Raw genomic sequence first — 56,050 nt, 5'->3', positions numbered from 1 at the left:
TCCGAGGACCAGCTGATTGCCCGCCATGCGCCGCTCGTGCGTCGGCAGGCCCTGGCGCTGATCGGCAAGCTGCCGGCCAGCGTCGAACTCGACGACCTGATGCAGGCCGGCATGATGGGGCTGCTGGATGCGGTGCGGCGCTATCGGCAGCAGGCCGACGCGCAATTCGAAACCTATGCGGTCACCCGCATCCGCGGCGCCATGCTGGATGAACTGCGCAGCCAGGACTGGCTGCCGCGCAGCGTGCGCGCCAAGGCGCGCAGCATCGAGGACGCCATCCAGACCCTGCGCCACCGCCTCCTGCGCCCGGCCACCGAGGCCGAGATCGCCGAGGAAATGGGCATGGAACTGGCCGATTACCAGGCGTTGCTCGAAGAAGCGCGCGGCGTCCAGGTGCTGATGTACGAAGACCTGGCCCTGCACCGGGAAGACCACGACGGCGAAGGCGTGCTGGACGCGGTGGCGGGGGGGCAGGGCGGCAATCCCCTGGACTGGCTGATGCGCGAGGGCCTGCGGTCGGTGCTGATCGAGGCGATCCGCAATCTGCCGGAACGCGAGCAGTTGCTGCTGTCGCTGCAGTTCGAGCAGGACCTGAACCAGAAGGAAATCGCCGCCGTCCTGGAAATCACCGAGGGCCGCGTGTCCCAGCTCCGGTCCCAGGCCGTGGCGCGCATCCGGGCTTGGCTGTCCAGCCATTCCTGGGAACCCGACGCCGACGCCGACGACTACGAACATCTCCTGTAGGCGGGCCTCTCGGGCCATGCGCCGTCTTGCGTCCGCGATAAGATTCATTTAATATATATCTTATACGGCACAGACTGCCGGGATCACAGTGGCGAGGGAATCTCATCATGAATATCGATCGTTTCAAGCACCAGCACGTCGAAATCCTCAGCGGCATCAGCCTGCTGCGCCGGCTGTCCCACCAGGGGATCGCCGATCACGCCGTGGACATCGCCCACGAGCTGAAGGCCCTGGCCCAGGTCGTCACCCAGCACCTGGCCATCGAGGACCGCATCCTGTATCCCTCGCTGGAAAAAAGCGGCGACGACCGCATGGCGCGCATGAGCGTGTCCTACCAGAACGATATGCAGGGCATCGCCAGCGCCTTCATCAATTTCGCCCGCCGCTGGGGCAATGCCACGCTGCTGAGCCGCAGTCCGGAGGACTTCCGCGCCGAGGCCAATACGGTGCTGAAGAACGTGCATGACCGGATGCTGCGCGAGAACCGCGAGTTCTACCCGGCCATCGAGGCGCTGTAGGATGAGTCTGGGCACGGAATAGTCCCCGCGGACTGTTCCGTGCCTGGCGAATCGGAGCGCCTTGCAAGGCGCGAGGCGGAGAGATGTCTGGTGGTCCGCTGCGGGCTGTTGCGCCGTTCGTGGCATCAAAACGCATATAATGGCCGGCTAGTTTCCCCCAGCGGCCAAACGAATGAAAACATCCGAGATCCGTCAGAAGTTCCTGTCCTTTTTCGAATCCAAGGGACACCAGATCGTTGCGTCTTCGCCGCTGGTGCCGGGCAACGACCCGACGCTGCTGTTCACCAACGCCGGCATGGTCCAGTTCAAGGACGTCTTCACCGGCAAGGACACCCGGCCCTATCGCCGGGCGACCACCGCGCAGCGCTGCGTGCGCGCGGGCGGCAAGCACAACGACCTGGAAAACGTCGGCTACACCGCCCGGCACCATACTTTCTTCGAAATGCTGGGCAATTTCAGCTTCGGGGACTATTTCAAGCGCGACGCCATCGCGTACGCCTGGACCCTGCTAACCGAAGTCTACGGCCTGCCCAAGGAAAAGCTGTGGGTCACCGTCTACCAGGAAGACGACGAGGCCTACGACATCTGGGCGCAGGAAATCGGGGTGCCCCGCGAGCGCATCATCCGCATCGGCGACAACAAGGGGGCGCGCTACGCCTCGGACAACTTCTGGCAGATGGCCGACACCGGCCCCTGCGGCCCCTGTTCCGAAATCTTCTACGACCACGGCCCGGAGATCTGGGGCGGCCCCCCGGGATCGCCCGAGGAAGACGGCGACCGCTATATCGAGATCTGGAACCTGGTGTTCATGCAGTTCGAGCGCGACGCCCAGGGCACGATGCATCCGCTGCCCAAGCCCTGCGTCGACACCGGCATGGGGCTGGAGCGCATCTCCGCCGTGCTGCAGCACGTCCATTCCAATTACGAGATCGACCTGTTCCAGAGCCTGATCCGCGCCGCCGCGCGCGAGACCGGCTGCGCGGACCTGGCCGACAACTCCCTGAAGGTCATCGCCGACCACATCCGCGCCTGCGGCTTCCTGGTGGTCGACGGCGTGATTCCCGGCAATGAAGGGCGCGGCTACGTGCTGCGCCGCATCATCCGGCGCGCCCTGCGCCATGGGCACAAGCTGGGCCAGAAGGGCCTGTTCTTCCACCGGCTGGTGGCCGATCTGGTGGAACAGATGGGCGGCGCCTACCCCGAACTGGCCGCCCAGCAGGCCCGGGTCGAGCAGGTGCTGCGCCAGGAAGAGGAACGCTTCGGCGAAACCCTGGAAAACGGCATGCGCATCCTGGAATCCGCCCTGGCGGCCCTGCCGGCCGGCCAGGCCCTGGACGGCCAGACGCTGTTCACGCTGTACGACACCTATGGCTTTCCGGTCGACCTGACGGCCGACATCTGCCGCGAGCGCTCCATCCCCGTCGACCTGGACGGCTTCGAGCAGGCCATGGCGCACCAGCGCGAGCAGGCGCGCGCCGCCGGCAAGTTCAAGGCGGCCGCCGATCTGGTCTACGACGGTGTGGACACCCGTTTCGACGGCTACGAGCATCTCGAGGGCGAGGGCACGGTGACGGCCCTGTACGTGGATGGCACCTCGGTCGCCTCGATCGCCCAGGGGCAGGAGGCCGTGGTCGTGCTGGACGCCACGCCCTTCTATGCCGAGTCGGGCGGTCAGGTGGGCGACACGGGCCTGATCCGCAACGCGGCGGCCCGCTTCCAGGTCGCCGATACACAGAAGATCCAGAGCACGGTCTTCGGCCATCATGGCCGGCTGGCCGAGGGTACGCTGGCGGTGGGCGACGTGGTGCGGACCCAGGTGGACGGCCAGCGCCGCGCCGACACGATGCGCAACCATTCGGCCACCCACCTGATGCACAAGGCGCTGCGCCAGGTGCTGGGCGAGCACGTCCAGCAGCGCGGCTCGCTGGTCGATCCGGACAAGACCCGCTTCGATTTCGCGCACGACGCGCCCATGACGGCCGAGCAGATCGCCCAGGTGGAGGTCATCGTCAACGATGAAATCCTGGCCAACCAGGCGGTGCGGGCGCAACACATGGCCTACGACGAGGCCGTGGCCGGCGGGGCGATGGCCCTGTTCGGCGAAAAATACGGCGACGTGGTGCGGGTGCTGGACATCGGCTTCTCGCGCGAACTGTGCGGCGGCACCCACGTGGCGCGCACGGGCGACATCGGCCTGTTCAAGATCGTGTCCGAAGGCGGCGTGGCCGCCGGCATCCGCCGGGTCGAGGCCATCACCGGACGCAACACCCTGGCCTGGGTGCAGCAGACCCGCGGCACGCTGGACCAGGCGGCCGGGCTGCTCAAGACCCAGCCCGCCGAGGTGCCGGACCGCATCCAGGCCCTGCAGCAGCAGACGCGCCAGATCGAGCGCGAGCTGGAACGCCTGCAGGACAAGCTGGCCGCCGCCGCCGGTTCCGACCTGGCCGGCCAGGCCGTGGACGTCGCCGGGGTGAAGCTGCTGGCCGCGCGGCTGGCGGGCGTGGACCCCAAGGCGCTGCGCGGCATGGTCGACCAGCTCAAGTCGAAACTGCCCGGCGCGGTGATCCTGCTGGCCGCCGTGGCCGACGACAAGATCAGCCTGGTGGGCGGCGTCAGTCCCGAACTGACGGCGCGCGTCAAGGCCGGCGATCTGGTGGGCTCCGTGGCCGCCCAGGTGGGCGGCAAAGGCGGCGGCCGCCCGGACATGGCGATGGGCGGCGGCTCCGACGTGGCGTCGCTGGACGGCGCCCTGGCCGGCGTGCGGGCCTGGCTGGCGGCGCGGCTGGAAGCGTCGTGACGCAGCCATTGCCGCGGGCGGACGAGGAGATCGACGCCCGGGGGCTGAACTGCCCCCTGCCGATCCTGCGCACCAAGAAAGCCCTGGCCCGCCTGGAAAGCGGCCAGGTGCTGGCCGTGCTGACCACCGATCCGCATGCGGGCCGGGATTTCCAGGCGTTCTGCCAGCAGACCGGCAACGCGCTGCTGGCGCAGCGGGCGCGCGACGACGGCGTCCAGGTGCATTACGTCCAGCGCCGCTGAGGCTTGGATGTGTTGTTTTTCACGGCATTCGCAGGCCGTTCGTCCGCATCCATTGCGGACACGGCCTGTGTGATGCTAAAATTTTGCGTTTTTCACAGCATTTTCAAAGGATTATCAATGGTTGTGATTCGTCTGGCCCGCGGCGGCTCGAAGAAGCGTCCCTTCTACAATGTCGTTGCTGCCGATTCGCGTAATCGCCGCGATGGCCGTTTCATCGAACGCGTGGGTTTCTACAACCCCCTCGCCGGTGAAGGTCAGGAAAACCTGCGCCTGGCCCTGGATCGCGTCCAGCACTGGGTGGATCAGGGCGCCCAGCTGTCCGACACGGCCGCCCGCCTGGTGAAGGAATATTCCGCCAAGGTCGCGTCCGCCGCCTGATCGCGGTCCGTCGTGCCGGCGATGGCCGATTCCGCATTCCTGGATGCCGCGCCGCCGGACGATCTGGTCGAGGTCGGCCGGGTGGCCGCGGCCCACGGCGTGCGCGGCGGGCTGAAGATCCAGCCGTATTCGCCCCAGGCGGACGCCCTGCTGGGCGCCCCGGTCTGGTGGCTCAAGGCGCCCGATCCCGCGCTGGGAACGGGTGCCTCGGCGCGTCCGCGCGGCCTGAAGATCCGCGCCTGCCGCCGCCAGGCGGGGCAGTTCCTGGTGGCCCAGGCCGACGGGGTCGCCGATCGCGACGCGGCCGAAGCGCTGCGGGGGCATACCGTCTGGGTGCCCCGGGCCGCGTTTCCTTCGGCGGCCGATGACGAATATTATTGGGTCGACCTGATCGGCTGTGATTTCCACGGCATGGGCGACGATGGCCCCCGGCTGCTGGGGCGTGTCGACCAGGTGCTGGACAATGGCGCCCATGCCGTGCTGCAGGTGGCCCTGGGAGCGCCGGACGCCCGGGGCGTCTTCCAGCCTCTGGCCGATGCGCGGGGCCGGCCGCGCCACGTCCTGGTGCCTTTCGTGGCGGCGCACGTGCAGCACGTCGATATCCAGGCCCGCCGTATCGACAGCGACTGGCCGGCCGATTTCTGAATCTGAAGCCTTCGAACAATTGGACGCGCCATGCCACGTCGCTTGTCCACCTCGCCGCTTGCAAGCGGCCCGGATTCGTCGGGCGCGGCCCAGCCCGCAGGGTCCGGCCTGTGCCCCGCCTCATCCATGCGATTTGATCTGATCACGCTGTTTCCCGAGATGTTCGCCGCCGTGCGCGACCAGGGCGTCAGCGGCCGCGCGCATGCCCGGGGCATCTGGTCCCTGCGGACCTGGAACCCGCGCGATTTCACGACCGACGTGCATCGCACGGTGGACGACCGCCCCTACGGCGGCGGTCCGGGCATGGTGATGCTGGCCGAACCCCTGGCCCTGGCGGTCGAGGCGGTGCGTGCCGCCCGCTTGCGGGACGGCGCCGACCCCCCGGGCGCGCCGGCGCCCGTCGTGCTGCTGTCGCCGGCCGGCCGGACGCATGACCAGGCCGGCGCCCAGCGCTGGGCGGACGGTACGGGCGCCATCCTGATCTGCGGCCGCTACGAGGGCATCGACCAGCGTTTCATCGACCGCTACGTGGACGAGGAAGTGTCGCTGGGGGATTTCGTGCTGTCGGGCGGGGAACTGGGAGCCATGGTCCTGATGGACAGCGTGGTGCGCCTGTTGCCGGGCGTGCTGCACGATGCCGAATCCGCCGTGCAGGATTCCTTCAACCCCGCCCTGAGCGGCCTGCTGGACAGCCCGCACTACACGCGGCCCGAAGTCTGGCGCGGCGACGCCGTGCCCGAACCCCTGCTGTCCGGCCACCATGCCCGCATCGTCGCCTGGCGGCGGGACCGGTCCCTGGCGCTGACGGCGGCACGCCGTCCCGACCTGATCGACCGCGCCCGCTCCGCGGGCGACCTGGACGCGCGCGACGAGCGTGCGCTGGAACAGGCGGATCGGCCGGCGAAGCCCGCCGACGCCTGACGGGCGTTCATCGTTCCCGGGGTTTCGCCTGCGGCGCCCGGGCCTGCAGCGGCTGGGCGGCGGACCGGGCATAGTATTGCCGCCCGACCCAGGCGGCCTCGGGGCCCCTGGGCGCCGAGCAATCGGCGCCGGGCGGGCAGGACAGCGGGTCGTCCTCCGCGTAGCGTAGGTAGATTTCCGTCTTGCGGGCCGTCTGGGCCGCATCCAGATTGGCCTGGAGCTCCTGGCTGGGGTAGTTCAGGTAGGCCGTGCGGGAATACGGGCCCGGGGCGAGCGCCAGGGCGGCATCGACCAGCCGGGCTCCAGCGATGTGGTCGGGATGGTCGTGCCCGGCGCAGCGCCAGCACAGCGACCGGTAGGGAATCGTGATCGAGGGGTCCATCAGGCGGACGGCCTGGGGGCGTTCCTGGCGGATCAGGTCGGCCAGCAGGCGGACCAGTTCCCCGCGCGTGTAGGTGTCCGGGTAGGGGGCGTAGGATCGCACGCGGGCATGGGGCACGGATTCCAGCCGGCTCAGGGGCGTCAGGCTGCCCCAGCCGGCGCCCAGCCAGGGATCGGGCAAGCGCAGCATGATGAGCTGGATGCGCGGGTTGGCGCGCAGGGTGTGGCGCACCAGGGTGTGCTGGCCGACCGTCAGGCCGTCCGTGTTCCAGGCGTCCGCCGCGCCGGCCATGTCGGCGTAGGCGGCCATGATGCCGCGCTCGCGCGCCAGGGTGTAGCCCAGGCCCTCGCCCCGGTCGCCGGCCGTCAGGTAGACCGTGCGCACGCAGCGGCCCTGGCGGATCGCGTCATCCTGGTCGGGATTCATGAACAGCAGGTCGTCGTCGGGGTGGGCGACGAAGCTCAGCACCTTGCCGGCCGCGCAGTCCGTGGGCGCTTGCGCGGCGGCCTGCACGGTGGCTCTCGGGGCGGCCGGCGTGATCGTCGGCAGGGCCGCCCGGGCCGCTGGAGGAGGCATCAGGGCCAGGAGGAGCGGCAGGAGCAGCACGGGCAGGAGCCCGCGGCCCGCACGATGTTTCCGGGAGCTAGGCGCCGATGGAGGGTAGGGCATGATGTGTGGGGCCGTCGGGTGAAGGGGATCCAGCGTTGCCGGCGGCGTCGGCGCCGGCGTGAATGGGCCGGGACGACGATGCGGGCCGGCACGGCCAGGCCGCCCAGGCCCTGGCGGCGGACAAGAAATTTTACGGAATGCCGGTCCGGAAGTTAAGGCTTTAAGCAGAGGGGGACGAACGCCGCCGCCCGTGTGTCGCGCGTTCGACACACGGGCGGCGCGCCCGGAGGGCGGGATCAGGAGCGGGCGGTCAGCAGCCGGGGCGGCTGGGAATGGCGCCGTGCGCGCGGGCTGTCCGGGTATTCCGGCGCGTCCTGGCGGGCCGATGCGTCGAGGCGGAAGAACGCCACCAGGTCGACCAGGGTGTCGGCCTGTTCCTGCAGGCTGGCCGCCGCGGCGGCCGACTCTTCCACCAGGCTGGCGTTCTGCCGGGTGACGTCGTCCATCTGCGTGACCGCCAGATTGATCTCCTCGATGCCGGTGGTCTGCTCGCGGCTGGCCGCGCTGATCTCGCCCATGATGTCGGTGACGCGGTTGATGCCGTCGACGATGTCCCGCATCGTGGCGCCGGCGCGCGCGGCCTGCTCGTTGCCCTTGGCGGTGGACTCGACCGAGGTGTCGATCAGGCTCTTGATCTCCTTGGCCGCGCCGGCCGAGCGCTGGGCGAGCGCCCGGACCTCGGAGGCCACCACGGCGAAGCCGCGGCCCTGCTCGCCGGCGCGGGCTGCCTCGACCGCGGCGTTCAGGGCGAGGATGTTGGTCTGGAAGGCGATGGAGTCGATGACGCCGATGATGTCGGCGACCTGCTGCCCCCTGGCGTCGATTTCGCTCATGGTGGAGACGAGCTCGGCGACGGCGGAGCCGCCATCGGTGGCCGTCCGGCCCGCCGAGGCGGCCAGGGTGTTGGCCTGCTGGGCGTTGTCGGCGTTCTGGCGCACGGTGGCGGTGATTTCCTCCATCGTGGCGGCGGTCTCGGCCAGGGAGCTGGCCTGTTCTTCCGTGCGCGAGGACAGGTCCAGGTTGCCGGCGGTGATCTGGCTCGAGGCCGAGGCGATGGAATCCGCGCCGGCGCGGACCTTGCTGACGATTTCGGCCAGGCGGTCGCGCATGTCCCGCAGGGCGAACAGCAGGCTGGTGCTGTCCTGGGCCTTCAGTTCGATGGGGACCGCCAGGTCGCCGGTGGCGATCCGGTTCAGGATGGCCGTGGCGTAGGCGGGCTCGCCGCCCAGCTGGCGCAGCAGCGCCCGGGTGATGAGGAAATTAGCCAGGGCGGCCAGCAGGCTGAGCAGTACGATGCCGCCGCCGAGCAGGGTGCGGGTGCGGGACAGGCTGTCGGCGCGGTCGTTCAGCACGGATTCCAGTTGCGTCAGGGCGATCTGGTTCAACTGGTACTGGGCGTCGATGGCCTGCGTGTAGCGGGCGAAGAAATCGGCGGCCGGGAACCGCAGGGCCTGCGCCTGGATGATTTCCTTCTGGGCCAGTTCGATGGCCTGGCGGGCTTCCTGGAGCGCCGTCCGGCCCGGCTCGGCCAGGCCGGCGCCGAGTTCGGGGTACTGCCGGATGGCGCTTTCCAGCGTGTCATTCAGGCTGATGTAGTGTTCCTCGGCGCGGTTGATCAGCACCATGATCCGCAGCCGTTCGGCGTCGGACGCTTCATGGCGCGTCAGCAGGCCCGAGCCCTGGGCGCGTGTCTGGCCGAACAGCTCGGTCAGCATGGGCACCTGGTTCAGCGCCATGTCGACCAGGTAGTAGCCCTGCGCCTGCGGGTCGAAGCTCAGCCCGTAGTGCTGCAGCAGCAGGGATTTCACCCGCAACAGGCGGGCGATCAGCTCGACGTGGGCCTGGAAGCTGTCGGCGGGTGCGAGGCTTTTCCGGGCCACCTGGGCTTCGAGCGAAGTCCAGCCCTGGCGGACTTCCTGCCAGGCGGACAGCAGCGCCGGGGCCAGGACATCCTGGCGCAGCGCGGCGTCCAGCGCCTCGAAGGCCTGATCGGTTTCGCCCTGCAGGGCGGTGCGCCGGGCTTCGGCGGACGCGTCGCCGTTGAGCGTGATCATCGCCAGGCCGCGGTGCTGCTGTGCCAGCTGCAGGGTTTTCATCAGCAGGCGCATCGGCCGCAGGCCGCTCGATTCCTGCCGGGTCGCCTGGATGGTCTTGCCGGATTCGTGCACGTACAGGATGAAGGGCGCGGCGACCAGCACCACGCCGAAGAGCGCCAGCACGGCGAATTTCTGCCAGAGGCGGAGCCGGTTCAAGGCGGCGTCGAGGGAGCTTTGTTTCATGTGGGCGTTCCGGTCGGTACGGCGCTCCGGGAGGGGGCGCCGACGATGGCTCAATTGTTGAGCAATTGTAAAGTTGGGCCCGTGGAGAAACATTGCGCCGATCCGGACAACCCGGGAGACTGAGCGGTCTTTAATCTAGATCAATGTTTTTGGATGTAGATGGGGGTGATTTGAGTCTTTGATGCCACAAGTTGGCGGATCTGCTGATGGACTTTGGCTGTCGCATGCAGAAGAATGGCGCTGACCGGCTCCGATCGCGGATCGGCCGTCCGGGCCTTGTGGATGCCAATCATGTCGATCGAGCGTATTTCCCTGCCCGAGCTGCGGCTCGGGATGTACATCCACAAACTGGAGGGCGACTGGTTCCGGCACCCTTTCTGGCGCGGCAGCTTCCTGCTGACCCGCATGCAGGACCTCGAGGCGATCCGGGCCTCCGGCATCCAGAATTTCTGGATCGATACGGCCAAGGGCCTTGGTCCGGCCGACCCGGCCGTCGCGGGGGCGGATGCCCGGCCCGCGGACCTGGTCCGGCATGATGCCATCCCTGGTTCCGGCCCCCAGGAAGAGCCCGAGGCGCATGTTTCCCTGGAAGAAGAAATCGAACAGGCCCGCAGCCTGTGCCTGTCCGCGCACAACCAGGTCATGGGGATGTTCGAGGAAGCCCGGATGGGCCGCGCCATCGATCCCGAGGCCACCCTCCCGCTGGTGCGCCAGATCGCCGACTCGGTCGGCCGCCACCCCCAGGCCCTGTTCAGCGTGGCCCGGCTCAAGACGCGCGACAACTACACCTATCTGCATTCGGTGGCGGTCTGCGCGCTGATGCTGGCGCTGTCCCGCCAGCTGAAGTTGGACGCCGTCCTGACCCGGCAGGCGGGCCTGGGCGGGCTGATGCACGATCTGGGCAAGGCGGCCATCCCGCTGGAGATTCTGAATAAGCCCGGCCGGCTGTCGGACGCCGAGTTCGACATCATGAAGAGCCATCCGTTCCTGGGGGCGACGATGCTGCGGGAAGGCGGGGCGGACGAGGCGATCCAGACCATCGCCTTGCATCACCATGAGAAATTCGACGGCACAGGCTATCCCGACCGGCTGTCCGGGCGCGGCATCCCGCTGCTGGCCCGCATGGGCGCCGTGTGCGACGTCTACGATGCCGTGACTTCCGAGCGCGCCTACAAGGCGCCCTGGAATCCCGCCGAAACCATGCGCCGCATGGCCAGCTGGACGGGACACTTCGATCGCCCCATCTTCGAGGCCTTCGTCAAGACGGTGGGCATCTATCCGATCGGCTCGCTCGTGCGCCTGAAGTCCCGGCGCCTGGCCGTCGTGATGGGATCGGATACCCGTTCCCTGCTGCTGCCGCGGGTCAAGGCCTTTTTCTGCTTGGAGACCCGCAGGATATGCCCGGAGGAATGCCTGGACCTGAGCGATCCGGCATGCGATGACCGGATCCTGCAGGCGGAGGATCCGGCCGCCTGGAACCTCACGGGGCTGGAGGCGTACTGGATGCCGGGTCGCCCCTTGCCGTAGCGGCCGGCGAGGCGCGAGTCCGTCCGGACCGGGGAGACGGAGCGGATGGCCGGATGGAGCGCTCTAGGCCCGGGCCATGGATGTTTCGGGCGTTTCCGCCTCGTCGTCCTCCGCGCGGACGGTGGGGATCGTGTGCGATTCGTCGATGTGGCCCAGGTGCCGCCGGGTCGCGGCCAGCACCAGGACGCCCAGCATGACGGCGGCGGCCCCGACCCAGTAGGGCACGTGGTCGTCGATGGTCTCGCCCAGGTAGCCCGCCAGCCAGGGTGCGACCGCGCCGCCGCTGAAGCGCACGAAGCTGTAGGCCGCCGAGGCCACGCCGCGTTCCACCGGGGCCGCCTTCATCACGGTTTCGGTCACCAGCGTGTTGTTGATCCCGAGGAACAGGCCGGCCGCGACCACGCCGACCACCAGCACCGCCTTGTGGTCGGTCCAGATCGCCATCATCGCCAGCACCAGGGCGAAACCCGTGAGCGCGATGAGGATCGAGCGGACCGTGCCGAAGCTGCCCTGCAGCCGGGGCGCCAGGATCACCGAGGCGAAGGCCAGCATCACGCCCCAGCCGAAGAAGATCAGCCCGACCTGCTGGGCTGTCATGTCTAGCGGGAACGGGGTATAGGCGAGCAGGGTGAAAAAGCCGAAGTTGTAGAGCAGGGCGGTCAGGGCGACGCCCAGCAGGCCCGGGTGTCTCAGTGCCCGGAACGGATCGCGCAGCGAGCTGGGCCTGGGCCGGGCGGCCGCGCCGGGCAGCAGGAAGAGGGTGACCAGGAACGCGATCGCCATCAGCACGGAAACCCCGAAGAACGGTCCGCGCCACGAGATCGAGCCCAGCACCCCGCCGATCAGCGGGCCGGCGGCGATGCCGACGCCCAGCGCCGCTTCGTAGAAGATGATGGCGTCGCGCACCGAGCCCGACGAGGCGCTGACGATGGCCGTCAGCGCGGTGGCGACGAACAGGGCGTTGCCCAGGCCCCAGATGGCGCGGTAGCCGACGATGGCGCGGATCGAATCGGACAGGCCGGCCAGCCCGGCGCCCACGATGATGACCGCCAGCCCGAGCAGCAGGGTCGGCTTGACGCCCAGGCGGCTGGAGACGGCGCTGGTGATCAGCATCGCCAGGCCCATGACGGCCATGTAGCTGGTGAAGAGCAGCGAAGTCTGCGAAGGCGTGGCTCCCAGGGAGTCGGCGATGGGTTTCAGGATCGGATCGACCAGCCCGATGCCCATGAAGGCGATGACACAGGCGAACGCCACCGCCAGCACGGCTTTCGGTTGTCGCAGCAGGTTCATGATGAATGCGGTTCCTCGATGATGATTGAAGGGTTCGATCGATGTGCGATCGCGATCGATCGGCGCCCGGCCGGTCAGCGGCCGGGCGCCTGGCGATAGGCCGCGTCCAGCAGCGCCGACAGCGCCCGCAGGGCGTCCCGCAGGCGCGCGCGGTCCGCCGCGTCCAGCCGGTCGACCAGGGATTCGACGATGCCGGCGCGGGCCTGGCGGATCTCGGCCAGCGCATGCCGGCCCCGGGCCGTCAGGGAAATCCGGGCGGCCCGGGCGTCGTCCGGGTCGGGGGCGCGGCTGACCAGCCCCTGCGCCTCCAGGCGGTGGACCTGGGTGGTCATGGTGGGCTGGGTGCAGCGTTCGGCCCGCGCCAGGTCGCCGATGCGGGCGGTTTCCAGTTCGTCGATCAACGACAGGACGCGCGCCTGCGCCAGCGGCAGCGTCCAGGCCGTATGGCGCGTCACCCAGCGGTTGAGCCGGACGATGCGGTCCAGCAGCTCGGCCCCCGGAGAGGCCGCGGACGGGTGCTCCTGCATGTCGGTTCCTGATCAATTACATAGTCTATCTATGTAAATTATAGGAGGAAAGCTCCGGAAGCGGAAGAGGGGGCCGGCATGGCGCGGGTCAGCGGGTTGCTGGCCGCGCAGGGCCCGTACCGCGCACGACAGCGCTTCCTGGCAGCCGGTCGTGACGACTGCTGGCTTTTCTCTATCCGATGCTGGGCTGAGGATCCGGCTTTCCCTGGGGGAATCCGGGATCCGTCCGATGGAGCCGTCTCCACGGCCGGCGCCCGGGGCTGGGCCGCGGAGCCGAAAAAAAACCGCCTGACGAATCAGGCGGTTGGGCATTTCTGGTGGAGACGAGGAGGATCGAACTCCCGACCTTCGCATTGCGAACGCGACGCTCTCCCAGCTGAGCTACGTCCCCGAAAGACGTGCATTCTAGCACAGAAAAAGACCGGTGCGAGCCCTTGGGCCGCCCGCCTTTTCCATCGGGGCGTCGTGACAGGCGAAGAAGGCGCGGCCTTGGCCGGGCGCCGGGCCGTGCGGCGACGATATAATGCCGGATCGATTTCAATCTCAGGTTTATCCGGACCCTCCATGAGCACAACCATTCTTGAAAACCTGCCGATCGGGCAGAAGGTCGGCATTGCCTTTTCGGGCGGGCTGGACACCAGCGCCGCGCTGCTGTGGATGAAGAACAAGGGCGCGCTGCCTTTCGCCTACACGGCGAACCTGGGGCAGCCCGACGAGCCGGATTACGACGAGATCCCCCGCAAGGCCCTGCGCTACGGCGCCCAGGGCGCGCGCCTGGTGGACTGCCGCGCGCAACTGGTGGCCGAGGGCATCGCCGCCCTGCAGTGCAGCGCCTTCCACATTTCCACCGGCGGGGTCACGTACTTCAACACCACGCCCATCGGCCGCGCGGTGACGGGCACGATGCTGGTGTCGGCCATGCGCGAGGACGACGTCCACATCTGGGGCGACGGCAGCACGTTCAAGGGCAACGACATCGAGCGCTTCTACCGCTACGGCCTGCTGACCAATCCGGACCTGAAGATCTACAAGCCCTGGCTGGACCAGCAGTTCATCGATGAACTCGGCGGCCGCGCCGAGATGTCGCAGTACATGCAGGAAAACGGCTTCGACTACAAGATGTCGGCGGAAAAGGCCTATTCCACGGACTCCAACATGCTGGGCGCCACGCACGAGGCCAAGGACCTGGAACATCTCGATTCCGGCATCCGCATCGTCCAGCCCATCATGGGCGTGGCGTTCTGGAAGCCCGAGGTCGAGGTCAAGGCTGAGGAAGTCACGGTGCGCTTCGAGCAGGGCCAGCCGGTGGCCCTGAACGGGGTGGAATACGCCGATCCGGTCGAACTGATGCTGGAGGCCAACCGCATCGGCGGGCGCCATGGCCTGGGCATGAGCGACCAGATCGAGAACCGCATCATCGAGGCCAAGAGCCGCGGCATCTACGAGGCCCCGGGCATGGCGCTGCTGCACATCGCCTACGAGCGCCTGGTGACCGGCATCCACAACGAGGACACGATCGAGCAGTACCGCATCAACGGCCTGCGCCTGGGCCGCCTGCTGTACCAGGGCCGCTGGTTCGATCCCCAGGCCATCATGCTGCGCGAGACCGCGCAGCGCTGGGTGGCGCGCGCCATCACCGGCGAGGTCGCCCTGGAACTGCGCCGGGGCAATGACTATTCTATCCTGGACACGCGTTCGCCCAACCTGACCTATCACCCCGACCGCCTGACGATGGAAAAGGGCGAATCGATGTTCTCGCCGCTGGACCGCATCGGCCAGCTGACGATGCGCAACCTGGACATCGTGGACACGCGCGCCAAGCTGTTCACCTACACCCAGACGGGGCTGCTGACCAAGACCGGCCAGTCCGACATCCCCCAGCTGAAGCAGGATCCGCCGGCGAAGTGATCCGGGCGGGGGCGCCGGGCGCTCCCAGCATGCTGCGCGGCACGGGGCTCCCTTCGGGGAGCCCCGTTCATTCGTGGGCCTGTTTTCCGGCTTCCTCGCGCCGCAGCAGTTCGCGCTTGCGTTCCACGCCCCAGCGGTAGCCCGACACGTCGCCGTCGCGCCGCACGACGCGGTGGCAGGGAATGGCGACGGCCAGGGAATTCGCGCCGCAGGCGCGCGCCACGGCCCGCGCGGCCTTGGGCGCGCCGATGCGCGCGGCGATCTCGGCGTAGCTGGCGGTGGCGCCCGGGGGGATCTCGCGCAGCGCCTGCCATACCCGCTGCTGGAAGGCGGTGCCGCGCACGTCCAGGGGCAGGTCCAGCCCGATGGCGGGCGCTTCGACGAATCCCACCACCCGGGCGACCAGCCGTTCGAAGCCGGCGTCGCCGCCGATCAGCTCGGCCCGGGGGAACTGGTCCTGCAGGTCCCGCACCAATCGGTCCGGATCGTCGCCCAGCAGGATGGCGCACAGGCCGAGCCGGCTCTGCGCGACCAGGATGGCGCCCAGCGCGCACTGGCCGACCGCGAAGCGGATCACGGCGCCGGCGCCCCCGGCGCGGTAGTCCCGGGCGCGCATGCCGAGCACCTGTCCGGCGGTCTCGTAGTATCGGCTGCTGGAGTTGAAGCCGGCATCGTAGATCGCATCCGTGACCGATCCGCCAGCCGCGTCCAGCGCCTCGCGCAGGCGGCGCGCCCGGAAGGCGGCGGCATAGGCTTTCGGGGTCAGGCCCGTTTCGGCCTTGAAAACACGATGGAAGTGCCAGGGGCTCAGGCCGGCCTGCGCGGCCAGCTCGTCCAGCGACGGGGGCGTGGCGGCCGATTCGATGGCGCGGCAGGCCTGCGCCGCCACGGCGGCATGGCGGGCCTGCGCGGCGGCGCGGGGCGTACGGGCGTGCGGGTCCTGCCGGCGCGCGTCGCCGGCGCCGGATTCGTCCGGGGCGAGGAAAGAGGCATTCATGGCGTCGTCCTGGTGTGTCGCGATGCCTGTCAGCTTAGACGGGATGCGCGGCGCGGGCACTCCGTTTCTTGCGGTGGCGGGGCCGTCGGCGGGCCGCGGCGTCCCTGGGGGGGGGCGTGGCTTCAGCCCGCCTTGCGGAAGGTCAGGTTGATGCGCCGGGCCCCCAGCAGCGGATGGGGCCGTTCGCCGAGCGGCAGGATGCCATGGTAGCGCAGCCGGTCCGCGCCGCCCCAGACGGCGACGTCGCCATGGTGGAGCGGCACCCGGGCCGCCGGGTCGGAGCGCGCAGGGCCGCCGAACAGGAAGACGGCGCTCATGCCCAGGGAGACGGAGACGATGGGCGCGCCGAAGTCGCGCTCGTTCCTGTCCTGGTGCAGGGACATCCGGGCGCCGGGCAGGTAGCGGTTGATCAGGCAGGCGTCCGGCGCGAAGTCCTCGAATCCGGCCGCCGCGGCGGCCTCGCGCGCCAGCCGGGCGAAGGCCTCCGGCATCGGCGGCCAGGGCAGGCCGTTTTCGGGGTCGATGGGACTGTAGCGGTAGCCTCGCCGGTCGCTCGTCCAGCCGAGCGTGCCGCAGTTGCTCAGGGCGGCGGACATGACGAAGCCGCCCGGTGTCTTCATGTGGCGAAAGGGCGATATGGCCTCGATGCCGGCCAGGGCCGGCAGCAGCGCGTCCATGCGGGGCAGGGCGAAGCCGCGCAGCACCCAGGCGTCCGGTCCCAGGCGCGTGCGCCGTCCGGGGTCGAGGTCGCCGAACAGGTCGGAGGTCGTCATGGGACGATTTTGGCACAGGCCGCGCGGGGGAGGGATTCGCGTCGCGGCCCGCGCCGCCGCGCCGTGCCTTGCGGGAAAGAAGGGTCCGGGCCTCCGGCCGCGCCTCAGGCCGCCGACGAGGCCGGAGGCGCGGCGTCCTCGTCGCGCGCGGACGTGTCGGTGGTCTGCAGCCGGTTGCTGAGGGCGAAGTCGCAGGCGAATTTCCAGGCCAGCGGTTCCAACTGCCGCAGGCGGTGGTCGACCATCACGCACGGCAGGCCGTTCAGGGTGCGCGGCATGGCGTAGGGGGAATAGGACAGGGGGTTGGCGATGGAACCGGCCGGACGGAACTGGGACAGGACCCCCGCCAGGCGTTCGGCCCAGTCGCTGGGCCGAAACCGCTGGCCTTCCAGGGTCTTGCCATGGATGATCAAATACTGGACAGGGTGGCTCATGTGGTGGTTCCAAAGAGGGGACACGGCCCTGGATGAAGGCCGCGCGGCATCCCCTTCGCCGCGCATTGTATCCGATCGGGGAGGCCCGGGGTTTTGCACGCGTCCCGGGCACACGGTAATATGGCCGTTTTACTCAGGGTTTGACATGTCTGCCGCCAATCCGACCGGGCCTTTGCGTCATTTTCTGCAGCTGCGTGATTTTTCCGAGGACGAGATCCTCTACGTCATCGACCGGGCGCGCCTCATCAAGGACAAGTTCAAACGCTACCTGCCGCACCACACCCTGCACGACCGCAACCTGGCGATGGTGTTCGAGAAGGCCAGCACCCGCACCCGGGTGTCGTTCGAGGCCGGCATGTACCAGCTGGGCGGCTCGGTCATCTACCTGACCACCGAGGGTTCCCAGCTCGGCCGCGCCGAACCCATCGAGGACACCGCCCGCGTGGTGTCGCGCATGGTCGACCTGGTGATGATCCGCACCTTCGAGCAGACGCGCATCGAGCGCTTCGCCGCCCATTCGCGGGTGCCGGTCATCAACGGCCTGACCAACGAATATCACCCCTGCCAGATCCTGGCCGACATCCTGACCTTCATCGAGCATCGCGGCCCGATCCGCGGCAGGACGGTCGCCTGGATCGGCGACGCCAACAACATGTCCTATACCTGGCTGCAGGCGGCCGAGCTGCTGGGCTTCACGCTGCACGTCTCGGCGCCGGCCGGCTATCGCCTGGACCCGCTGCGCGTGGGCAGTCAGCCGCCGTCCATCCTGCGCGAATTCGACGATCCGCTGGAAGCCTGCAAGGGCGCGGACCTGGTCACCACGGACGTCTGGACCAGCATGGGCTACGAGGCCGAGAACGAGGCCCGGCGCCTGGCCTTCGCCGACTGGTGCGTGGACGCCCGCATGATGGCGGCCGCCAATCCCGACGCGCTGTTCATGCATTGCCTGCCGGCGCACCGGGGCGAGGAAGTCACCGGCGAGGTCATCGACGGCCCGCAGAGCGTGGTCTGGGACGAGGCGGAAAACCGCCTGCATGTGCAGAAGGCGCTGATGGAGTTCCTGCTGCTGGGGAGATTGGGATGAGACGGGACTGAGCATGGTCCCTGCGGACCATGCTCAGCCTGTCGAATCCGAGCGCCTTGCAAGGCGCGAGGTGGGGGGGTGCCATGGCTGGAGACAGGCCCGTGCCGGTCGAATCCGGGCGCCTTGTCTGACAAGCTCATGCATCCCAATCTTCTGGTGCTTGCGTCGTTCGAAACAAAAGCATCCCAGCCTTCCGGTGCTTGCCTCGTGCACAACAAAAAGGACGCCGAAGCGTCCTTTTTGCTGGCGCAAGCCCCCGGGGCTTGGATCAGGCCAGGGCCTTGATCGCGGCCGACAGGCGGCTCTTGTGGCGGGCGGCCTTGTTCTTGTGGATGATCTGCTTGTCGGCCACGCGGTCGATGACGCTGCTGGCCTTGCGGAAGACTTCGTTGGCGGCGGTCTGGTCGCCCGCTTCGATGGCCTGGCGCACGCGCTTGATGGCGGTGCGCAGCATCGAACGCATGCTGGCGTTGTGTTTGTTGTGAGCGACGGCCTGGCGGGCGCGCTTGCGGGCTTGAGCGGAATTGGCCATAAAGGTATCTGTATTCGGGGTTGCGTCAAAGACAGCGATTCTAGCCTATGCGCGCCGGCGTGTAAAGTCTTTCGGGCGAAAACCGAATAAAAACAAGGCGCTGAAATAGGCCAGGATGGCCAGGGCCAGTACCGCCCCCAGCCAGGCGGCGCGGGCGCCCGGATGGGCGCCCAGGGCGATCCAGTCCAGGTGGCGGTCGGCGGCCACCAGTACGCCGGCGAGGGCGGCCAGGGCCGGCAGCAGGCGCAGGCAGAAGCCGGGCCATCCGGCCAGGGGCGAGTACAGTCCCCGGCGGCGCAGCAGGATCACCAGGGTCAGGGCGTTGGCGCTGGCGCCCAGCCCGATCGACAGGGCCAGTCCCGCATGGGCCAGCCAGGGCACCAGGACCAGGTTCATCAGCTGGGTGAACACCAGTACGGCGATGGCGATGCGCACCGGGGTGCGGATGTCCTGCTTGGCGTAGAAGCCGGGCGCCAGGATCTTGATCGCCAGCAGGCCGAGCAGGCCGACCGCGTAGGCCATGACGGCCAGCCGGGTCTGGGCCACGTCGGCGGGGGAGAAAGCGCCGTAGTTGAACAGGACGGCGACCAGCCCGTCGGACAGCAGGGCCATGCCCAGCGCGGCCGGCAGGCCCAGCAGCAGCACCAGGCGCAGGCCCCAGTCCAGCAGGGCGTTGTAGGCGGCATGGTCCTGGCGGGCATGGGCGACCGACAGGCTGGGCAGCAGCACCGTGCCCAGGGCCACGCCCAGCAGGGCGGTGGGGAATTCCATCAGCCGGTCGGCGAAGGACAGCCAGGTCACGCTGCCGGGCGCGAGCCAGGTGGCGATGTTGGTGTTGATCAGCAAGGACAGCTGGGCGACCGACACCCCCAGGGTGGCGGGCAGCATCTGCCGCAGGATGCGGCGCACCATCGGATCCCGCCACGCCGCCCGCAGGCCCTGGCCCCAGCGCGGCAGCAGGCCCAGGCTTCCCAGGGCAACCCACTGCACGGCCAGCTGCAGCACGCCGCCGATCATCACGCCCACCGCCAGGGCGTGGATGGGCTGGTCCATGCGGCCGGCCAGCAGCAGGCTGGCGCCGATCATCGACAGGTTCAGCAGGACCGGGGTGAAGGCCGGGACGGCGAAGCGGCTGAAGGTGTTGAGCACCCCCGAGGCGAAGGCCACCAGCGACATGCAGACGATGTAGGGGAACATCATCCGGGTCATCCACACGGCCTCGCCGAATTCGTGGGCGCGCGCGGCGTTGCGCATGCCGCTGGCCATGGCGGTGACCACCCAGGCGGCTCCGAACATGCCGGCGAGCGTCACCCCGCACAGGACGACGAACAGCAGCAGGGCCACCCGGTCCAGCAGGCGGCGCAGGGATTCGTGGTCGCCGCGCTGCCGGACTTCGCCCAGGATGGGCACGAAGGCCTGTGAAAAGGCGCCCTCGGCGAACAGGCGGCGCAGCAGATTGGGGATGCGGAAAGCGACCCAGAACGCGTCCGTGAGCGGCCCGGCGCCGTACACCGACGCGATGAGCACGTCGCGCAGCATGCCGGTGACGCGGGAAAACAGGGTCAGGCCGCTGATGGTCGCGGCCGAACGGAGAAGGCTCATGTCACAGGCAGGCTGCGCGGCGTGGGGGATGAGCCGGGACACCGGACAGTCCCTGCGGACTGGACGGTGCCTGACGAATCCGGGCGGCATGCAGGCCGCGAGGTGGGCATGCTATTTAGGCGCCATGCGGATGGCGCCGTCCAGGCGGATGGTCTCGCCGTTGAGCATGTCGTTCTCGAAGATCGAGAGCACCAGCTTGGCGTAGTCCTCCGGACGGCCCAGGCGCGGAGGGAAGGGCACGCTGGCGGCCAGGGAATCCTGGACTTCCTGGGGCATGCCGAACATCATGGGGGTGCCGAAGATGCCCGGGGCGATGGTCATGCAGCGGATGCCCAGGCGCGACAGGTCGCGCGCGATGGCCAGGGTCATGCCGACGATGCCGGCCTTGGAGGCGGCATAGGCGGACTGGCCGATCTGGCCGTCGTAGGCGGCGACCGAGGCCGTGTTGACGAGCACGCCGCGCTCGCCGGTGGCCTGGGGTTCGTTGGCCGACATGGCCTGGGCGGCCAGCCGGGCCATGTTGAAGGAGCCGACCAGGTTGATGTCGATCACGCGGCGGAACAGGGCCAGTTCGTGCGGGCCGTTCTTGCCGACGATGCGCGACGCCGGCGCGATGCCGGCGCAGTTGACCAGGCCGCGCAGCGTGCCCTGGGCCGTGGCCGCGTCGACGGCCGCCTGGGCGTCGGCCTCGGCGGTGACGTCGCAATGGACGTAGGTCTGGCCGAGTTCGGCGGCCAGGGCCCGGCCGGCTTCGTCCTGGACGTCGGCCAGGACCACGCGGGCGCCCTGGGCCGCCAGGGCGCGGGCCGTGCCCGCCCCCAGGCCCGAGGCGCCGCCGGTGATGAGGATGACTTGGTTGCGGATGTCCATGGCGGTGTCCGGTGGCGGTCAGGCGGCGTGGTGCGCGCGCAGGATGTCGAGGATGCGGTCGCGGATCTCGTCGACCGAACCCACGCCCGAGATCTGGGCGTAGCGGGGTGCCTCGGCCGCGCTGGTGGCCGCCCAGCTGGAGTAGTAGTCCACCAGCGGGCGGGTCTGGTCGCGGTAGACCGAGAGGCGGTGGCGGACGGTTTCCTCGCGGTCGTCGTCGCGCTGGATCAGGGGTTCGCCGGTCTCGTCGTCCAGGCCTTCGCGCTTGGGCGGGTTGAACTTGAGGTGGTAGGTGCGGCCGCTGGCCACATGCACGCGCCGGCCGCTCATGCGTTCGATGATGTTTTCCTCGGGGACGGCGATCTCGATCACGTAGTCCAGGGGCACGTGGGCGTTCTTCAGGGCATCGGCCTGGGGAATGGTGCGCGGAAAGCCGTCGAACAGGTAGCCCGCCTGACAGTCGGGCTGCTGCAGGCGATCACGCACCAGGCCGATGATGATGTCGTCGGAGACCAGGCCGCCGCTGTCCATGATCTTCTTGGCTTCCAGACCGAGCGGAGTCTGCGCCTTGACCGCCGCGCGCAGCATGTCGCCGGTCGAAATCTGCGGGATGCCGAACGCTTCGGTGATGTAGGCGGCCTGGGTGCCCTTGCCCGCTCCCGGGGGGCCTAGCAGAATCAAACGCATGATTTCCTCCGATCAATCACTATTTTTTGAAATTTTTCCGATTATGCCGCAATGCAGCAGATCCTGCAGGGATTCAGGCCGATGCGGGCGGTGGCGCTCCGTTTTCAAACAGGGCGCGCACCCGGGCCAGGTCCTCGGGCGTGTCCACGCCGCGCGCCGGAACGGTGTCGGCCGCATGGACCAGGATGGGAAACCCCTGTTCCAGGGCGCGCAGCTGTTCCAGGGATTCGACGCGTTCGAGCCGCCCCGGGGGGAGTTCCGGAAACTGCCGCAGGAAGCCGGCGCGGTAGGCGTACAGGCCGATGTGCAGCCAGGCCGGCAATCCGGGGGCCAGGCGCTTCTGGCCATCGGCCAGCGCGTCGCGGGCCCAGGGAATGGGGGCGCGGGAGAAATACAGGGCACGATCGTTGGCGCCGCGCACGACCTTCACCGCGTTCGGGTCGAACAGGGTTTCGGCGTCGAGGATCGGCGCCGCGCAGGTGGCGATGGCGGCGTCGGGGTGCCGCGCCAGCAGGGCCGCCACGGCGTCGATCAGGGCGGGGTCGATCAGCGGTTCGTCGCCCTGGACGTTGACCACGACGGCATCGTCGTCCAGGTCCAGCGTCGCGGCGACTTCGGCCAGGCGGTCGGTGCCGGTGGGGTGGTCCGGGCGCGTCATCAGGACTTCGATGCCGTGTTCGGACGCGGCGCGGGCGACGTCGGCATGATCGGTGGCGATCAGGACCCGGCTGGCGGCCGAGCGGGCGGCCTGCCGCGCGGTGCGCACCACCATCGGCAGGCCGCCCAGGTCGAGCAGCGGCTTGCCGGGCAGGCGGGTGGACGCGGCGCGCGCCGGGACGACGACGGTGAAGCTCATGCGCTCATGCCGCGGACGCGGGCGCCGCGTCCAGCGAGCGGGCTTCGGAGGGCAGCATGATGGGCACGCCGTCACGGATGGGATAGGCCAGGCGGTCGGCGGCGCAGACCAGTTCCTGGTGTTCGCGGTCGTGGCGCAGCGCGCTCTTGCACACGGGGCAGACGAGGATCTGCAGCAGGCGGGTTTCCATGGGCGGGCGTGGATCGGGAAGGGTGACGAAGCCTAGAGTGTAATGCCTGCGGCCGTGCTTGTGCGGCCGGTTTCCATGCGCCGGGAAGGGTTGGCCCGCGCCGGCTCACGCGCCGCCGGTCCGTTCGCGGGCGGCGGCCGCTCGCAGCGCCCGGTCCAGGTCGTCCAGCCAGCCCGGATCGGAGAAGGCCGGGGCCGCCCGCACGGCCCACAGGCGGGGATCGTGCGGGGCGGCGCATTTCACGGCGTCCTTGGGCGTGATCAGGATCGGGCCGGGCGGCAGGTCCCGCAGCGCGTCCGCCGGGATCGCCCGGTGGTCTGGGATGCGCAGGGTGTGCGACAGGACGACGCCGGCGGCGCGCAGCATGGCGAAGAAACGCTCGGGCCGGCCGATGCCGGCCGCCGCGGAGCAGGGCGCCGCGCCCTGCTCGGACCGCCAGGCGTCCCAGGGCAGATCGCGGCCGCTGGCCAGGTGCGTGGCGCCTTCCGGCCGCAGGCGCATGACGATGGCGCGGGGGACGCGTCCCGCCTCCACGGAGGACGCGGGGGGCATCGGCTCGTCGGCCGCCAGGTGGGTGACGAGCCAGTCGGCCCGCGCCAGGCGGCCGGGGGATTCGCGCAGGGGGCCGGCCGGCAGCAGGCGGCCGTTGCCGACGCCGCGTCCGTCCTGGACGATGATTTCCAGATCCCGCGCCAGCGCGGTGTGCTGCAGGCCGTCGTCGGCGATCAGCACGTCCGTGTCCGGATGGGCCGCCAGCAGGGCGGCCGCCGCCAGGGCGCGCCGGGGGTGGACCGCGACCGGCGCGCCGGTCGCGGCGTGGATCAGCGCCGGCTCGTCGCCCAGGCGGGCGGCGTCGTCGCCGCCGTCGCTCAGGCGCGGCTCCGGTCCGATGGCCGCGCCGTAGCCCCGGCTGACGATGCCGGGACGCCAGCCCCGGGCCCGCAGGGCCTGGCAGACGGCGATCGTGACGGGGGTCTTGCCGGTGCCGCCGACCAGGATGTTGCCGACGACCACGACGGGCACCGGGGCCTTCCAGGCGGTCCGGGCCCCGGCGCGCAGGCGCCGGGCCGACAGCCGGCCGTAGAGCCAGGACAGGGGCAGCAGCAGCGTGCTTGGGACTCCGCGCCGGCTCCAGATTGCGAGCATGAGGTCTTCGAGCCGGCGGCTCATGGGATTTCCCCGCGCCGCACGCCCCGGAATTCACGCTTGGGGCGGCCCGGCGCGTTCATGGTACCCCCTTGGCGCTACGCGCCGCCCACCTCGCGGCCTGCATGCCGCTCGGATTCGTCAGGCGCAGGCCGGTCCGCAGGGACCGCCCTGCGTCCAGGCTCATCCCCCCAAGGGGGAATTCACGCTTGGGGCGGCCCGGCGCGTTCATGGCCGGGCCTGGGTCAGAAAATGGACCTTGCCGATGTGCGCCAGGCGGGCGGCTTCCAGGGCGCGGACGACGGCGGCGTGCGCGGCCTGGCCGTCGGCGTCGATGCGCAGGGCGAGGTCGGGCCTGCCCGCCGCCGCCTGGCGCAGGGCGTCGGCCAGGGCGGCGTCGTCGGCCGCGTCGACATAGTGGCCGTCCAGCGCGTACAGGCCGTCGCGGCTGATGGCCAGTTCCAGGAAAGGCGAGGCGTCCGGCGCCTCGGCCTGGGCCTGGGGCAGGGCGACCTGCAGCTGGCGGTGGCGGGTGAACGAGGTGGAGGCCGCCAGGAAGATCAGGATCACCAGCAGCACGTCGATCAGCGGGATCAGGTTGATCTCGGGCTCGTCGTGGGCGCGATGGTGGTGGAAGTTCATGTCGCGGCGCGCCGGCTGATCAGGCGGTTCAGGGTTTCGGCCTCGCGTTCCATGGTGTGCAGGAAGTATTCGACACGGGAGCGGAAGTAGCGGTGGAAGGCCAGCGCGGGGATGGCGATCAGGATGCCGAAGCCGGTGTTGTACAGGGCGATCGAGATGCCGTGGGCCAGCTGGGCCGGGTCGCCGCCGGCGGGGTCGTAGGCGCCGAAGATCTCGATCATGCCGACCACGGTGCCGAACAGGCCCAGCAGCGGGGCGATCACGGAAATCGTCGCCAGGGCGGGCAGGTAGCGGTTCAGGCGCCAGGACACGTCGCGGCCGACGGCTTCGACGGCGGCCAGCCGCCAGGCGTCGTCCTGGTGCCGGTGGGCGGCGATCTCGGCGAGGATGCGGCCCATGGGGCTGCCGCGCGCCAGGCGCAGGACGGCGTCGGGCTCGTCCTGCTGGCGGCGCACGAGTTCGAGCACCTGCTCGGGCAGGCCGGCGGGCATGACCTGGCGGGCGCGCAGGGCCAGGAATCGTTCTATGATGATCGCCAGCGTGATGACCGAGGTGGCGACGAGCAGCCAGATCGGCCAGCCGGCCGCGTGAATGATGTCCAGCACAGTCCTGATCCTTGAGGTGCGGGGCCGGGAATCGGCGCAAATACGTATTCTAAGGGAAGCCCGGGGCAAGTCGAGCGGCGGGCGGATGCGCGGCGGCGCGAGGGCGCGTCCAGGGGCTTCCGGGGTCCGGGCGTGAATCGGGACGCGGCTCTCCCGCCGGTATCCACAGTTTCTGTGGATAATTCTGTGCACAAGAGTCCGGATGCGCACGTTTCATGGCCCTTCGGACTGGATTGGTTATTTTTTGCACACTGGCCGTTGGAATTTAAATTTTTTGAAAATCAATGAGTTACGTGTATTTTTTGAAGTGAATCTTGATGAGACCCCCTGATGAGCCCGAAAACAGGCGGGTTTGACAAACCAAGGCTTTCTGTGGATAGGTTTCGATGAGTTTTTCTGCTCCAAGGCTCGCCGAAGGCGGCTTTTCGGGAAGCGACGCGGTCCTGACCGTGTCGCAGCTCAACCGCCGGGTGGCGCAATTGCTGGAGGACGGCGTGCCGCGCCTGTGGGTAGCGGGCGAGATTTCCAATTTCACCCGGGCCGCGTCCGGGCACTGGTACTTTTCCATCAAGGACGAGGCCGCCGCCGTGCGCGCGGTGATGTTCCGGGGGCGCGCCCAGGCGGTGGGGTTCGTTCCCGAGGTCGGTGGCCGCTACGAATTCCGCGTCCAGGTCTCGCTGTACGAGCCCCGGGGCGACTACCAGGTGCAGGTCGAGTCCCTGCGCCAGGCGGGCCGGGGCGACCTGCACGAGGCCTTCCTGCGCCTGCGCGACCGGCTCACGCAAGAGGGCCTGATCGATCCGGCCCGGCGGCGCCCGCTGCCGGTCCTGCCCCGGGCGGTGGGGGTCGTGACCTCGCTGTCGGCGGCCGCCTTGCGCGACGTGCTGTCGGTCATGGCGCGGCGGGCGCCGCACGTGCGGGTGATCGTCTATCCGGCCCAGGTCCAGGGGCGCGACGCCGCGCCGCAGCTGTGCGCCGCGCTGGACCGGGCCGCCGAGCGGGCCGAGGTCGACACGCTGCTGCTGGTGCGCGGCGGCGGCAGCCTGGAGGACCTGTGGTGCTTCAATGACGAAGCCCTGGCGCGCCGCATCGCCGCCTGCCCGATGCCGGTCGTCAGCGGAGTGGGGCACGAGACCGATTTCACCATCGCCGATTTCGTGGCCGACCTGCGCGCCCCCACGCCGACGGCGGCGGCCGAGCTGTGCTGCGAGGACCGCGGCCAGGTCCTGGGCCGCCTGCGGGCCGCGCGCGACCTGCTCGTCCGGGGCCAGCGGCGGCGCCTGGAGCACGCGGCCATCCGGCTGGACCGGGCCCGCGCCCAGCTCGTGTCCCCGGTCCAGCGCCTGCAGCTCAGGCGCCAGCGCCTGGAGTTCGCCGCCCGGCGGCTGCAGGCCGGCCTGGAACGGCTGCTGCGGGAACGCCGCCAGCGCCCACCGGCGGCGCTGGATCGCTTGTCCTCGGGCCTGGATGGCCTGCTGCAGCGCCGCCATCGGCGGCTCGACGCGGTCCTGGCCGCCCTGGGGGCGCTGGATCCGCACCGGGTGCTGGGACGTGGCTACGCCCTGGTCCGCCGGATCGACGGGACGATCGTCAAAAATGCGTTAGACTTGAAGATTCATGAGCCCATCGAGATCGAGTTCGGCCAGGGCCGCGCCCAGGCCGAAGTCACCCGGACCGATGCGTTGCTCTAGGGACACCGGGGGCGTCCCGATCCGTTCCGCCGGGCAGGATCGCTGCCGGGCGGTCCGTATCCAGGGCGCGCCGAACGTGGTGCATGCAACATCTTTTTGAAGGAACTGTCATGGCTTTTACCCTGCCGCCGCTGCCTTACGCGATGGACGCACTGGCTCCCCATATTTCCCAGGAAACGCTGGAATACCACTACGGCAAGCATCATCAGGCCTACGTGACCAACCTGAACAAGGCGATCGAGGGCACCGAGCTGGCCTCGCTGAGCCTGGAAGACGTGATCCGCAAGTCCAGCGGCGGCGTGTTCAACAATGCCGCCCAGGTCTGGAACCACACCTTCTACTGGAACAGCCTGTCGCCCAAGGGCGGCGGCGAACCCTCCGGCGCGCTGCGCCAGGCCATCGAGGCCAAGTGGGGCAGCGTCGATGCCTTCAAGGCCGCCTTCACGCAATCCGCCGCCGGCAACTTCGGCTCGGGCTGGACCTGGCTGGTGAAAAAGGCCGACGGCGGCCTGGACATCGTCAACACCAGCAACGCCGGCACCATCGTCAACACGGCCGACAAGGCCCTGCTGACCTGTGACGTGTGGGAACACGCCTACTACATCGACTACCGCAACGCCCGTCCCAAGTACCTGGAAAACTTCTGGAACCTGGTGAACTGGGACTTCGCGGCGGCCAACCTTGGATGAGATCGGACTTGAAATGGTCCCTGCGGACCATTTCATGCCTATCGAATCCGAGCGGCATGCAGGACGCGAGGTGGAGAGATGCCACAATTTGAACATGGCCCTAGCCTGACGAGTTAAGGATTCACCTCCACGAAAACGGCGAACGCAACACTGCGTCCGCCGTTTTTCCATGTATGGGAACAAGATGACGCACGCCCCCGCTGACACCCCCGATCTGCTGCCTGAAAAGGTCCAGGGAGAGAACATCTGGCGGCTGGCCATCGCGCAGGCGCTGGCCGGCGCGAACGCGGTGGTGGTCTACGCCACGGGCGCCATCGTCGGCGACCAGCTGGCGCCCTCGCCGATGCTGGCGACCCTGCCCATCTCGATCTTCGTGGTGGGGATGGCGGCCTGCATCCTGCCCGCGGGCGCGATCGCCCGGCGGCACGGCCGGCGCGCCGCCTTCCTGGCCGGGACCGGGGCCGGCGCGCTGGCCGGCCTGCTGGCCATGTTCGCGGTGCTGGCGGGCGACTTCCGCCTGTTCTGCCTGGCGACCTTCTTCGGCGGCGGTTATGCCGCCGTGGTGCTCTCGTTCCGCTTCGCGGCCGCCGACGGGGTCGCGCCCGAAAAGCGCGCCCGCGCGCTTTCGCTGGTGATGGCCGGGGGCGTGGCCGCGGGCGTCGTGGGACCGCAACTGGTGACCTACACGATGGACCTGTGGCCGCCGCACCGGTTCGCGGCGACCTACCTCGTGCAGGCCGCCGTGGCGGTGCTGGCCGCCTTCCTCCTGCTGGGCGTGAAGCTGCCCCCGCCCACGGCGCGCGAAATCGCCGGCGGGCGGCCCCTGGGGCGGATCGCGCGCCAGCCGCGCTTCATCGCCGCGGCGACCTGCGGGGCGGTGGCCTACCTGCTGATGAATTTCCTGATGACCGCCGCGCCGCTGGCGATGCACCTGTGCGGGCATTCCCAGGCGTCGGCCAACTGGGGCCTGCAATGGCACGTGATCGCCATGTACGGACCCAGCTTCTTCACCGGAAGCCTGATCGCGCGCTGGGGCGCCGGCCGCGTGGTGGCGGCCGGCCTGGCGCTGACCGGCCTGTCCGCCGCGATCGGGCTGGGCGGCGTGGACGTGGCGCACTTCTGGGCGACGCTGATCCTGCTGGGCCTGGGCTGGAATTTCGGCTTCCTGGGCGCGTCCGCCCTGGTGCTCGAATGCCACCGGTCCGAGGAAAAGACGCGGGTGCAGTCGCTCAACGATTTCATCGTGTTCGGCCTGATGGCGATCGGCTCGTTCTCGTCGGGCGGGCTGCTCTCGGCCTATGGCTGGGACGCGGTGCTGTGGGTGTCCTTCGCGCCGCTCGTCCTGGCCTTCGCCGCGCTGGCCATGATGGCCGGGCGCCGGGACGCCGATCCCGCGAAGCGGGAAGGCGCGGCGCCCTGAGCGGCCGGGGGCGAGGGGAAGGGGCGCTTCAGCGCGTCACCCGGTCGCCCGCCCGCACGCCGGCGCGGGCGAACCAGCCCAGGTTCATTTCCAGCGCCCGGGTGACGGGCGTCGGCGGGCAATGCGGATCCAGGCTTTGCGGCCGCATGTCCTGGATGTCGACGATGCGTCCGTCCGGGCCGATGAAGGCGATGGACAGGGGGATGAGGGTGTCCTTCATCCAGAAGCAATGGATGTCCGGTTCGCCCAGCTCGAACAGCATGCCGGCGTCGTCCGCCAGCCCGGTCCGGCGCATCAGCCCTTCACGCAGGGTTTCGGGCGTGGCGGCGTGTTCGACCTGGATCTCATGGCCGCCGACATGCAGCGTCACGGTCGGCAGCGGCGGCTGCGCCGCCGCCGGACGGATGCACAGCAGGCCCGCCAGCAGCGGGGCGGCGGCCAGCAGCTTTCTCGAAGCAAAAAAACGGGGCCCGCCGGGGGCCCCGCATCGCGTTAAAATGAAAGAGAACATCCGGACCCCGTATTTCAGGCGGCGGTGATGTTCAGGGCTTGTTTGCCTTTCGGACCCTGCGCGATATCGAAAACGACCTTCTGCCCTTCTTTCAGGGTCTTGAAGCCGTTCATCTGGATGGATGAAAAATGTGCGAAAAGGTCTTCACCCCCATTGTCGGGGGTAATGAAGCCAAAGCCCTTGGCGTCATTGAACCATTTGACCGTTCCTGTCAGCTTTTGTGACTCTCCGGTGTTTTCGATGGATTCCGACATGCAAACTGCCTCTCGACTATAGTGTGGGGTTTGAACGGCCCCGGCCATCCGTGAGGGCGGCCTGCGGGACACGAAGATCATGCTGAATTCCGCGTCATTCAGTCAACTATGGAAACCACTAGGTTCTGATTCGCATGCCGACCGATATTCAAAATCAGCAGCAACTGGCGCGTGAAACCGCGCCGGTGCGCCTCGCGCCGCCGCCGATGTATCAGGTCGTGTTGCTGAACGACGACTACACGCCGATGGATTTCGTGGTGCACGTCCTGCAGCGGGTCTTCCACAAGGGCGGCGAAGAGGCCGAGCGCATCATGCTGCAGGTCCACCACGAGGGCAGGGGCGTCTGCGGCATCTATACGCGCGACGTGGCGGCCACCCGGGTCGACGCCGTGCTGCACCTGGCCCACGCCGACCAGCATCCGCTGCAATGCCTGATGGAGCCCGTGCCGTTCTTCTGACGCCGGGCCGCCCCCAGGCATGGGATGCCGGCTCTTTCCCCCCGTCCCTGTGTCCGCGCGGCTCCTAGGGACGATCCCGAGTCCCCGGGCGTCAAACAGCGGACTGTTTTAGTCATAGAATAGGCATAACGGATTGCTTGATCCGCTCCGATATGCAATGGAGGAAGCGTGATTTCCGAAGAGCTCGAAGTCAGCCTGCACATGGCGTTCGTCGAGGCCCGCGCCGCCCGACACGAATTCATCACCGTGGAGCACCTGCTGCTGTCCCTGCTGGACAATGCCTCGGCCGTCGAAGTCCTGCGCGCCTGCGCGGCGGACATCGAGCTGCTGCGTCAGGATTTGCGCAAGTTCATCGTCGAGAATACGCCGGTGTTCCCCGGCGAGGGCGATGTCGACACCCAGCCCACGCTGGGATTCCAGCGCGTGATCCAGCGCGCGATCATGCACGTGTCCTCCAACGGGTCCAGCAAGAACGCCGTGACCGGCGCCAACGTGCTGGTCGCCATGTATGGCGAAAAGGACTCGCACGCCGTGTATTTCCTCGTGCAGCAGGGCGTGTCCCGGCTGGACGTGGTCAACTACCTGTCCCATGGCATCACCAAGGTGTCCGACGATCCTCCCGCCGCGGACAATCCGCGCCTGGAGCCGCCCGCCGCCGACCCGAAGGCCGAGCAGCAGAAGTCTCCCCTGGAAACCTACGCCACCGACCTCAACGCCGAGGCCCTCAAGGGCCGGATCGATCCGCTGATCGGCCGCGAGGACGAGGTCGAGCGCGTCATCCAGGTGCTGTGCCGCCGGCGCAAGAACAACCCCCTGCTGGTGGGCGAGGCCGGGGTCGGCAAGACCGCCATCGCCGAGGGCCTGGCCTGGCGCATCACCCAGGGCGACGTGCCGGAAGTCCTGCACGAGACCCAGGTCTACGCGCTGGACATGGGCGCGCTGCTGGCGGGCACCAAGTACCGGGGCGATTTCGAGCAGCGCCTGAAGCTGGTCCTCAAGGCCCTGAAGGACAATCGCCACGCGGTGCTGTTCATCGACGAGATCCATACGCTGATCGGCGCGGGCTCCGCGTCGGGCGGCACGCTGGACGCCTCCAACCTGCTCAAGCCGGCGCTGTCCTCCGGATACTTGAAGTGCATCGGGGCGACCACCTACACCGAATACCGCGGCGTCTTCGAGAAGGACCACGCGCTGGCGCGGCGCTTCCAGAAGATCGACATCCCCGAGCCCACGGTGGCCCAGACCATCCAGATCCTGCGCGGCCTGAAGGCGCGCTTCGAGGCCCACCACCAGGTGCGCTATTCGGGGGCGGCGATCACGGCGGCGGCGGAACTGGCCGCGCGCCACATCAGCGACCGCTTCCTGCCGGACAAGGCCATCGACGTGATCGACGAGGCCGGCGCCGCCCAGCGCCTGCTGCCCAAGTCGCGCCAGAAGAAGCTCATCGGCCGCGCCGAGATCCAGTCCACCGTCGCGCGCATCGCCCGCATCCCGCCGCAGAACGTGTCCACGGACGACCGCAACAAGCTCGCCACGCTGGAACGGGACCTGAAGGCCGTGGTGTTCGGCCAGGATCAGGCCATTTCCGCGCTGGCCGCCTCGATCAAGATGGCGCGTTCGGGCCTGGGACGGCCCGACAAGCCCATCGGCTGCTTCCTGTTCTCCGGCCCGACCGGCGTGGGCAAGACCGAGGTCGCGCGCCAACTGGCCTTCGTCCTGGGAATCGAGCTGCTGCGCTTCGACATGTCCGAATACATGGAACGGCACACCGTGTCGCGCCTGATCGGCGCGCCGCCGGGCTACGTCGGCTTCGACCAGGGCGGCCTGCTGACCGAGGCCGTGAGCAAGCAGCCGCATTGCGTGCTGCTGCTCGACGAAATCGAAAAGGCGCATCCGGACGTCTACAACATCCTGCTGCAGGTCATGGACCACGGCACGCTGACCGACAACAACGGGCGCAAGGCCGATTTCCGCAACGTCATCCTGGTGATGACGACCAACGCGGGCGCCGACGCGCTGAACCGCAACACGATCGGCTTCGCCGCGCCGCAGCGCGCGGGCGACGAGATGGCCGAAATCAAGCGCCAGTTCACGCCCGAGTTCCGCAACCGGCTGGACGCGATCATCGGCTTCGCGCCGCTGCCGCGCGAGGTCATCCTCCAGGTCGTCGACAAGTTCCTCATGCAGCTCGAGGACCAGCTCCACGACAAGCACGTCGAAGTCCTGTTCACGCAGGCGCTGCGCGACCATCTCGCGCGGGCCGGCTTCGATCCGGCCATGGGCGCGCGGCCCATGCAGCGCCTGATCCAGGACACCATCCGCCGGGCGCTGGCCGACGAGCTGCTGTTCGGCCGCCTGGTGCACGGCGGCCGGGTCGAGGTCGACGTGGATGCCCAGGAACAGGTCGTGCTGAACTTCCCCGAAGGCGGCGAGGGCGCGGGGATCGTGCCGGAGCCTTCCCGGCCCGAGCCCGAGCTCGTGGACTGATGCCGCGCGGGCCCCTGATCGCCTGCCCGTATTGCGACACGCTGCACGTCCGGCTCGATCCGGGCGCGCGCGGCAGGGCCGAATGCCGCTGCTGCGGCACGGTGCTGTACCGGCGCGGCTGGTTGTCCCTGGATCAGTGGGTGGCGCTGGCCTGGGCCTGCCTGGCCGTGTTCGCCATCGCCCAGTGGTTTCCCATCGTCCGGCTGTCGATCCAGGGCCATGAACTCAGCCTGACCTACTGGCAGGCCTTGCGCCTGTGCTGGGATCGCGGCTATTACGGGGTCTCGGTGATGACCGGGCTGGCCGGGTTCTGGTTCCCGCTGCTCCAGATCTCGCTGACGCTGTGGGTGATGCAGGCGATCGCGGCGCGGCGCCTGCCGCCCGACCTGGGGCGCACGCTGCGGCTGCTGGACCGGCTGGCGCCGTGGTCCATGGCGACGGTGCTGATCCTGGCCATCCTGGTGTCGGTCGTCAAGGTCGCCGGCCTGGCGCGCCTGCAGGTGGAGCCCGGCATGCTGGGCTTTCTCGCGCTCTGCTTCCTGCTGACCGGGCTGGGGCGCTGGGATGCGCACGCCCTGTGGCGCCAGGCGGAGGACGCGGGCATGGTGCCGCTGTCGGGCCGGGACGGGCGGGGCCGGGTGTGCGACGCCTGCGGCTGCGTCCAGGCCCCGCAGGCGTCCGGGCGCTGCCTGCGCTGCGGGGCGGCGCTGGGCCATGCCCGCCACGGCGACGCGGCGCAGGTCTGGGCCCTGCTGCTGGCGGCGGCCGTTTTCTACGTTCCGGCCAATCTCCTGCCGATCATGGAGGTCCGGACCGCGCTGGGCCGCAGCGACCACACCATCCTGGGCGGCGTGATCGAGCTCTGGCGCTACGGTTCCTGGGACCTGGCCGTCATCGTCTTCGTCGCCAGCGTGCTGGTGCCGGTGACCAAGCTGCTGGCCCTGGCCTTCCTGCTGCTGCGCGACCGGCCCCTGGGCGCGCAGGTCCAGCGGCAGCGCACGCGGCTGTATGCCGCGGTCGAATTCGTCGGACAGTGGTCCATGCTGGACGTCTTCGTCGTCGTCCTGATGGCGGCCATGGCCAATTTCCCGGGCCTGTCCCAGATCAGCGTCGGGCCCGCCGCCCTGAACTTCGGCGCCGTGGTCGTGCTCACCATGTGGGCGGCCATGCGCTATGATCCGCGTCGAGGCTGGGACGTCCTGCGGGGCGCCCGGCCGGCAAAGGAAAACCATGGACACTGAGGACCCGCCCGCCCGGAAGCCGGGCGATCCCGCCGATGCGGGGCTCCCCGCCGAAGGCGCACGTCCCGCCGGGGACGCGCGCCCCTCCGGGGATGCCGCCGAGCCCGTCATCCGTCCCGGCCGCTCCCTGCGCTGGTCCTGGGTCTGGCTGGTGCCCCTGCTGGCGCTGGCGGTGGGGCTGTCCCTGCTGGCCTCGGCCTGGGTGCGCAACGGTCCGGTGATCACCATCAGCTTCCTGTCGGCGGCCGGCGTCGAGGCCGGCCAGACCAAGCTGCGCTACCGCGACGTGGTGGTGGGCGACGTGTCGGACGTGCGCGTCGCCGGGGACCGCCAGCACGTGCTGGTGGACGTGCAGCTCAGGCGCGAGGGCTCGGAATACATCACGCAGAAGGACTCCAAGTTCTGGATCGTCCGTCCGCAGGTCAGCCTCGCGGGGGTCTCGGGGCTGGACACGCTGCTGTCGGGGGTCTACATCGACGTGGATGCGCCCATCACGCGGCCCAAGGGCGATCAGGTCCGCACCTTCGAGGGCCTGAGCAATCCGCCGGAAGTGCTCAGCGGCCAGGTCGGCACCCGCTTCGTGCTGCAGGCGGATTCGCTGGGCTCGCTGCGCGTGGGGTCCCGCATCCATTACCGTCGCATCGAGGTCGGCCGCGTCGTCAGCTACGACATGGCCCCCGACGGCCGCTCGGTCAACCTGCACGTATTCGTCGAGGCGCCCTATGACCGCTACGTGACGCCGGACACGCGCTTCTGGAACGACAGCGGCGTGGACCTGTCGGTGTCGACCGACGGCGTCCAGATGCGCACCAGCGGCCTGTCGGCGATCCTGAACGGCGGCATCGCCTTCGCCCAGGCGGACGAATCCAGCTCCTTCGACGGCGTCGTGGACAGCGCGCCGGCCGCCGCCGGCAGTACGTATCGCCTGTTCGGTACGCGCGACGAGGCCCTGGCCGATCCGGACGGCGATCCGGTGCCGATCGAACTGCGCTTCGACCAGTCGGTCCGCGGCCTGCGCGTCGGCGCCGACGTCGATTTCCGCGGCATGTCGATCGGCAAGGTGGTCGACATCGATCTCGAGTTCGACCGCGAGCGCCGGCGCTTCTATTCCCGGGTCCGGGCGCAGCTCTATCCGATGCGCTTCAGCGACGCCTACCGGCAGTTGAACGACGCGTCGGGCGGCCTCCAGGGCGAAGCCCTGCTGATTCCCCTGATCGAACGGGGCCTGCGGGCCCAACTGCGCACCGCCAGCCTGCTGACCGGCCAGCAGTACGTGGCCCTGGATTTCTTCCCCGGTGAGGCGCACGCGGCCCCGGAGATTCCCGGCGACCTCTCCAGCCACAAGGGATTCCTGGTGCCCACGGTGCGGGGCGACTTCGACCGGTTGCAGGGCCAGCTCGGCAATATCGTCGCCAAGCTGGACAAGGTGCCGATCGAGGACATCGGCCGCGACCTGCGCGGCAGCCTGGAGGCCCTGAACCGCCTGCTGCGGCGCCTGGACACCCAGGTGGCGCCCCAGGCGACCCGGGCCCTGTCCTCGGCCAGCGCCTCGCTGGACCGCGTCGGCGCGGTGCTGGCCCCCGACGCGCCTCTGCTGGGCGGGCTGAGGGATACCCTGGGCGAGCTGGACCGCGCCGCGCGCGCCCTGCGCCTGCTGTCCGAGACGCTGCAGGCCCGCCCCGACGCCCTGATCCGGGGGCGCGCCCCCGATGAGCTGCATTGACGAGGATCGCATCATGAAAAGGACGAACCTGGCCTGGGTGTGCGCGGCGGTCCTGCTGGCGGGCTGCGCGGCGGTGCCGCCGCGCTACTACAGCCTGGCGGCGCCCGCCGACGCCGCCGGCCGGCCGGCGGCCGGCGCCGCCGTCCAGGCGGCCGAGGGCGGCCTGCGCCTTTCGGTGGCGCGGATTCCGGCCGAGGCCGAGCGCCTCCAGCTGGTGGTGCGCGATCCGGCCCGGGATCCGGCGGTGCAGGTGTTGAACGATTCGCTGTGGGCGGCGCCGCTGGGCGACCAGATCCGCGACGCGCTGGCGGGGGAGGTCGGCCGCCGGCTGGGCGCCGCGGACCTGCGGCGCCTGCCGGACGCGGAATCCCGGCCCGCCCGGCGCATCGAAGTGCGGATCGACCGGTTCGACATGGTCTGGGGGCGCTTCGTGGCGCTGGACGCGGACTGGACGGACCGCGCGCCGGGCGCGGACCGCGCCCGCCTGTGCCGGGCCTCGGTGCGCCTGCCCGCCGCCGGGGGCGTGGCGTCGCTGGTGGAGGCCCAGCGGCGGGCGCTGGACCGCCTGGCGGCGCTGATCGCGGGCGAGGCCTCGGATCCCCGGGCCGATTTACAAGGGAAACCAGGCGTGTCAGAATTCGGTTGCACCTGATTGTATTTGGGGTTAACCATAATGGCGAGTTCAGGTGCAACCTTTTAGCATGGCGCCTGATGCGAGCTGGCTTCCCGGCCGGCGCTACCAACGTGGAATACCTCGAACATGGCAACTGTAACCTTGGGTGTAAAGGTCGATGAGGCGCTGCGCGAGCGCCTGCGGACCCTGGCGGATTCACTGGGCTGCACGCCGCACTGGCTGCACAAGCAGGCCCTGCTGAGCTACATCGAGGCCATCGAGCGCGGCCAGGTGCCCGCCGAGATCGACCGGCGTCCCGACGCGGAATCCGTGGAGGCTGTGGCGGAACCCGAAGCGCTGGCGCCGTTCCACGAGTTCGCCCAGGAAGTCCTGCCGCAGTCCGTGCTGCGCGCCGCCATCACCGCCGCCTACCGCCGGCCGGAGCCGGAATGCGTGGCCATGCTGGTGGACCAGGCCGAATCGCTGCAGCCCGTCCAGGTCGAGGCCCTGGCCCGCCGGCTGGTGCAGACCCTGCGCGACAAGCGCAAGGGGGGCGGGGTGGAAGGCCTGATCCAGGAATTCTCGCTGTCCAGCCAGGAAGGGGTCGCCCTGATGTGCCTGGCCGAGGCGCTGCTGCGCATTCCCGACCAGGCCACGCGCGACGCCCTGATCCGCGACAAGATCAGCCACGGCGACTGGCGCGCGCACGTGGGCGAATCCCGCTCGCTGTTCGTCAACGCGGCCACCTGGGGCCTGCTGGTCACCGGCAAGCTGGTCAGCGTCAACAGCGAACAGAACCTGTCCCAGGCCCTGACGCGCCTGATCGCCAAGGGCGGCGAGCCGCTGATCCGGCGCGGCGTGAACATGGCCATGCGCCTGATGGGCGAGCAGTTCGTCACCGGCCAGACGATCTCCTCGGCCCTGGCCAACAGCCGCAAGTTCGAGGACGTCGGCTTCCGCTATTCCTACGACATGCTGGGCGAGGCCGCCACGACGGCGGAGGACGCCGAGCGCTACTACCAGTCCTACGAGCAGGCCATCCACGCCATCGGCAAGGCCTCCCAGGGGCGCGGGATCTACGAAGGCCCCGGCATCTCCATCAAGCTGTCGGCGCTGCATCCGCGCTATTCGCGCGCCCAGCGCGACCGGGTCATGGAAGAACTGCTGCCGCGCATGGTCGAACTGGCCGCGCTGGCGCGCCGCTACGACATCGGCCTGAACATCGACGCGGAAGAGGCCGACCGCCTGGAATTGTCCCTGGACCTGCTGGAAGCCCTGTGCTTCGATGAACGCCTGCGGGGCTGGAACGGCATCGGCTTCGTCATCCAGGCCTACCAGAAGCGCGCGCCCTTCGTGATCGATTTCGTGATCGATCTGGCGCGCCGCAGCAAGCACCGCCTGATGGTCCGCCTGGTCAAGGGGGCCTACTGGGATTCCGAGATCAAGCGCGCCCAGGTCGACGGCCTGGAAGGCTACCCGGTCTACACGCGCAAGATCCACACCGACGTGTCCTACCTGGCCTGCGCGCGCAAGCTGCTGTCCGCCCCGGAAGCCGTCTTTCCCCAGTTCGCCACGCACAACGCCCAGACGCTGTCCTCCATCTACTACATGGCGGGCGAGAACTACTATCCCGGCCAGTACGAGTTCCAGTGCCTGCACGGCATGGGCGAACCGCTTTATGAAGAGGTCGTCGGCCCGGTGGCCAAGGGCCGCCTGAACCGCCCCTGCCGCGTCTACGCCCCCGTGGGCACGCACGAGACCCTGCTGGCCTACCTGGTGCGCCGCCTGCTGGAAAACGGCGCGAACACCTCCTTCGTCAACCAGATCGGCGACCGCGACCTGCCCATCGACGCCCTGGTGGCCGATCCGGTCCGCAAGGCCCGCGCCGTCCAGCCCCTGGGGGCGCCGCACGACCGCATCCCCCTGCCGCGCGATCTGTACCGGGCGCACGAGGACCGCGCCAACTCGGCCGGCCTGGATCTCAGCAACGAGCATCGCCTGGGCTCCCTGGCGGCCGCGCTGCTGGGCAGCGCCACCCAGGAATGGCGTGCCGCGCCTCCCGGCGAATGGCAGGACGAGCGCGCCCGTCCCGTCCTCAATCCGGCGGACCACCGCGACGTGGTCGGCCAGGTGATCGAAGCCGACGCGGCCGATGTCCAGGCCGCCCTGGGACGCGCCGAGTACGCGGCGCCGATCTGGCAGGCCACGCCGCCCGCCGAGCGGGCGCAGTGCCTGCGGCACGCCGCCCAATTGATGGAAGACGAGATGCAGTCGGCCATCGGCCTGATCGTGCGCGAGGCGGGCAAATCCTTCCCCAACGCCATCGCCGAAGTCCGCGAGGCGGTCGATTTCCTGCGCTACTACGCCGTCCGCATCGAGGAATCCTTCTCCAACGACAGCCACCGGCCGCTGGGCCCGGTGCTGTGCATCAGCCCCTGGAACTTCCCCCTGGCCATCTTCACCGGCCAGGTCGCGGCCGCCCTGGCCGCCGGCAACGTCGTGCTGGCCAAGCCGGCCGAGCAGACCGCGCTGATCGCCGCCTACGGCGTGTCGGTGCTGCATCGCGCCGGCATCCCGGCCGATGCGGTCCAGCTGCTGCCGGGCCGGGGCGAGACCGTCGGCGCGGCCCTGGTCGCCAGTCCGGCGGTGCGCGGCGTCATGTTCACCGGCTCGACCGAGGTCGCCCGGCTGATCGCCGCCACGCTGGCCGACCGGCTGGACGGCGCCGGCCACCCGATCCCCCTGATCGCCGAGACCGGCGGGCAGAACGCCCTGATCGTGGATTCCTCGGCACTGACCGAGCAGGTCGTCTACGACGTGCTCAGCTCGGCCTTCGATTCGGCGGGCCAGCGCTGTTCCGCGCTGCGCGTGCTGTGCGTCCAGGAAGATTGCGCCGACCGCACCCTGACGATGCTGCGCGGCGCCATGAACGAGTTGCGCGTGGGGCGTCCCGAACTGCTGTCCACCGACATCGGTCCGGTGATCGACGCCGAGGCCCAGGCCGTGATCGAGCGCCACGTCCAGGCCATGCGGGCGGCCGGCCATGCCGTCGACCGGCATCCGATGGACGGTGACCAGGTGCGCCACGGCACCTTCGTGGCGCCGACCCTGATCGAGATCTCCGACATCGCCGAGCTGGAGCGCGAAGTCTTCGGCCCGGTCCTGCACGTGCTGCGCTACCGCCGCCAGGATCTCGACGCGGTGATCGACGCCATCAACGGCCGGGGCTACGGCCTGACCTTCGGCGTCCATACCCGCCTGGACGAGACCGTGCGCCACGTCACCGACCGCATCCACGCGGGCAACATCTACGTGAACCGCAACATCGTCGGCGCGACCGTGGGCGTGCAGCCCTTCGGCGGCGAGGGCCTGTCGGGTACCGGTCCGAAGGCCGGCGGCCCCCTGTACCTGCACCGCCTGCTGGTCGACACGCCCAGTTCCCTGCCGGTCGAAGGGGTGGTGGGCAAGGGCGCCCGGCCGCTGACGCTGCCCGGACCCACTGGCGAGACCAACCAGTACCACCTGAAGCCGCGCGGCACGGTGCTGTGCCACGCGGCCAGCGCGGCCGGGGCGCAGGCGCAACTGGAGGCCTGCCACCGCACGGGCAACGACATGCTGTGGGTGGATCATCCCGAAGTGCGCGCCTTCCACGCGGCGCGCCCGGCGTCCGCCGGCATCCGCTGGGTGGCGCCGGACGCCGCCGTCACGGCCGACTTCCAGGCGGTCCTCTACGAGGGCGACAGCGACGGCCTGCAGACGCTGTCCCGCGCGGTCGCCGGCCGCCCCGGTCCGATCGTCCCGATCCTGGCCCGCCGCGCCGACGAACTCTCCGCCGGCAAGGCCTATCCCCTGGAAATGCTGGTCCGCGAAGTCTCGGTCTGCGTCAACACCGCCGCCGCCGGAGGCAACGCCAGCCTGATGATGGTAGGGTAATCAGGTATCGCCTGAAGAAAAAAGGGGGGCACCGACCGGTGCCCCCCTTTTTTGCGATCGGAGGATCGAACCGATCAATCCTGCCGGTCGGTCACTTCCACCAGGTGGTAGCCGAACTGGGTGCGGACCGGCCCCTGGACCACGCCCACCGGCGCGCTGAAGACGACCTCGTCGAATTCGCGCACCATCTGGCCGCGGCCGAAGGTGCCCAGGTTGCCGCCGTCGCGGCTGGACGGGCAGCTGGAATGCTCGCGGGCGACGGCCGCGAAATCGGCGCCGCCTTCGATGTCGGCCTTCAGCTTCAGGCACTGTTCTTCGGTATCGACCAGGATGTGGCGGGCGGAGGCTTGGGTCATGGGGATTTTTCCTGTGAAATTGAATCGATGGGGCTTGAGGAGCAAGCTCCATAGCTTAACCCGAACGGTTCATGACAAAAAAGGACGGCCCCGCGGGGCCGTCCGGTGATGCTTCGCTGGGGAGGACGCCGCCTCAATGCCCCAGATACGCGGCCTGGATCTCCGGCGAGGCCAGCAGCTCGCGCGAGGAGCCCTCGTGCGACAGCTTGCCCACTTCCAGTACGTAGCCGCGGTCGGCCAGCTTCAGCGCCATGCGGGCGTTCTGTTCCACGATGAGGATCGTGACGCCTGTGTCGCGCACCTCGCGCAGCACCTGGAAGATGTTGCGCACGATGATCGGGGCCAGGCCCAGGCTGGGCTCGTCCAGCAGCAGCAGGCGCGGCTTGGTCACCAGGGCGCGGCCGATGGCCAGCATTTGCTGCTCGCCGCCCGACAGCGTGCCGGCGAGCTGGTCGCGGCGTTCGCGCAGGCGCGGGAAGATCTTGTAGACGTGCTCGCAGCTTTCCTCGGTTTCGGCCGTCGGGCGCGTGAAGCCGCCCATGCGCAGGTTTTCCGCCACCGACAGGGTGCCGAACACGCGGCGGCCTTCGGGAGACTGGCCGATGCCCAGGCGCACGATGCGGTCGGCGCCCATGCGGGTGGTCTCATGCCCGGCGAAGGTGATCTTGCCCGACTGCGGGGTGATCAGGCCGCTGAGGGTGCGCATCAGCGTCGTCTTGCCGGCGCCGTTGGCGCCCAGGATGGCCACGACCTCCTTTTCCTGGACGCTCAGGGAAATGCCCTTGAGGGCCTGGATGTGACCGTAGCTGACGCGCAGGTCTTCGATCTGGAGCAGAGGAGCGGTCATGCGTTCACCTGGTCTTGTATGGCGTTCATCAGCGGATCGTCCTCGTCGTCGTCCTGGCCCAGGTAGGCCTCGATGACGAGCGGATTGCTGCGGATTTCGGCGGGCTTGCCCTCGGCGATCTTCTTGCCGAAGTTGATCACGACGATGTTGTCGGTGACGTTCATCACCACGCTCATGTCGTGTTCCACCAGGATCACGGTGATGCCGGCGTCGCGGATGGCGCGGATGGTGTCGTTCAGCGCGGCCGATTCCTGTTCGTTCAGACCGGCGGCCGGTTCGTCCAGGATGATGAGCTCGGGCTCGGCCACCAGCGTGCGGGCCATCTCGACGCGGCGCTGGGCGCCGTAGGGCAGGGACGTCGCGATCTCCTGGGCCACGTCGGCCAGGTCGAGCTGGCGCAGCACCGTCATGGCGCGTTCGACCAGTTCGCGTTCCTCGCGGCGTTGGGCGGGCGTGTTCAGCAGGCCCTGCCACCAGGACTGGCGCATGCGCAGGTGCTGGCCGGCGATCACGTTTTCCAGCACCGTCATGTCCTGGAACAGGCGGATGGTCTGGAAGGTGCGGCGGATGCCGGCCTCGGCGATGCGGTGCGGCGCGAGCCCCGTGATGTCGCGGCCGTGCCAGCGGATGTGGCCGTCGGTGGGCCGGTAGACCCCGGTGATCATGTTGAACACCGTGGTCTTGCCGGCGCCGTTGGGGCCGATCAGGCCGACGATCTCGCCGCGCCGGATCTTGAAGCTGAGGTCGTCGACCGCGCGCAGGCCGCCGAAGCTGATGCCGATGCCGTCGAGTTCGAGCAGGATGTCGGACCCGTCGCCGGACGGGCTGGAAACGGCGGTGTTCATCATATGATCCCCTTGCGGGCCGGCCAGATGCCCTGCGGACGCAGGATCATGACGAGGATCATCGCCACGCCGAAGGCCAGATAGCGGTATTGGGCGAATTCGGTGAAGATCTGCGGCACCACGAACATCATGGCGGTGCCGAGCAGCACGCCGGGCACGGAGGCCTGGCCGCCGACCAGCACGATGGCGAAGAGCACCACCGAATCGGTGAAACGGAACGAACCCGGGCTGACGGCCGACAGCTGCATGGCGAACAGCGTGCCGGCGAGCCCGGCAAGCCCCGCCGACAGCGCGAAGGCGGCGACCTTGTAGTTGCGGGCGTTGACCCCCAGGGTGCCGGCCGCCAGTTCGTCGTGCTTGATGTAGCGGAAGGTGCGCCCCAGCGAGGAGCGGTCCAGGTTGCCCATCAGCCACAGGACCACGGCCAGCACGACCCAGTTCAGGTAGAACAGGTCGCTTTGCGTGCCGAACATGTGGCCGAAGAGCGTCGGGCCGCTCACGCCGAACAGGCCGTCCGCGCCGCCGGTCAGGCCGAACAGGTTGTTCTGCATGGCCAGCACGAAGATGGCGTTGAAGCCGATCGTGACCACCAGCAGGTAGTCGCCGCGCAGCTTGACGATGGGCGCCGACAGGATGGCGCCCAGGGCCGCGGCCAGCACGATGGCCACCGGAATGGTCCAGAGGACGGGCCAGTTGAAGGACAGCGACAGGATCGCGCAGGTGTAGGCGCCGATGCCGAAGAAGACCGCGTGGCCCATGTCGTACATCCCGGCGCGCCCCAGCACGATGTCCTGGGACAGGGCGACGATGGAGTAGATGGCGAAGATGCCGCCGATGGTGATCCAGGCGGGCGAGAGCAGCTGCGGGATCAGCAGGCCCAGGATCCACAGCGCGGGACCGGCCAGGCGCAGCGCGCGGGCCTGGCCCGCGGGGGCGGCCGGAGAGGCTTGGTTCATGTGTTTGTCCATGGGATTACACCTTTTCCGCGACGCGTTCGCCCAGCAGGCCGGTGGGGCGCACCAGCAGGATGGCGATCAGCAGGGCGAAGGTGATGGCGTCCTGCCAGGAGCTGGAGACGTAGCCGGCGGCGAAGGCGTTGAACAGGCCCAGCACCAGCCCGCCCAGCATGGCGCCGGGGATGTTGCCGATGCCGCCGATGATGGCTGCGATGAAGGCGCTCAGGCCGTAGGACCAGCCCATGGTGAAGTAGGTCTGGCGGTAGTACAGGCCGATGAACAGGCCGCCCACCGCGCCCAGGACCGGGCCGATGATGAAGACCATGGCGATCACGCGGTTGACGTTGACCCCCATCAGGCGCGCGGCGTCCTGGTCGATGGCGGTGGCGCGGATGGCGGTGCCCACGCGGGTGTGGTGCACGAAGAAATACAGCGCGGCCATCAGCACGAAGGCGCCGACGATGATCAGCAGTTGGACGAAGCTGATGTGGGCTCCGCCGATTTCCCAGTTGATGTTGGGCAGGAGGTTGTTGGGGAAGACCTGGACGTTCGGGCTCCAGATCAGCATGATGCCGTTCTGGATCAGCATCGAGGCGCCCAGGGCGGACACCACGGCCGACAGGCGCGGGGCCTTGCGCAGGGGCTTGTAGGCGAACTGGTCGAGCAGGGTGCCGGCCACGGCCACCGCGATCATGGCGATCAGGAACGCCAGGATCAGCAGGACCGGCGTGGACAGGCCGCCGAAGACGCCGGAGGTGAGGGTGGTCAGGCCGATGAAGGCGCCCAGGATGCACAGGTCGCCGTGGGCGAAGTTGATCAGCTTGAGCACCCCGTAGACCATGGTGTAGCCCAGCGCGATCAGCGCGTAGATGCCGCCGACCGTCACCCCATTGATGAATTGCTGGAGGATAAAGTCCATCGATCGGTTTCCAGAGAGAGCCGCGTCGCGGCAGGCGCGTCGCCCGGGACCGGGCGCGGCGGAAAGGGCGGCGCCCGACCCGCGGGGGGCGCGGGCGCCGTCGGGCGGCGGGCTCAGTTCGTCGGGTAGACGGTCTTGTAGCTGCCGTCGGCCTGGACTTCGAAGGCCGACATCGGACTGCCGATGCGTTCGCCCTTGTCATCCCAGGTGAAGGGGCCGGTCAGGCCGGGGAAGGGTTGCTTCATGTCGTGCAGCCAGGGAATGAGCTTGGAAGTGTCCGCGCTCTTGGTTGCTTCGATGGCGGCGAAGACCGCGCGCAGGCCGTCGGCGTTGGTGAAGGTGTAGATGCTGGGAGGCGCCGAGCCGAAGGCCTGGGTGTAGTCGGCCAGGAACTTCTTGGCTTCCGGGTAGGGCAGGTTTTCCGGGGCGGGCACGTTGACGATGATGGCGCCCTGGGCCGCGTTGCCGGCGATCTTGGCGAAGGCCGCGTTCTGGTTGGCGTCGCCGCCGATGAAGACCGTGTTCATGCCGAGCTGCTTCATCTGGGCGCGGATCAGGCCGCCGTCGGTGTAGTAGCCCGAGAAGAACAGGACGTCCGGGTTCTTGGACTTCAGCTTGGTCAGCACGGCGCTGTAGTCCTGGGTGCCGGCGTTGATGAAGTCGTCGGCCACGAGGTTGCCCTTCTGGTCCTGGACCGCCTTCTTGACGCTCTGGGCCAGGCCGGTGGCGTAGCTGGAATGGTCGCTCAGCACCGCGATGCGCTGGTACTTCTTGACGTTGACCATGTAGTTGGCGGCGAAGACGGCTTCGTCGCTGTTGGGCGGCGCGTTGCGGAAGAAGGTCTTCCAGCCGCGCTGGGTCAGTTCGTCGCTGGTGCCGTCGGAAGTCTGGATGACGTTGGCGGCGGAGTAGATCGGGGCGGCGGCCAGGGCGGCGCCGCTGGTGTAAGTGCCGATCACCGCGATCACGCCGTCGTTCACCAGCTTGCGGCCGCAGATGGCGGCCTGCGAGGCCTTGCCTTCGTCGTCGCACACGATCACCTGGATCTGGCGGCCCAGCAGGCCGCCCGCCGCGTTCTGCTGCTTGACCAGCAGCTGGACGCCGTTCTGGATGCCCTGGCCCTCGGCGGCGTATTCGCCGGTGATGGGCGCCTGGACGCCGATCTTGATCGGGCCGTCGGCGGCGAGCGCCGTCCCGGCGCCGGTCGCCAGCAGGATCGCTGCGGTGAGGGTGGAAAGTTTGGTCAGCCTGCTCATGTCTGGATTCTCCTTTGTGACGGATCCAATCGCGGTGATGGGTCGGGTAGAGCGCGTGCGATGCGATCGGCCTCTTTCCGGGGGATGCCCTTGTCTCGATGGAAAGAGGACCTGGGCCTCTCGGGTCCCGCAGGCGATGGCGCCGGCAGGGCCTTGCGAGGGTTTTGGTTAACCCTGCCGATCAGGTAGAACCCCCCGGAGAGGGAAAAGGCGCAACCTGAAAGACGGGCGAAGTATAACCATCTGAAATCTGCAAGTGCAACCAGGGATATCGCCTAGATGAATGCCCGCGCGATTCCAGACCGTTCCGGTCATTTTGGACTGGCTACATAATATATTGATAATATTTTTTAGAAAAACTGGGATAAACCCTGACTGGACAGCGCCCCGGCATCCTGGAATATAAGACGCAACTTATTAAAAACAATGAAATATTGCCTTCCTGCCGGAAGGGCGGAGGATACCGCGCGGGCGAGCGCCGGAAATCGCGGATCGTAGGCCGCGGACGGTGCTCGGGATCGGATCGGACAGGCTCATCCGGTGGCGGATTGGTATAAACCCTGATCCAGGCCGGCCGCCGGGAGGGGGGCCGCAAGCCGCCCGGTCCATGGCGGCGCATGGCCGGCGCGCATGGCCGGCGTCCGGCTCAGTGCCGGCCGGTGCTGCCGAAGCCGCCTTCGCCGCGCTCGGTGACCGTGCCGAAGGCCTCGACCACGTGCAGGCCGACCTGCACGACCGGCTGGAACAGCAGTTGCGCGATGCGTTCGCCGGGCTGGATGTCGTAGGGCGTATCGCTGTCGTTGGTCAGCAGGACCTTGATCTCCCCGTGATAGTCGGCGTCGATGACGCCGATGCCCTGGGCGACGCGGATGCCGTGCTTCAGCGACAGGCCCGAGCGCGAGGCCACGATGGCCACCAGCCCGGGGTCCATCATGTTCAGGGCCAGGCCGGTGGGCACCGGCAGGCGTTCGCCGGGTGCCAGGGTCCGGGGCGCTTCCAGGCAGGCGCGCAGGTCCAGGGCGGCGGAGCCGCCCGTGGCGTAGTCGGGCAGGGGGATCGCGTCCGTGCCCAGCAGGGGGTTGACGATGCGGGCCTGGATGAGTCGTCGTTGCATGATGATGAAGGTCCGTGATGGAAGAGGCGGGGCGCGGCGCCGATGGGTCGCTCGCCCCGCTGGAGTTCAGCGGGGGGGCAGATGCTCGGCGATCCAGGCGACCAGTTGCCGGGCGGCCCGCAGCTTGGGCTGCCGCGCCAGGGGGTGGGCGCCCTCGTCGTCGAAGATCACCAGTTCGGCGTCCTCGGCGTCCATGGCGTCCTGGGCCAGGTTGCCGACGATGGCGGGGATGCCCTTGCGCGTGCGTTTGGCCTGGGCGTGTTCGGCCAGGCGGTCGGTCTCGGCGGCGAAGCCCAGGCACCAGGGGCCGCCGGGCAGGGCGGCGACCTCGGCCAGGATGTCGGGGTTTTGGACGAATTCCAGCTGCGGCGGCTGGCCGCCGGGCTGCTTCTTGAGCTTCAGGGACGAGGGATTGGCGATGCCCCAGTCGGCGACGGCCGCCACGGCGATGAACAGGTCGGCGTCGCCGGCCCGCGCCATCACGGCGGCGTGCATGTCGGCGGCGCTGCGCACGGCGACGCGTTCGACGCCGTCGGGGCAGGGCAGCGCGACGGGGCCTGACACCAGGGTCACGTCCGCGCCGGCCTCGGCCGCCGCCCGGGCCAGGGCGTAGCCCATGCGGCCGGACGAGCGGTTCGTGAGCACCCGCACCGGATCGATGGTCTCGCTGGTGGGGCCGGCCGTGAGCAGCACGCGGCGGCCCGCCAGCGTCTTGGGCTGGAAGAAGGCGATCAGGGCGCGCAGGATCCGGTCGGGTTCCATCATGCGGCCCGAGCCGGTCTCGCCGCAGGCCTGCGGGCCGGCGTCCGGGCCGATCAGCGCCACGCCGTCGGCGCGCAGCTGCGCCGCGTTGCGCTGGGTGGCCGGGTGGGTCCACATTTCATGGTTCATGGCCGGCGCGGCCAGCAGCGGCACGGCGCCGCGCGCCACGCACAGCGTGGTCAGCAGGTCGTCGGCCAGTCCGTGAGCGGCGCGCGCCAGGAAATCGGTGCTGGCCGGCGCCACCAGGACCGCGTCGGCGCCGCGCGTCAGGTTGATGTGCGCCATGCGGTTGTCCATGCGCGCGTCCCAGGCGTCCACCCAGACGGGACGGCCGGACAGGGCCTGCATCGTGGCCGGCGTGATGAAGCGGGTGGCGGCCTCGGTCATCACCACGTCCACCGTGGCGCCTTCGTCCTGCATGCGGCGCAGCAGTTCGGCCGACTTGTAGCAGGCGATGCCGCCCGTCAGCCCCAGGATGATGCGTTTGCCCGACAGGTCCATGGAGGGCCTCCTTCAGGATGGGCGCGCGCGGCGGGCGCGCAGGATTTCGTCCAGGATCAGCAGCGCGGCCCCGCAGGTGATGGCCACGTCGGCCAGGTTGAAGGCCGGGAAGTACCAGTCGCGCCAGTAGAACAGCAGGAAGTCGACGACGTGGCCGTGCAGCAGGCGGTCGATGGCGTTGCCCAGGGCGCCGCCCAGGATGCTCGCCAGGGCCGCGCACAGCAGGCGCTCCGTCGCGTGGGTATACAGCCAGCGCAGGATCAGGACGGCGGCGGCCGCGGCGATGCCGGTGAACAGCCAGCGCTGGGCGCCGCCGCCGTCGGCGAGAAAGCTGAAGGCCGCGCCGGTGTTGTGCAGCAGGGTCAGGTCGAAGACCGGCAGCACGGCGATGCGCTGCCCGTAGCCCAGCGCGCCCGAGATCCAGGCCTTGGTCGCCTGGTCCAGCAGCACCAGCGCCAGCGCCCAGGCCAGCCAGCCGGCGAGCGGCCGCAGGCGCGCCGCGCGCGGCACGGCCGGCGGCCCGCCCGGCCCGGCATCCGGGCCGAGGCCCGGATCAGGCATGGACGCGGGCCTCGCCATCGCCGTACAGGTTGTCCACGCAGCGGCCGCAGAGTTCCGGATGCGCGGGGTCCCGGCCGACGTCGGCGCGGTGGTGCCAGCAGCGGCCGCACTTCTCGTGCGTCGTGGCTTGCACCGTGATCCGCAGGTCGCCGTCGCCCGCCACGGCCCGGGCCGCGGAGGTGATGAAGACGAACTTCAGGTCGTCCTCCAGCGATCGCAGCAGGGCCAGGTCCTCGGCCTGGGCCGCGACGGTCACCTCGGCCTGCAGCGAGGCGCCGACCTTGCCTTCGGCGCGCACGGCCTCGATGTCCTTGTTGACCTGGTCGCGGATTTCGCGGATGCGCGTCCATTTGGCCCGCAGCGCCTCGTCGCCCTCGGGCAGGGTGGTGAACGTCTCCAGGAAGATGCTGTCGCCGCTGCCGAAGATCTTCCAGGCTTCCTCGGCCGTGAACGAGAGGAACGGGGCCATCCAGCGCAGCAGCGCGTGGGTGATCCGGTGCAGCGCGGTCTGGGCGCTGCGGCGCGCCAGGCTCTTTGGGGCCGTGGTGTAGAGGCGGTCCTTCAGCACGTCGAGGTAGAAGCCGCCCAGGTCCTCGGAGCAGAACAGCTGCAGCTTGGCGACCACGGGGTGGAATTCATAGACCTGGTAGTGGCCGAGGATCTCCTTTTGCAGCTGGGCCGCGCGCGCCAGGGCGTAGCGGTCGATCTCCAGCAGATCCTCGTAGGCCACGGCGTCCGTCGCCGCGTCGAAATCGCTGGTGTTGGCCAGCAGGAAGCGCAGCGTGTTGCGGATGCGGCGGTAGCTGTCCACCACGCGCGCCAGGATCTTGTCGTCGATGCCCAGGTCGCCCGAGTAGTCGGTCGACGCCACCCACAGGCGGATGATCTCGGCGCCCATCTTGCCGCTCACGTCCTGCGGCGCCACGGTGTTGCCCAGCGACTTGCTCATCTTCTTGCCCTGGCCGTCCACGGTGAAGCCGTGGGTGAGCAGCCCGCGGTAGGGCGCGCGGCCGAAGATGGCCGAAGCCAGCAGCAGCGAGCTGTGGAACCAGCCGCGGTGCTGGTCGTGGCCTTCGAGGTACAGGTCGGCCTCGGGGCCGCTGTCGTGGTGCATGGCCGGATGCGAACCGCGCATCACGTGCCAGAAGGTGGAGCCCGAGTCGAACCAGACTTCCAGGATGTCGGTGCTCTTGGTGTAGTGCCTGGCGTCCTCGGCGCCCAGGATGTCCTCGGCCGTCACGCGGCTCCAGGCTTCCACGCCGCCCTGTTCGATCATGTCGGCCGCCTGGTCGATGATCTCCATCGTGCGCGGGTGCAGCTCGCCCGTGTCCACGTGCAGGAAGAACGGGATGGGCACGCCCCAGCTGCGCTGGCGCGAGATGCACCAGTCGGGCCGTCCCGCGATCATGTCGCGCAGGCGGATCCTGCCGTTCTCGGGGTAGAAATCGGTCTGCTCGATGGCTTCGAGCGCGATCTGGCGCAGCGTCTTCGCGGGCTTCTGGGCCGGGTCGGTGAACACGCCCTCGCCCTCGTCCATGCGGATGAACCACTGCGCGGCGGCGCGGTAGATCACCGGCGTCTTGTGGCGCCAGCAGTGCGGGTAGCTGTGGGTGATGGTGGTGGTGTCCACCAGGCGGTCCGCGGCCTTCAGTGCGTCGAGGATCGCGGGTACGGCCTTCCAGATGTGCTGGCCGCCGAACAGCGGCAGGTCGTCCGCGTACACGCCGTGGCCCTGCACGGGATTGAGGATGTCCTCGTAGGCCAGGCCGTTGGCCGTGCAGGAGTTGAAGTCGTCCAGGCCGTAGGCGGGCGACGAGTGCACGATGCCGGTGCCGTCCTCGGCCGTGGCATAGTCGGCCAGGTACACGGGCGCGAGGCGGTCGTAGCCCTTGTCCACGTGCGCCAGCGGGTGCCTGAAGGGCATGTGTTCGAGCTTTTCGCCCTTGGCCGTGGCGACGACCCTGCCCTGCAGTTTCCAGCGTTCGAGGCACTTTTCGACCAGCGCCGAGGCGACGATGAGCAGGCCGCGTTCGGTGTCGACCAGGCTGTATTCGAGTTCCGGGTTGACGTTGAGCGCCTGGTTGGCGGGGATGGTCCAGGCCGTGGTCGTCCAGATGACGATGAAGGCTTCCTTGTCGAGCCTGTCCAGGCCGAAGGCGGCGGCCAGCCTGCCGGGATCGGCGGCCGGGAACATCACGTCCAGCGTCTGGCTTTTCTTGTCGGCGTACTCGATCTCGAACTCGGCCAGCGACGAGGCGCAGTCGAAGCACCAGTACACGGGCTTGAGGCCGCGATAGACGAAGCCGCGTTCCATGACCTTCTTCAAGGCGCGCAGTTCCAGCGCCTCGTTGGTGCGGTTCATGGTCTTGTAGGGATGGTCCCAGTCGCCCAGCACGCCCAGGCGCTTGAAGTCCGTCATCTGCTGCGCGATCTGCTCGGTGGCGAAGGCGCGGCTTTTGGCCTGCATCTCGTCGCGCGGCAGGTTGCGGCCGTGCAGCTTCTCGATGGCGTTCTCGATCGGCAGGCCGTGGCAGTCCCAGCCCGGCACGTACACCGCGTCGAATCCTTCGAGCTGGCGGCTCTTGACGATCATGTCCTTGAGGATCTTGTTGACCGCGTGGCCGATGTGGATCTTGCCGTTGGCGTAGGGCGGACCATCGTGCAGGATGAACAGGGGCGCACCCTGGCGGGCATCGCGCAGCCGCTTGTACAGGCCTTTTTCCTCCCACTCCTTGATCCAGCCCGGCTCGCGCTTGGGCAGGTCGCCGCGCATGGGAAAGGGGGATTCGGGCAGGTTCAGGGTGTCTCTATAGTCCATGGGAGGCAAAATAGTCGCGAGCGCCTTGCGCATCCTGGCGGATGGCGGCGGTCAGGGTGGTCAGGTCGGGAAAGGATTCCTCGTCGCGCAGGAACTCGAGGAATTCGACGCACACCAGTTTACCGTAGGCATCCACCCGCCGATCGAGGATGTGCGTCTCCAGCAACAGCGTGCCGTCGCGGGTGACCGTGGGGCGCACGCCCAGGCTGGCCACGCCCGGCAGGGGGCGTTCGTCCAGCCCGTGCACGCGCACCACGTAGATGCCGGAGCGCGCCGCGCAGGGTTCGGGCACGCGCAGGTTCAGGGTCGGGAAACCCAGGTCGCGGCCCAGCTTGCGGCCGTGGATGACGTGCCCGCCGATGCGGTAGGGGGCGCCCAGCAGTTCGCCGCTGCGTTCCAGGTTGCCCACCGCCAGCGCGGTGCGCAGCGCGGAACTGGAAATGCGCTGGCCCTGGTCGTCGGCGACGTCGGCCAGGGTCCGGACCTCGAAGCCGTGCTCGCGTCCCATGCGGCGCAGCAGGTCGATGTCGCCGCTGCGCTTGTGGCCATAGCGGAAGTCCTCGCCGACCAGCAGCCAGCGGGTGTTCAGGCCCCGCACCAGCAGGCGGCGGATGAAGTCCTCGGGGCCCATGTCGGCCAGGCGCTGGTCGAAGCGCTGGACCGCGATCTGCCGCATGCCGTGTTCGGCGAGCAGGGCGACCTTGTCGCGCAGGCTGCTGATCTGCGTGGGAATGAGTTCCGGACGCTGGCCCTTGCGGGCGAAGAAGGCGCGCGGGTGGGGCGCGAAGGTCATCACGGTGGGCACGAGCCCGAGCGCGCCGGCCCGTTCACGGACCTGGGCGAGGATGGCCTGGTGGCCCCGGTGCACGCCATCGAAATTGCCGATGGTCACGGCGCTGGGGGCCGTCGAATCGTGCCGGGGCAGGTGGCGGTAGAGGCGGAGTTCGGTATTCACAGGCGAGAGTTTACAATTTTACGTTTGCGCCCAGGATTCCCGCCGGGCCGTCATCACTCCTTTTTCACTGGAGACCTCGCGCATGCCGCATTCCCCCGACCGGCCGATCCGGGTGGCCATCCTGATTTCGGGCCGCGGCTCGAACATGCAGGCGCTGGCCGAGACCGCCGCGGCCGAAGGCCTGCCCGTCGATATATGTACCGTGCTGTCCAACCGCGCCGACGCGGCGGGGCTGGACTGGGCGCGCGCGCGCGGCCTGCCCGCCGAAGCCCTGTCCCACCGCGACTTCGACAGCCGCGAAGCCTTCGACGCCGCCTTGCGGACACGGCTGGACGCCCTGGCGCCCGACTACATCCTGCTGGCCGGCTTCATGCGGGTGCTGGGCGCCGATTTCGTGCGCCATTTCGACGGCCGCATCGTCAACATCCATCCTTCGCTGCTGCCGGCCTTCCCCGGTTTGCATACCCATGCCCAGGCCCTGGCCCAGGGCGTGCAATGGCATGGCTGCACCGTGCATTTCGTCACCCCGGTGCTCGACCACGGGCCGATCATCGCCCAGGGCGCCATTCCGGTGCTGGCCGGCGACACGCCCGACACCCTGGCGGCCCGGCTGCTGCCGGTCGAACACCAGGTCTACGCTCAGGCGCTGCGCTGGCTGGCACAGGGCCGCGTGCGGCTGCTGGAGGACGGCCGGGTCTCGGTCGCGGACGTTCCGCACCGCGCCTGGGCCGGCCCGGCGCTTTTCAACGAGGATCATCATGAGCAGGAATGACACGCGGGACGGATCCCGCTCCCGGCCGCGCGCCCGCGCGGCCGCCGGCGGCGGCCGCGACGCCCAGGCACCCCGGGGCAAGGACGCCGGACGCGGCCAGGCGGCGGGCCAGCCCGCGCGGCCCTACGTCATGGCGGCGGCGCGCATCGAGCAGGTGCGCCAGGTGCTGGGCGAGGTCCTGCAATGGAAATACCCGGCCGACGCCGTGCTGTCGCACTGGTTCCGCGCGCACGCCAACGCCGGGCTGCGCGACCGGGGCGAGATCGCCGAGGCGGTGTTCGACGTGCTGCGCCACCTGCGGCGCTACCGCCAGTTCGCCGAAATCGGCGCGGGCTCGGGCACGCGGCGCCTGGCGGTGCTGGGCCTGGCCTCCGTCTGGCCGCGCGAGACCCTGGACACCGGCCTGGACGAGCAGGAACGCGCCTGGCTGGACCACGTCCTGTCGCTGTCCGCCGCCGGCCTGCCCCGGGCGGTGCGCCACAGCATGCCGGATTGGCTGGACGAACGCCTGGCGGCCCTGCCGGATGCCGAATCCCTGCTGCGGGCCCTGAACGCGCCCGCGCCCCTGGACCTGCGGATCAATCCGCTCAAGGCCGAGCGCGAGGCCCTGCTGGCCGCCTGGGCCCAGGGCCCCGAGGCCCGCTGGGCGGCGCGGCCGACGCCGTATTCCCCCTGGGGCATCCGCATCCAGGGGCGCCCGCCCGTCAACCGCTGGGGCGCCTTCGAGCGCGGCGAGATCGAGGTCCAGGACGAGGGCAGCCAGCTGCTGGCGGCGCTGGTGGCGCCCCGGCGCGGCGAGATGGTCATCGACTACTGCGCCGGGGCGGGGGGCAAGACCCTGCTGCTGGGCGCGCTGATGCGCTCCACCGGCCGGCTGTACGCCTTCGACGTGTCGGCCGCCCGCCTGGCCCGGGCCAAGCCGCGCTTCGCGCGCAGCGGCCTGTCCAACATCGTGCCGGTGGCCATCGCGGAGCGCAACGACCAGCGCGTCAAGCGGCTGCGGGGCAAGGCCCACCGCGTGCTGGTGGACGCGCCGTGCAGCGGCCTGGGCACGCTGCGCCGCAATCCCGACCTGAAATGGCGCCAGCACCCCGAATCCCTGGCCCAGCTGTGCGAGACCCAGGCGGCGATCCTGCGCGACGCCGCCGCCTGCGTGATGCCGGGCGGGCGGCTGGTGTATGCCAGCTGCAGCATCCTGCCCGAGGAAAACGAGCGCCAGGTCGAAGCCTTCCTGGCCGGGCACCCGGAATTCTCCCTGCTGGACGCCGGCGCCATCCTGGCCGACCGGGGCATCGAGGTGGCACTGGACGGCCCCTTCCTGCGGCTGCGCCCCGACGTCCACGGCACCGACGGCTTCTTCGCCGCCGTGATGCAGCGCGCCAAGGCCGCTCGGCCGGCGGCGGACGGGGCGGATGCCGGCGCCGATACCGGCCAACCCGGCAGCGATCAGCCCGGCGACGCGGCGGCCGATGACGGCGCGCCGGCCGCGGGCGATGCCAGTGCCGGCGCGCCGGCCACGGATGCGCCCCAGGCCGCCGATGAAACCTGAGCGGCCGCGCCGCGCGGTTCAGTCCCCGGCCGCGTAGCGGTCGCGCAATTCGCGCTTGAGCAGCTTGCCCGACGCGTTGCGCGGCATGTCCTCGACGAAGAAGACCCGTTTCGGGACCTTGAAGGGCGCCAGTCGCGCGTGGACGTGGGCGATGAGCTCGTCCGCGCTGGCCTGGGCGTCCCGCTTCAGCGCGACCACCGCGGTGACGGCCTCGATCCAGCGCTCGTCGGGCAGTCCGATGACGGCGACTTCCGCCACCGCCGGGTGGGTGTAGAGGCATTCCTCGACTTCGCGGCTGGCCACCACGACGCCGCCGGTGTTGATGATGTCCTTGATGCGGTCGGTCACGTACAGATAACCGGCCTCGTCCATGTGGCCGACGTCCCCGGAATGGAACCAGCCGCCGGCGAACGCCGCGGCGGTTTCCTCGGGCTTGTTCCAGTAGCCGCTCATGAGCTGGGGCGAGCGGTGGACGATTTCACCCATCTCGCCGGCCGGCATGTCGCGCAGGTCGGCATCCACGATGCGGGTCTCGACGTTGAAGATGGGCCGTCCGGCCGAGGCGGGGCGTTCGGCATGGTCTTCGGGACGCAGCACCGTGGCCAGGGGCGCGATTTCGCTCTGGCCGTAGCAGTTGTACAGCCGCAGGTCCGGCAACCGCCGGGCCAGTTCCTGGAGCACCGGCACCGGCATGATCGAGGCGCCGTAGTAGCCCTTGCGCAGCGACGCGAGCCGCGCCGGATCGAAGCCGGGATGGCGCAGGAAGGCGATCCAGACCGTGGGCGGCGCGAAGAACGACGTCACCCGTTCGCGCGCGATCAGCTCGAAGCAGCGGTCGGGCTGCGGCGCCTGGATCAGCAGCGTCGTCGCGCCGACCAGCAGCTGGGGCATGAGGAACACGTGCATCTGGGCCGAGTGGTACAGCGGCAGGGCGGCCAGCGAACGGTCCTCGCCGCGGATGTCGGTTGCCAGGAGCGTGCTGGCGTATTCGGCCAGGAGCGCCCGGTGGCTCATCATGGCGCCCTTGGGCGCGGCCGTCGTGCCCGAGGTGTACAGCAGCTGGGCGATGGCTTCCTCGTCCAGCGCGATGTCCGGGGCGGCCTCCGGGCCGTCGCCCAGGGCCCAGGCCAGGACGTCGAGGTCGCGGCCGCCCGTCAGCGTGCCCAGCCAGGCGCAGTCCGGCGTGCCGCCAAGCGCCTGGATCGACTGGCCCAGGTCGGCGTCGTGGAACAGCGCCCGGGCGCCGGACTGCTCGATGATGTAGCGCAATTCCGCGTCCAGCAGCGCATAGTTGACCGGCACGTGGATCAGGCCCGACTTGACGCAGGCCAGCCACAGCAGGACGTAGGCGTCGGAGTTGCGTCCGTAGGCGGCCACCCGGTCCCCGGCCCGCAGCCCCAGGGCCAGCAGCCGGTGGGCGACGCGGTTGGCGCCCCGGTCCAGTTCCGCGTAGGTCCAGCTGCGCGGCTCGAACGCCAGGGCCGTGCCATCCGGGTTGCGGCGCACGGACCGCGCGAAGGCGTCGCCGATCAGGTTGCGGCCGCCGCGCCGGACGTCCGCCGGCCGGCCGAAAT

The 56,050-nt window shown here is 69.5% G+C and carries 52 protein-coding genes and 1 tRNA gene (1 of these 53 only partly in view); 21 read left to right on the top strand and 32 right to left on the bottom strand.

Going from position 1 to position 56,050, the window contains the following annotated elements; genetic code table 11:
* From ACFO27_RS06020 to trmD, 7 genes are all read left to right on the top strand, one after another.
* On the top strand, positions 1-744 hold the 3' portion of the coding sequence (locus ACFO27_RS06020) for an RNA polymerase sigma factor FliA (protein ID WP_376816516.1). 9 nt of this gene lie to the left of the window's left edge; 744 of the gene's 753 nt are visible here — the last part of the coding sequence; its start codon lies off the left edge, out of view; it ends in the stop codon at positions 742-744.
* A gap of 107 nt (positions 745-851) precedes the next feature.
* Positions 852-1,262, top strand: a complete 411-nt coding sequence (locus ACFO27_RS06015; RefSeq protein ID WP_376816515.1) for a hemerythrin domain-containing protein — start codon at positions 852-854, stop codon at positions 1,260-1,262.
* A gap of 172 nt (positions 1,263-1,434) precedes the next feature.
* Positions 1,435-4,059 carry an alanine--tRNA ligase gene (alaS, locus tag ACFO27_RS06010; RefSeq protein WP_376816514.1) on the top strand — a complete coding sequence of 875 codons (2,625 nt, stop codon included), beginning with the start codon at positions 1,435-1,437 and terminating at the stop codon, positions 4,057-4,059.
* Complete coding sequence (locus ACFO27_RS06005) at positions 4,056-4,301, top strand: sulfurtransferase TusA family protein (protein WP_376816513.1); 246 nt, start codon at positions 4,056-4,058, stop codon at positions 4,299-4,301. Before alaS ends, ACFO27_RS06005 begins: the two co-directional genes overlap by 4 nt.
* Positions 4,302-4,418: 117 nt before the next feature.
* A complete protein-coding gene (rpsP, locus tag ACFO27_RS06000; RefSeq protein ID WP_043683076.1) occupies positions 4,419-4,679 on the top strand; it encodes a 30S ribosomal protein S16 in 261 nt (86 codons plus the stop codon).
* A 21-nt stretch (positions 4,680-4,700) separates the two neighbouring features.
* Entirely contained in the window at positions 4,701-5,324 is a 624-nt protein-coding gene (rimM, locus tag ACFO27_RS05995; RefSeq protein ID WP_376816512.1) for a ribosome maturation factor RimM, read from the top strand.
* 126 nt (positions 5,325-5,450) lie between these two features.
* On the top strand, positions 5,451-6,245 hold the full coding sequence (trmD, locus tag ACFO27_RS05990) for a tRNA (guanosine(37)-N1)-methyltransferase TrmD (RefSeq protein WP_376816511.1): 795 nt from the start codon (positions 5,451-5,453) through the stop codon (positions 6,243-6,245).
* 7 nt (positions 6,246-6,252) lie between these two features.
* Here the strand turns inward: trmD and ACFO27_RS05985 are convergent, their stop codons facing one another.
* The 3 genes from ACFO27_RS05985 to ACFO27_RS05975 all read right to left on the bottom strand — a co-directional run bounded on the left by ACFO27_RS05985 (position 6,253) and on the right by ACFO27_RS05975 (position 9,868).
* The gene (locus ACFO27_RS05985; RefSeq protein WP_376816510.1) at positions 6,253-7,233 is read right to left on the bottom strand and encodes a PIG-L family deacetylase; all 981 of its coding nucleotides are present in this window, start codon (positions 7,231-7,233) and stop codon (positions 6,253-6,255) included.
* 299 nt (positions 7,234-7,532) lie between these two features.
* The gene (locus ACFO27_RS16530; protein ID WP_415830973.1) at positions 7,533-9,575 is read right to left on the bottom strand and encodes a methyl-accepting chemotaxis protein; all 2,043 of its coding nucleotides are present in this window, start codon (positions 9,573-9,575) and stop codon (positions 7,533-7,535) included.
* Positions 9,576-9,715: 140 nt separating this feature from the next.
* Entirely contained in the window at positions 9,716-9,868 is a 153-nt protein-coding gene (locus ACFO27_RS05975) for a hypothetical protein (protein WP_376816509.1), read from the bottom strand.
* On the opposite strand from ACFO27_RS05975, the gene ACFO27_RS05970 reads away from it, so the two are divergent.
* Positions 9,867-11,102 (top strand): HD-GYP domain-containing protein, encoded by a 1,236-nt coding sequence (locus ACFO27_RS05970; protein WP_376816508.1) that lies wholly within the window; start codon positions 9,867-9,869, stop codon positions 11,100-11,102. The genes ACFO27_RS05975 and ACFO27_RS05970 overlap by 2 nt on opposite strands.
* Positions 11,103-11,165: 63 nt before the next feature.
* Here the strand turns inward: ACFO27_RS05970 and ACFO27_RS05965 are convergent, their stop codons facing one another.
* From ACFO27_RS05965 to ACFO27_RS05955, 3 genes are all read right to left on the bottom strand, one after another.
* Positions 11,166-12,392 carry an MFS transporter gene (locus ACFO27_RS05965; protein ID WP_376816507.1) on the bottom strand — a complete coding sequence of 409 codons (1,227 nt, stop codon included), beginning with the start codon at positions 12,390-12,392 and terminating at the stop codon, positions 11,166-11,168.
* Positions 12,393-12,466: 74 nt separating this feature from the next.
* Positions 12,467-12,919, bottom strand: coding sequence for a MarR family winged helix-turn-helix transcriptional regulator (locus ACFO27_RS05960; protein ID WP_376816506.1), 453 nt, complete (start codon positions 12,917-12,919; stop codon positions 12,467-12,469).
* A gap of 315 nt (positions 12,920-13,234) precedes the next feature.
* Positions 13,235-13,310: transfer RNA gene (locus ACFO27_RS05955), tRNA-Ala, on the bottom strand.
* A 173-nt stretch (positions 13,311-13,483) separates the two neighbouring features.
* Between ACFO27_RS05955 and argG the strand changes: the two genes are divergently transcribed.
* Positions 13,484-14,827 carry an argininosuccinate synthase gene (argG, locus tag ACFO27_RS05950; protein WP_323025590.1) on the top strand — a complete coding sequence of 448 codons (1,344 nt, stop codon included), beginning with the start codon at positions 13,484-13,486 and terminating at the stop codon, positions 14,825-14,827.
* 67 nt (positions 14,828-14,894) lie between these two features.
* Here argG and ada read toward each other — a convergent pair whose 3' ends face one another.
* The 3 genes from ada to ACFO27_RS05935 form a co-directional block, all read right to left on the bottom strand.
* A complete protein-coding gene (gene ada, locus ACFO27_RS05945; RefSeq protein ID WP_376816505.1) occupies positions 14,895-15,824 on the bottom strand; it encodes a bifunctional DNA-binding transcriptional regulator/O6-methylguanine-DNA methyltransferase Ada in 930 nt (309 codons plus the stop codon).
* Positions 15,825-15,946: 122 nt separating this feature from the next.
* Entirely contained in the window at positions 15,947-16,597 is a 651-nt protein-coding gene (gene alkB, locus ACFO27_RS05940; RefSeq protein ID WP_376816504.1) for a DNA oxidative demethylase AlkB, read from the bottom strand.
* Between the two features lie 104 nt (positions 16,598-16,701).
* Positions 16,702-17,031: a DUF3579 domain-containing protein gene (locus ACFO27_RS05935; protein WP_323025593.1), complete on the bottom strand. Its 330-nt coding sequence runs from the start codon at positions 17,029-17,031 to the stop codon at positions 16,702-16,704.
* A gap of 145 nt (positions 17,032-17,176) precedes the next feature.
* Between ACFO27_RS05935 and argF the strand changes: the two genes are divergently transcribed.
* Positions 17,177-18,115, top strand: coding sequence for an ornithine carbamoyltransferase (argF, locus tag ACFO27_RS05930; protein WP_376816503.1), 939 nt, complete (start codon positions 17,177-17,179; stop codon positions 18,113-18,115).
* A gap of 268 nt (positions 18,116-18,383) precedes the next feature.
* On the opposite strand, the gene rpsT is transcribed toward argF, so the two are convergent.
* The 9 genes from rpsT to ACFO27_RS05885 all read right to left on the bottom strand — a co-directional run bounded on the left by rpsT (position 18,384) and on the right by ACFO27_RS05885 (position 25,245).
* The gene (gene rpsT / locus ACFO27_RS05925; RefSeq protein WP_323025595.1) at positions 18,384-18,647 is read right to left on the bottom strand and encodes a 30S ribosomal protein S20; all 264 of its coding nucleotides are present in this window, start codon (positions 18,645-18,647) and stop codon (positions 18,384-18,386) included.
* Between the two features lie 45 nt (positions 18,648-18,692).
* Entirely contained in the window at positions 18,693-20,249 is a 1,557-nt protein-coding gene (gene murJ / locus ACFO27_RS05920; RefSeq protein WP_376816502.1) for a murein biosynthesis integral membrane protein MurJ, read from the bottom strand.
* A gap of 111 nt (positions 20,250-20,360) precedes the next feature.
* A complete protein-coding gene (locus ACFO27_RS05915; RefSeq protein WP_376816501.1) occupies positions 20,361-21,119 on the bottom strand; it encodes a 3-hydroxyacyl-CoA dehydrogenase in 759 nt (252 codons plus the stop codon).
* Positions 21,120-21,137: 18 nt separating this feature from the next.
* The gene (gene adk / locus ACFO27_RS05910) at positions 21,138-21,806 is read right to left on the bottom strand and encodes an adenylate kinase (protein ID WP_376816500.1); all 669 of its coding nucleotides are present in this window, start codon (positions 21,804-21,806) and stop codon (positions 21,138-21,140) included.
* Positions 21,807-21,879: 73 nt separating this feature from the next.
* Positions 21,880-22,662, bottom strand: coding sequence for a 3-deoxy-manno-octulosonate cytidylyltransferase (gene kdsB / locus ACFO27_RS05905; RefSeq protein WP_376816499.1), 783 nt, complete (start codon positions 22,660-22,662; stop codon positions 21,880-21,882).
* A 4-nt stretch (positions 22,663-22,666) separates the two neighbouring features.
* A complete protein-coding gene (locus ACFO27_RS05900) occupies positions 22,667-22,852 on the bottom strand; it encodes a Trm112 family protein (RefSeq protein WP_376816498.1) in 186 nt (61 codons plus the stop codon).
* 105 nt (positions 22,853-22,957) lie between these two features.
* Complete coding sequence (gene lpxK / locus ACFO27_RS05895; protein ID WP_376816497.1) at positions 22,958-23,998, bottom strand: tetraacyldisaccharide 4'-kinase; 1,041 nt, start codon at positions 23,996-23,998, stop codon at positions 22,958-22,960.
* Positions 23,999-24,226: 228 nt separating this feature from the next.
* A complete protein-coding gene (locus ACFO27_RS05890; protein ID WP_376816496.1) occupies positions 24,227-24,640 on the bottom strand; it encodes an ExbD/TolR family protein in 414 nt (137 codons plus the stop codon).
* A complete protein-coding gene (locus ACFO27_RS05885) occupies positions 24,637-25,245 on the bottom strand; it encodes a MotA/TolQ/ExbB proton channel family protein (RefSeq protein ID WP_323025603.1) in 609 nt (202 codons plus the stop codon). Before ACFO27_RS05885 ends, ACFO27_RS05890 begins: the two co-directional genes overlap by 4 nt.
* 386 nt (positions 25,246-25,631) lie before the next feature.
* Between ACFO27_RS05885 and xseA the strand changes: the two genes are divergently transcribed.
* The 3 genes from xseA to ACFO27_RS05870 all read left to right on the top strand — a co-directional run bounded on the left by xseA (position 25,632) and on the right by ACFO27_RS05870 (position 29,045).
* Complete coding sequence (gene xseA / locus ACFO27_RS05880; protein WP_376816495.1) at positions 25,632-26,936, top strand: exodeoxyribonuclease VII large subunit; 1,305 nt, start codon at positions 25,632-25,634, stop codon at positions 26,934-26,936.
* 110 nt (positions 26,937-27,046) lie between these two features.
* Positions 27,047-27,625 (top strand): superoxide dismutase [Fe], encoded by a 579-nt coding sequence (sodB, locus tag ACFO27_RS05875; protein WP_323025605.1) that lies wholly within the window; start codon positions 27,047-27,049, stop codon positions 27,623-27,625.
* A gap of 184 nt (positions 27,626-27,809) precedes the next feature.
* Positions 27,810-29,045, top strand: a complete 1,236-nt coding sequence (locus tag ACFO27_RS05870) for an MFS transporter (RefSeq protein WP_376816494.1) — start codon at positions 27,810-27,812, stop codon at positions 29,043-29,045.
* Between the two features lie 28 nt (positions 29,046-29,073).
* On the opposite strand, the gene ACFO27_RS05865 is transcribed toward ACFO27_RS05870, so the two are convergent.
* Together ACFO27_RS05865 and ACFO27_RS05860 are read right to left on the bottom strand one after the other, a co-directional pair.
* The gene (locus ACFO27_RS05865; RefSeq protein ID WP_376816493.1) at positions 29,074-29,556 is read right to left on the bottom strand and encodes a DUF192 domain-containing protein; all 483 of its coding nucleotides are present in this window, start codon (positions 29,554-29,556) and stop codon (positions 29,074-29,076) included.
* Between the two features lie 14 nt (positions 29,557-29,570).
* Positions 29,571-29,810, bottom strand: coding sequence for a cold-shock protein (locus tag ACFO27_RS05860; protein WP_043683009.1), 240 nt, complete (start codon positions 29,808-29,810; stop codon positions 29,571-29,573).
* A 134-nt stretch (positions 29,811-29,944) separates the two neighbouring features.
* Here ACFO27_RS05860 and clpS point away from each other — a divergent pair, with 134 nt between their 5' ends.
* The 6 genes from clpS to putA all read left to right on the top strand — a co-directional run bounded on the left by clpS (position 29,945) and on the right by putA (position 40,265).
* Positions 29,945-30,268, top strand: a complete 324-nt coding sequence (gene clpS, locus ACFO27_RS05855) for an ATP-dependent Clp protease adapter ClpS (RefSeq protein WP_376816492.1) — start codon at positions 29,945-29,947, stop codon at positions 30,266-30,268.
* Positions 30,269-30,436: 168 nt separating this feature from the next.
* Positions 30,437-32,755, top strand: coding sequence for an ATP-dependent Clp protease ATP-binding subunit ClpA (gene clpA / locus ACFO27_RS05850; RefSeq protein ID WP_376816491.1), 2,319 nt, complete (start codon positions 30,437-30,439; stop codon positions 32,753-32,755).
* Positions 32,755-33,996 (top strand): paraquat-inducible protein A, encoded by a 1,242-nt coding sequence (locus ACFO27_RS05845; RefSeq protein WP_376816490.1) that lies wholly within the window; start codon positions 32,755-32,757, stop codon positions 33,994-33,996. The genes clpA and ACFO27_RS05845 overlap by 1 nt, the downstream gene beginning before the upstream one ends.
* On the top strand, positions 33,986-35,719 hold the full coding sequence (locus ACFO27_RS05840; RefSeq protein WP_376816489.1) for a PqiB family protein: 1,734 nt from the start codon (positions 33,986-33,988) through the stop codon (positions 35,717-35,719). The genes ACFO27_RS05845 and ACFO27_RS05840 overlap by 11 nt, the downstream gene beginning before the upstream one ends.
* Positions 35,720-35,732: 13 nt before the next feature.
* Positions 35,733-36,371 carry a PqiC family protein gene (locus ACFO27_RS05835; RefSeq protein ID WP_376816488.1) on the top strand — a complete coding sequence of 213 codons (639 nt, stop codon included), beginning with the start codon at positions 35,733-35,735 and terminating at the stop codon, positions 36,369-36,371.
* 108 nt (positions 36,372-36,479) lie between these two features.
* Entirely contained in the window at positions 36,480-40,265 is a 3,786-nt protein-coding gene (gene putA, locus ACFO27_RS05830; RefSeq protein WP_376816487.1) for a trifunctional transcriptional regulator/proline dehydrogenase/L-glutamate gamma-semialdehyde dehydrogenase, read from the top strand.
* A gap of 74 nt (positions 40,266-40,339) precedes the next feature.
* Here the strand turns inward: putA and ACFO27_RS05825 are convergent, their stop codons facing one another.
* The 11 genes from ACFO27_RS05825 to ACFO27_RS05775 form a co-directional block, all read right to left on the bottom strand.
* Entirely contained in the window at positions 40,340-40,621 is a 282-nt protein-coding gene (locus ACFO27_RS05825; RefSeq protein ID WP_376816486.1) for a peptidylprolyl isomerase, read from the bottom strand.
* Positions 40,622-40,754: 133 nt separating this feature from the next.
* A complete protein-coding gene (locus tag ACFO27_RS05820; RefSeq protein ID WP_376816485.1) occupies positions 40,755-41,468 on the bottom strand; it encodes an ABC transporter ATP-binding protein in 714 nt (237 codons plus the stop codon).
* Positions 41,465-42,316, bottom strand: coding sequence for an ABC transporter ATP-binding protein (locus ACFO27_RS05815; protein WP_376816484.1), 852 nt, complete (start codon positions 42,314-42,316; stop codon positions 41,465-41,467). Before ACFO27_RS05815 ends, ACFO27_RS05820 begins: the two co-directional genes overlap by 4 nt.
* The gene (locus ACFO27_RS05810; RefSeq protein ID WP_376816483.1) at positions 42,313-43,269 is read right to left on the bottom strand and encodes a branched-chain amino acid ABC transporter permease; all 957 of its coding nucleotides are present in this window, start codon (positions 43,267-43,269) and stop codon (positions 42,313-42,315) included. Before ACFO27_RS05810 ends, ACFO27_RS05815 begins: the two co-directional genes overlap by 4 nt.
* A 16-nt stretch (positions 43,270-43,285) precedes the next feature.
* Positions 43,286-44,188 (bottom strand): branched-chain amino acid ABC transporter permease, encoded by a 903-nt coding sequence (locus tag ACFO27_RS05805; protein ID WP_376816482.1) that lies wholly within the window; start codon positions 44,186-44,188, stop codon positions 43,286-43,288.
* Positions 44,189-44,301: 113 nt separating this feature from the next.
* Complete coding sequence (locus ACFO27_RS05800; RefSeq protein ID WP_376816481.1) at positions 44,302-45,444, bottom strand: branched-chain amino acid ABC transporter substrate-binding protein; 1,143 nt, start codon at positions 45,442-45,444, stop codon at positions 44,302-44,304.
* 646 nt (positions 45,445-46,090) lie between these two features.
* Positions 46,091-46,558, bottom strand: coding sequence for a dUTP diphosphatase (dut, locus tag ACFO27_RS05795; RefSeq protein WP_376816480.1), 468 nt, complete (start codon positions 46,556-46,558; stop codon positions 46,091-46,093).
* 66 nt (positions 46,559-46,624) lie between these two features.
* On the bottom strand, positions 46,625-47,821 hold the full coding sequence (coaBC, locus tag ACFO27_RS05790) for a bifunctional phosphopantothenoylcysteine decarboxylase/phosphopantothenate--cysteine ligase CoaBC (RefSeq protein ID WP_376816479.1): 1,197 nt from the start codon (positions 47,819-47,821) through the stop codon (positions 46,625-46,627).
* A 12-nt stretch (positions 47,822-47,833) separates the two neighbouring features.
* Positions 47,834-48,382 carry a signal peptidase II gene (gene lspA, locus ACFO27_RS05785; protein ID WP_376816478.1) on the bottom strand — a complete coding sequence of 183 codons (549 nt, stop codon included), beginning with the start codon at positions 48,380-48,382 and terminating at the stop codon, positions 47,834-47,836.
* Entirely contained in the window at positions 48,375-51,233 is a 2,859-nt protein-coding gene (gene ileS, locus ACFO27_RS05780) for an isoleucine--tRNA ligase (RefSeq protein WP_376816477.1), read from the bottom strand. The genes lspA and ileS overlap by 8 nt, the downstream gene beginning before the upstream one ends.
* Positions 51,190-52,155 (bottom strand): bifunctional riboflavin kinase/FAD synthetase, encoded by a 966-nt coding sequence (locus ACFO27_RS05775; protein WP_376816476.1) that lies wholly within the window; start codon positions 52,153-52,155, stop codon positions 51,190-51,192. Before ACFO27_RS05775 ends, ileS begins: the two co-directional genes overlap by 44 nt.
* Positions 52,156-52,237: 82 nt before the next feature.
* On the opposite strand from ACFO27_RS05775, the gene purN reads away from it, so the two are divergent.
* Together purN and ACFO27_RS05765 are read left to right on the top strand one after the other, a co-directional pair.
* The gene (gene purN / locus ACFO27_RS05770) at positions 52,238-52,927 is read left to right on the top strand and encodes a phosphoribosylglycinamide formyltransferase (protein WP_376816475.1); all 690 of its coding nucleotides are present in this window, start codon (positions 52,238-52,240) and stop codon (positions 52,925-52,927) included.
* Between the two features lie 163 nt (positions 52,928-53,090).
* On the top strand, positions 53,091-54,476 hold the full coding sequence (locus ACFO27_RS05765; RefSeq protein ID WP_376816530.1) for an RsmB/NOP family class I SAM-dependent RNA methyltransferase: 1,386 nt from the start codon (positions 53,091-53,093) through the stop codon (positions 54,474-54,476).
* Positions 54,477-54,494: 18 nt separating this feature from the next.
* Here ACFO27_RS05765 and ACFO27_RS05760 read toward each other — a convergent pair.
* Positions 54,495-56,050, bottom strand: a 1,556-nt coding sequence (locus ACFO27_RS05760; protein ID WP_376816474.1) for an acyl-CoA synthetase, incomplete at its 5' end; no start/stop codon positions are given.

Source organism: Castellaniella denitrificans (assembly GCF_042653765.1).
Taxonomy (GTDB): Bacteria; Pseudomonadota; Gammaproteobacteria; order Burkholderiales; family Burkholderiaceae_B; genus Castellaniella; species Castellaniella denitrificans.
Note: the sequence above shows the minus strand (reverse complement) of the source record. Positions and strands in the feature narration are given on the sequence as shown.

Bases quoted from the DNA above. Each gene is read 5' to 3' on its own strand.
- ACFO27_RS05870 (WP_376816494.1), top strand. From the start codon at position 27,810: ATGACGCACGCCCCCGCTGACACCCCCGATCTGCTGCCTGAAAAGGTC.
- ileS (WP_376816477.1), bottom strand. From the start codon at position 51,233: ATGCGCAAGGCGCTCGCGACTATTTTGCCTCCCATGGACTATAGAGAC.
- purN (WP_376816475.1), top strand. From the start codon at position 52,238: ATGCCGCATTCCCCCGACCGGCCGATCCGGGTGGCCATCCTGATTTCG.
- ACFO27_RS05970 (WP_376816508.1), top strand. From the start codon at position 9,867: ATGTCGATCGAGCGTATTTCCCTGCCCGAGCTGCGGCTCGGGATGTAC.
- kdsB (WP_376816499.1), bottom strand. From the start codon at position 22,662: ATGAGCTTCACCGTCGTCGTCCCGGCGCGCGCCGCGTCCACCCGCCTG.
- ACFO27_RS05960 (WP_376816506.1), bottom strand. From the start codon at position 12,919: ATGCAGGAGCACCCGTCCGCGGCCTCTCCGGGGGCCGAGCTGCTGGAC.
- clpS (WP_376816492.1), top strand. From the start codon at position 29,945: ATGCCGACCGATATTCAAAATCAGCAGCAACTGGCGCGTGAAACCGCG.
- ACFO27_RS05825 (WP_376816486.1), bottom strand. From the start codon at position 40,621: ATGACCCAAGCCTCCGCCCGCCACATCCTGGTCGATACCGAAGAACAG.
- ACFO27_RS05935 (WP_323025593.1), bottom strand. From the start codon at position 17,031: ATGAGCCACCCTGTCCAGTATTTGATCATCCATGGCAAGACCCTGGAA.
- murJ (WP_376816502.1), bottom strand. From the start codon at position 20,249: ATGAGCCTTCTCCGTTCGGCCGCGACCATCAGCGGCCTGACCCTGTTT.
- rpsP (WP_043683076.1), top strand. From the start codon at position 4,419: ATGGTTGTGATTCGTCTGGCCCGCGGCGGCTCGAAGAAGCGTCCCTTC.
- dut (WP_376816480.1), bottom strand. From the start codon at position 46,558: ATGCAACGACGACTCATCCAGGCCCGCATCGTCAACCCCCTGCTGGGC.
- argF (WP_376816503.1), top strand. From the start codon at position 17,177: ATGTCTGCCGCCAATCCGACCGGGCCTTTGCGTCATTTTCTGCAGCTG.
- alkB (WP_376816504.1), bottom strand. From the start codon at position 16,597: ATGACGACCTCCGACCTGTTCGGCGACCTCGACCCCGGACGGCGCACG.
- lpxK (WP_376816497.1), bottom strand. From the start codon at position 23,998: ATGCTCGCAATCTGGAGCCGGCGCGGAGTCCCAAGCACGCTGCTGCTG.
- ACFO27_RS06015 (WP_376816515.1), top strand. From the start codon at position 852: ATGAATATCGATCGTTTCAAGCACCAGCACGTCGAAATCCTCAGCGGC.
- ACFO27_RS05860 (WP_043683009.1), bottom strand. From the start codon at position 29,810: ATGTCGGAATCCATCGAAAACACCGGAGAGTCACAAAAGCTGACAGGA.
- ACFO27_RS05820 (WP_376816485.1), bottom strand. From the start codon at position 41,468: ATGACCGCTCCTCTGCTCCAGATCGAAGACCTGCGCGTCAGCTACGGT.
- adk (WP_376816500.1), bottom strand. From the start codon at position 21,806: ATGCGTTTGATTCTGCTAGGCCCCCCGGGAGCGGGCAAGGGCACCCAG.
- ACFO27_RS05835 (WP_376816488.1), top strand. From the start codon at position 35,733: ATGAAAAGGACGAACCTGGCCTGGGTGTGCGCGGCGGTCCTGCTGGCG.
- ACFO27_RS05800 (WP_376816481.1), bottom strand. From the start codon at position 45,444: ATGAGCAGGCTGACCAAACTTTCCACCCTCACCGCAGCGATCCTGCTG.
- rimM (WP_376816512.1), top strand. From the start codon at position 4,701: ATGGCCGATTCCGCATTCCTGGATGCCGCGCCGCCGGACGATCTGGTC.
- alaS (WP_376816514.1), top strand. From the start codon at position 1,435: ATGAAAACATCCGAGATCCGTCAGAAGTTCCTGTCCTTTTTCGAATCC.
- rpsT (WP_323025595.1), bottom strand. From the start codon at position 18,647: ATGGCCAATTCCGCTCAAGCCCGCAAGCGCGCCCGCCAGGCCGTCGCT.
- ACFO27_RS05965 (WP_376816507.1), bottom strand. From the start codon at position 12,392: ATGAACCTGCTGCGACAACCGAAAGCCGTGCTGGCGGTGGCGTTCGCC.
- coaBC (WP_376816479.1), bottom strand. From the start codon at position 47,821: ATGGACCTGTCGGGCAAACGCATCATCCTGGGGCTGACGGGCGGCATC.
- ACFO27_RS16530 (WP_415830973.1), bottom strand. From the start codon at position 9,575: ATGAAACAAAGCTCCCTCGACGCCGCCTTGAACCGGCTCCGCCTCTGG.
- ACFO27_RS05915 (WP_376816501.1), bottom strand. From the start codon at position 21,119: ATGGACATCCGCAACCAAGTCATCCTCATCACCGGCGGCGCCTCGGGC.
- ACFO27_RS05815 (WP_376816484.1), bottom strand. From the start codon at position 42,316: ATGATGAACACCGCCGTTTCCAGCCCGTCCGGCGACGGGTCCGACATC.
- lspA (WP_376816478.1), bottom strand. From the start codon at position 48,382: ATGCCTGATCCGGGCCTCGGCCCGGATGCCGGGCCGGGCGGGCCGCCG.
- ACFO27_RS05840 (WP_376816489.1), top strand. From the start codon at position 33,986: ATGGACACTGAGGACCCGCCCGCCCGGAAGCCGGGCGATCCCGCCGAT.
- trmD (WP_376816511.1), top strand. From the start codon at position 5,451: ATGCGATTTGATCTGATCACGCTGTTTCCCGAGATGTTCGCCGCCGTG.
- sodB (WP_323025605.1), top strand. From the start codon at position 27,047: ATGGCTTTTACCCTGCCGCCGCTGCCTTACGCGATGGACGCACTGGCT.
- argG (WP_323025590.1), top strand. From the start codon at position 13,484: ATGAGCACAACCATTCTTGAAAACCTGCCGATCGGGCAGAAGGTCGGC.
- ACFO27_RS05845 (WP_376816490.1), top strand. From the start codon at position 32,755: ATGCCGCGCGGGCCCCTGATCGCCTGCCCGTATTGCGACACGCTGCAC.
- ACFO27_RS05900 (WP_376816498.1), bottom strand. From the start codon at position 22,852: ATGGAAACCCGCCTGCTGCAGATCCTCGTCTGCCCCGTGTGCAAGAGC.
- ACFO27_RS05805 (WP_376816482.1), bottom strand. From the start codon at position 44,188: ATGGACTTTATCCTCCAGCAATTCATCAATGGGGTGACGGTCGGCGGC.
- ACFO27_RS05890 (WP_376816496.1), bottom strand. From the start codon at position 24,640: ATGAACTTCCACCACCATCGCGCCCACGACGAGCCCGAGATCAACCTG.
- putA (WP_376816487.1), top strand. From the start codon at position 36,480: ATGGCAACTGTAACCTTGGGTGTAAAGGTCGATGAGGCGCTGCGCGAG.
- ada (WP_376816505.1), bottom strand. From the start codon at position 15,824: ATGAATGCCTCTTTCCTCGCCCCGGACGAATCCGGCGCCGGCGACGCG.
- xseA (WP_376816495.1), top strand. From the start codon at position 25,632: ATGAGTTTTTCTGCTCCAAGGCTCGCCGAAGGCGGCTTTTCGGGAAGC.
- ACFO27_RS05810 (WP_376816483.1), bottom strand. From the start codon at position 43,269: ATGAACCAAGCCTCTCCGGCCGCCCCCGCGGGCCAGGCCCGCGCGCTG.
- ACFO27_RS05865 (WP_376816493.1), bottom strand. From the start codon at position 29,556: ATGTTCTCTTTCATTTTAACGCGATGCGGGGCCCCCGGCGGGCCCCGT.
- ACFO27_RS05975 (WP_376816509.1), bottom strand. From the start codon at position 9,868: ATGATTGGCATCCACAAGGCCCGGACGGCCGATCCGCGATCGGAGCCG.